At 39.3% G+C, this 57,671-nt stretch carries 43 protein-coding genes (2 of these 43 cut by a window edge); 33 read left to right on the top strand and 10 right to left on the bottom strand.

The annotated features are described in order from the left end of the window. From dut to ACLCDL_RS06225, 16 genes are all read left to right on the top strand, one after another. On the top strand, window positions 1-380 hold the 3' portion of the coding sequence (dut, locus tag ACLCDL_RS06300; protein WP_423147429.1) for a dUTP diphosphatase. 55 nt of this gene lie to the left of the window's left edge; the window shows 380 of its 435 coding nt (coding positions 56-435); the start codon falls outside the window, past its left edge; it ends in the stop codon at window positions 378-380. Window positions 381-481: 101 nt separating this feature from the next. Further along, complete coding sequence (locus tag ACLCDL_RS06295; protein WP_423147428.1) at window positions 482-2,113, top strand: tetratricopeptide repeat protein; 1,632 nt, start codon at window positions 482-484, stop codon at window positions 2,111-2,113. Beyond that, window positions 2,091-2,882 carry a lipoprotein insertase outer membrane protein LolB1 gene (gene lolB1 / locus ACLCDL_RS06290; RefSeq protein WP_423147427.1) on the top strand — a complete coding sequence of 264 codons (792 nt, stop codon included), beginning with the start codon at window positions 2,091-2,093 and terminating at the stop codon, window positions 2,880-2,882. The genes ACLCDL_RS06295 and lolB1 overlap by 23 nt, the downstream gene beginning before the upstream one ends. A gap of 17 nt (window positions 2,883-2,899) precedes the next feature. Continuing rightward, window positions 2,900-4,165, top strand: a complete 1,266-nt coding sequence (locus ACLCDL_RS06285) for a murein hydrolase activator EnvC family protein (RefSeq protein ID WP_423147426.1) — start codon at window positions 2,900-2,902, stop codon at window positions 4,163-4,165. Between the two features lie 98 nt (window positions 4,166-4,263). Then, complete coding sequence (locus ACLCDL_RS06280; protein WP_423147425.1) at window positions 4,264-4,575, top strand: Sec-independent protein translocase subunit TatA/TatB; 312 nt, start codon at window positions 4,264-4,266, stop codon at window positions 4,573-4,575. Between the two features lie 11 nt (window positions 4,576-4,586). After that, window positions 4,587-4,781 (top strand): twin-arginine translocase TatA/TatE family subunit, encoded by a 195-nt coding sequence (tatA, locus tag ACLCDL_RS06275; RefSeq protein ID WP_423147424.1) that lies wholly within the window; start codon window positions 4,587-4,589, stop codon window positions 4,779-4,781. Between the two features lie 147 nt (window positions 4,782-4,928). Continuing rightward, the gene (gene gatA / locus ACLCDL_RS06270; RefSeq protein ID WP_423147423.1) at window positions 4,929-6,353 is read left to right on the top strand and encodes an Asp-tRNA(Asn)/Glu-tRNA(Gln) amidotransferase subunit GatA; all 1,425 of its coding nucleotides are present in this window, start codon (window positions 4,929-4,931) and stop codon (window positions 6,351-6,353) included. Window positions 6,354-6,425: 72 nt separating this feature from the next. After that, entirely contained in the window at window positions 6,426-7,802 is a 1,377-nt protein-coding gene (locus ACLCDL_RS06265) for a transglycosylase SLT domain-containing protein (RefSeq protein ID WP_423147422.1), read from the top strand. Between the two features lie 100 nt (window positions 7,803-7,902). Next, the gene (locus ACLCDL_RS06260) at window positions 7,903-10,218 is read left to right on the top strand and encodes an NADP-dependent malic enzyme (RefSeq protein WP_423147421.1); all 2,316 of its coding nucleotides are present in this window, start codon (window positions 7,903-7,905) and stop codon (window positions 10,216-10,218) included. A gap of 36 nt (window positions 10,219-10,254) precedes the next feature. Further along, complete coding sequence (gene ruvA / locus ACLCDL_RS06255) at window positions 10,255-10,839, top strand: Holliday junction branch migration protein RuvA (protein WP_423147420.1); 585 nt, start codon at window positions 10,255-10,257, stop codon at window positions 10,837-10,839. Between the two features lie 20 nt (window positions 10,840-10,859). After that, entirely contained in the window at window positions 10,860-17,891 is a 7,032-nt protein-coding gene (gene sov, locus ACLCDL_RS06250) for a T9SS outer membrane translocon Sov/SprA (protein WP_479725324.1), read from the top strand. 68 nt (window positions 17,892-17,959) lie between these two features. Then, on the top strand, window positions 17,960-18,340 hold the full coding sequence (gene gcvH / locus ACLCDL_RS06245; RefSeq protein ID WP_423147418.1) for a glycine cleavage system protein GcvH: 381 nt from the start codon (window positions 17,960-17,962) through the stop codon (window positions 18,338-18,340). Then, window positions 18,340-18,735: a VanZ family protein gene (locus ACLCDL_RS06240; RefSeq protein ID WP_423147417.1), complete on the top strand. Its 396-nt coding sequence runs from the start codon at window positions 18,340-18,342 to the stop codon at window positions 18,733-18,735. Before gcvH ends, ACLCDL_RS06240 begins: the two co-directional genes overlap by 1 nt. 220 nt (window positions 18,736-18,955) lie before the next feature. Then, window positions 18,956-19,171 (top strand): FeoA family protein, encoded by a 216-nt coding sequence (locus tag ACLCDL_RS06235; protein ID WP_423147416.1) that lies wholly within the window; start codon window positions 18,956-18,958, stop codon window positions 19,169-19,171. 2 nt (window positions 19,172-19,173) lie between these two features. Beyond that, window positions 19,174-21,288, top strand: a complete 2,115-nt coding sequence (feoB, locus tag ACLCDL_RS06230; protein WP_423147415.1) for a ferrous iron transport protein B — start codon at window positions 19,174-19,176, stop codon at window positions 21,286-21,288. A gap of 3 nt (window positions 21,289-21,291) precedes the next feature. Next, window positions 21,292-21,927, top strand: coding sequence for a SprT-like domain-containing protein (locus tag ACLCDL_RS06225; RefSeq protein WP_423147414.1), 636 nt, complete (start codon window positions 21,292-21,294; stop codon window positions 21,925-21,927). Here the strand turns inward: ACLCDL_RS06225 and ACLCDL_RS06220 are convergent. From ACLCDL_RS06220 to ACLCDL_RS06210, 3 genes are all read right to left on the bottom strand, one after another. After that, window positions 21,906-22,676 carry a hypothetical protein gene (locus ACLCDL_RS06220; RefSeq protein ID WP_423147413.1) on the bottom strand — a complete coding sequence of 257 codons (771 nt, stop codon included), beginning with the start codon at window positions 22,674-22,676 and terminating at the stop codon, window positions 21,906-21,908. The genes ACLCDL_RS06225 and ACLCDL_RS06220 overlap by 22 nt on opposite strands. Before the next feature lie 53 nt (window positions 22,677-22,729). Then, window positions 22,730-24,115, bottom strand: coding sequence for a LutB/LldF family L-lactate oxidation iron-sulfur protein (locus ACLCDL_RS06215; protein WP_423147412.1), 1,386 nt, complete (start codon window positions 24,113-24,115; stop codon window positions 22,730-22,732). Window positions 24,116-24,187: 72 nt separating this feature from the next. Continuing rightward, window positions 24,188-25,996 carry a M61 family metallopeptidase gene (locus tag ACLCDL_RS06210; RefSeq protein WP_423147411.1) on the bottom strand — a complete coding sequence of 603 codons (1,809 nt, stop codon included), beginning with the start codon at window positions 25,994-25,996 and terminating at the stop codon, window positions 24,188-24,190. Between the two features lie 201 nt (window positions 25,997-26,197). Between ACLCDL_RS06210 and ACLCDL_RS06205 the strand changes: the two genes are divergently transcribed. From ACLCDL_RS06205 to ACLCDL_RS06175, 7 genes are all read left to right on the top strand, one after another. Next, window positions 26,198-27,274 carry an efflux RND transporter periplasmic adaptor subunit gene (locus ACLCDL_RS06205; protein WP_423147410.1) on the top strand — a complete coding sequence of 359 codons (1,077 nt, stop codon included), beginning with the start codon at window positions 26,198-26,200 and terminating at the stop codon, window positions 27,272-27,274. A gap of 11 nt (window positions 27,275-27,285) precedes the next feature. Continuing rightward, window positions 27,286-30,390: an efflux RND transporter permease subunit gene (locus ACLCDL_RS06200; protein WP_423147409.1), complete on the top strand. Its 3,105-nt coding sequence runs from the start codon at window positions 27,286-27,288 to the stop codon at window positions 30,388-30,390. 14 nt (window positions 30,391-30,404) lie between these two features. Then, window positions 30,405-31,721, top strand: coding sequence for a TolC family protein (locus ACLCDL_RS06195; protein WP_423147408.1), 1,317 nt, complete (start codon window positions 30,405-30,407; stop codon window positions 31,719-31,721). 98 nt (window positions 31,722-31,819) lie between these two features. Next, window positions 31,820-32,212 carry a response regulator gene (locus tag ACLCDL_RS06190; RefSeq protein WP_423147407.1) on the top strand — a complete coding sequence of 131 codons (393 nt, stop codon included), beginning with the start codon at window positions 31,820-31,822 and terminating at the stop codon, window positions 32,210-32,212. Window positions 32,213-32,214: 2 nt separating this feature from the next. Next, entirely contained in the window at window positions 32,215-33,075 is an 861-nt protein-coding gene (locus ACLCDL_RS06185; RefSeq protein WP_423147406.1) for an N-acetylglucosamine kinase, read from the top strand. Window positions 33,076-33,258: 183 nt separating this feature from the next. Further along, window positions 33,259-33,732: a transcription elongation factor GreA gene (gene greA, locus ACLCDL_RS06180; protein WP_423147405.1), complete on the top strand. Its 474-nt coding sequence runs from the start codon at window positions 33,259-33,261 to the stop codon at window positions 33,730-33,732. Window positions 33,733-33,743: 11 nt separating this feature from the next. Next, window positions 33,744-34,145 carry an HIT family protein gene (locus ACLCDL_RS06175; protein WP_423147404.1) on the top strand — a complete coding sequence of 134 codons (402 nt, stop codon included), beginning with the start codon at window positions 33,744-33,746 and terminating at the stop codon, window positions 34,143-34,145. Window positions 34,146-34,147: 2 nt separating this feature from the next. On the opposite strand, the gene ruvC is transcribed toward ACLCDL_RS06175, so the two are convergent. Then, window positions 34,148-34,729, bottom strand: coding sequence for a crossover junction endodeoxyribonuclease RuvC (gene ruvC / locus ACLCDL_RS06170; RefSeq protein ID WP_423147403.1), 582 nt, complete (start codon window positions 34,727-34,729; stop codon window positions 34,148-34,150). Between the two features lie 82 nt (window positions 34,730-34,811). Here ruvC and ACLCDL_RS06165 point away from each other — a divergent pair, with 82 nt between their 5' ends. From ACLCDL_RS06165 to ACLCDL_RS06140, 6 genes are all read left to right on the top strand, one after another. Continuing rightward, window positions 34,812-35,786 carry a lysylphosphatidylglycerol synthase domain-containing protein gene (locus ACLCDL_RS06165; protein WP_423147402.1) on the top strand — a complete coding sequence of 325 codons (975 nt, stop codon included), beginning with the start codon at window positions 34,812-34,814 and terminating at the stop codon, window positions 35,784-35,786. Then, complete coding sequence (locus ACLCDL_RS06160; RefSeq protein ID WP_423147401.1) at window positions 35,767-36,903, top strand: glycosyltransferase family 2 protein; 1,137 nt, start codon at window positions 35,767-35,769, stop codon at window positions 36,901-36,903. The genes ACLCDL_RS06165 and ACLCDL_RS06160 overlap by 20 nt, the downstream gene beginning before the upstream one ends. A 142-nt stretch (window positions 36,904-37,045) precedes the next feature. Continuing rightward, entirely contained in the window at window positions 37,046-38,290 is a 1,245-nt protein-coding gene (locus tag ACLCDL_RS06155; protein ID WP_423147400.1) for a PP2C family protein-serine/threonine phosphatase, read from the top strand. Between the two features lie 62 nt (window positions 38,291-38,352). Then, entirely contained in the window at window positions 38,353-38,973 is a 621-nt protein-coding gene (locus ACLCDL_RS06150; protein ID WP_423147399.1) for a ribonuclease HII, read from the top strand. 50 nt (window positions 38,974-39,023) lie between these two features. Then, window positions 39,024-40,106, top strand: a complete 1,083-nt coding sequence (gcvT, locus tag ACLCDL_RS06145) for a glycine cleavage system aminomethyltransferase GcvT (RefSeq protein ID WP_423147398.1) — start codon at window positions 39,024-39,026, stop codon at window positions 40,104-40,106. A gap of 10 nt (window positions 40,107-40,116) precedes the next feature. Beyond that, window positions 40,117-40,827: a 2-phosphosulfolactate phosphatase gene (locus tag ACLCDL_RS06140; protein WP_423147397.1), complete on the top strand. Its 711-nt coding sequence runs from the start codon at window positions 40,117-40,119 to the stop codon at window positions 40,825-40,827. Between the two features lie 158 nt (window positions 40,828-40,985). On the opposite strand, the gene ACLCDL_RS06135 is transcribed toward ACLCDL_RS06140, so the two are convergent. The 4 genes from ACLCDL_RS06135 to ACLCDL_RS06120 all read right to left on the bottom strand — a co-directional run bounded on the left by ACLCDL_RS06135 (window position 40,986) and on the right by ACLCDL_RS06120 (window position 47,868). After that, on the bottom strand, window positions 40,986-41,312 hold the full coding sequence (locus ACLCDL_RS06135) for a nucleotide pyrophosphohydrolase (RefSeq protein ID WP_423147396.1): 327 nt from the start codon (window positions 41,310-41,312) through the stop codon (window positions 40,986-40,988). Between the two features lie 4 nt (window positions 41,313-41,316). Next, entirely contained in the window at window positions 41,317-41,775 is a 459-nt protein-coding gene (gene dtd / locus ACLCDL_RS06130) for a D-aminoacyl-tRNA deacylase (RefSeq protein ID WP_423147395.1), read from the bottom strand. 523 nt (window positions 41,776-42,298) lie between these two features. Further along, window positions 42,299-46,147, bottom strand: coding sequence for a fibronectin type III domain-containing protein (locus ACLCDL_RS06125; RefSeq protein ID WP_423147394.1), 3,849 nt, complete (start codon window positions 46,145-46,147; stop codon window positions 42,299-42,301). 11 nt (window positions 46,148-46,158) lie between these two features. Further along, window positions 46,159-47,868: a porin family protein gene (locus ACLCDL_RS06120; protein WP_423147393.1), complete on the bottom strand. Its 1,710-nt coding sequence runs from the start codon at window positions 47,866-47,868 to the stop codon at window positions 46,159-46,161. 421 nt (window positions 47,869-48,289) lie between these two features. Between ACLCDL_RS06120 and ACLCDL_RS06115 the strand changes: the two genes are divergently transcribed. The 4 genes from ACLCDL_RS06115 (at window position 48,290) to ACLCDL_RS06100 (ending at window position 55,517) form a co-directional block, all read left to right on the top strand. Then, window positions 48,290-48,994: a hypothetical protein gene (locus ACLCDL_RS06115; RefSeq protein WP_423147392.1), complete on the top strand. Its 705-nt coding sequence runs from the start codon at window positions 48,290-48,292 to the stop codon at window positions 48,992-48,994. A gap of 1 nt (window position 48,995) precedes the next feature. Further along, window positions 48,996-51,764, top strand: a complete 2,769-nt coding sequence (locus tag ACLCDL_RS06110) for a TonB-dependent receptor (protein ID WP_423147391.1) — start codon at window positions 48,996-48,998, stop codon at window positions 51,762-51,764. Window positions 51,765-51,874: 110 nt separating this feature from the next. Beyond that, window positions 51,875-53,068, top strand: coding sequence for a DUF4249 domain-containing protein (locus ACLCDL_RS06105; RefSeq protein WP_423147390.1), 1,194 nt, complete (start codon window positions 51,875-51,877; stop codon window positions 53,066-53,068). A gap of 31 nt (window positions 53,069-53,099) precedes the next feature. Further along, window positions 53,100-55,517: a hypothetical protein gene (locus ACLCDL_RS06100; protein WP_423147389.1), complete on the top strand. Its 2,418-nt coding sequence runs from the start codon at window positions 53,100-53,102 to the stop codon at window positions 55,515-55,517. Window positions 55,518-55,688: 171 nt separating this feature from the next. Here ACLCDL_RS06100 and ACLCDL_RS06095 read toward each other — a convergent pair whose 3' ends face one another. After that, window positions 55,689-56,933: a porin gene (locus ACLCDL_RS06095; RefSeq protein ID WP_423147388.1), complete on the bottom strand. Its 1,245-nt coding sequence runs from the start codon at window positions 56,931-56,933 to the stop codon at window positions 55,689-55,691. Window positions 56,934-57,049: 116 nt separating this feature from the next. Further along, on the bottom strand, window positions 57,050-57,671 hold the 3' portion of the coding sequence (gene phoU / locus ACLCDL_RS06090; RefSeq protein WP_423147387.1) for a phosphate signaling complex protein PhoU. The gene runs 41 nt beyond the window's last position; only the last 622 of its 663 coding nucleotides appear in the window; its start codon lies off the right edge, out of view; its stop codon occupies window positions 57,050-57,052.

Below are 57,671 nucleotides of genomic sequence, written 5' to 3'. Positions count from 1 at the left end.
AAGCTTCTGCCGGAATGGATCTGCGGGCATTTTTACCTGACGGAACCGTAGTGCTTGCTCCCATGCAGCGGCTTTTAATTCCCACCGGCTTGTTTATAGAACTTCCTGTTGGCTATGAAGCTCAGATACGGCCAAGAAGCGGCCTTGCGTTAAAACATGGTATTACTGTTTTAAATTCTCCCGGCACCATTGATGCTGATTACAGAGGGGAAATTAAAATCCTTTTAATAAATTTTTCTGATAAAGATTTTGAAATCAGCAACGGCGACCGCATTGCTCAAATGATTATTGCAAAGCACGAGCAGATTTTGTGGGAGGAAGTAGAGTTGTTAACTGAAACAGAAAGAGGAGCCGGGGGCTATGGCCATACGGGTGTTTGATAATGAATACAAGGCAATTACTAACAGCGTTACTTTTTGTTCCTTGCTTTGCTTTCTCACAACAGAAAACAAACAAACAATTTGTAATAGTTACAGGCCGAATGTTAACGGCTTCGGACAGTGCAGTAATTAAAAACTATTTTTTTGAAGGGCTAAAAGCAAAATCAATTCAAAACTTTCAACTTGCCGGCGAATATTTCCGGCGGGTAATAGAAATAGACCCGGGTAACGGAGCTTCCCTGTTTGAGCTTGGCAACCTGTACCACAATCAGAATGATGAGAGCGAAGCCGAGCATTTTGCCCGTGAAGCAGTAACCGTAGATTCAGATAACGAATGGTATTGGCTGCTTCTTGCAGATATTTATAAAAAAACCGGCAATTGGCCATCGCTCGAATTGGTATTTACAGATCTTATCAGAATTGATCCTCAAAAAACTGCCTATTATTTTGATAAAGCTAATGTATTGTTATTACAAAATAAGGTAAATGATGCAGCTAAACTGTACGAAATCGTCGAAAAGAGATTTGGCTACAGCCAGGAGTTGAGTTCCTTAAAACAACGTGTGTTCTTAAAGCAGGGGAAAACCGATAAAGTGATCGAAGAGATCGAACACCAGATAAAAAGCAATCCTGCAGATATCAGGAATTATCTCCTGCTGTCTGATTTATATCTGGATGCCAAAAAACCGGCGAATGCCTTAACAATCCTGCAGCAGGCAAAATCCCTGGATCCGGATAATCCTTTTACCCGTATTTCGCTGGCCGATGTGTACCGTAACCTGGGTAGGGAGGCGGAAGCTTCTGCCGAGCTCAAAGATGCTTTTGGCAATCCTGCCCTAAGTATCGATACCAAAGTGAAAATTGTTTTATCGTATTTCCCGCAGTTCTCTAATCCTGCAAGAAGGAACGAAGCAGAAGAATTAGCAGTATTAATAGTTAAAGCACATCCGGGGGACCCAAAAGCATTTTCACTATACGGAGATGTGCTGTTTCAGCAAAATAAGCTATCCGAAGCCCGTAATGCCTATAAAAATGCATTGAAACTGAATAATCAGGTGTATTTGATATGGGAACAGCTAATCAGGATAGAAATCAATCTGGGTGAGGTGGATTCAGTGATAAAAGATGGAGAAGAAGCGCTTTCATTATTTCCAAACCAGGCCCAACTCTATCTTTTAACAGGCTTGGGCTATCTTCAAAAAAACGAGTTTGAGATAGCTATAACCCATCTTAAAAATGCAGAAAAACTCGAAACAGAAAATAAAGAAGCGTTGGCGCAAATTTATTCAAGCCTTGGCGATGCTTATTCTGGCTTAAAAAGGAACGAGGAATCAGATCAGGCCTACGAAAAAGCTTTACAAATAGATGAAGATAATGCGTACGCCCTTAACAATTATGCGTATTATTTATCGTTAAGAGGAAGCAATCTGGATAAGGCAGAAAAAATGTCACTTCGCTCCAATGAATTGGATCCGGGAAACGCTTCTTTTGAAGATACCTACGCCTGGATACTTTTTAAACAAAAAAAGTATAAAGAGGCTAAACTTTGGATAGAAAAAGCGATCAATAATGATAAGAAAGGCAGTGCGGTGAAGCTCGAACATTATGGAGATATTTTATTTCACAACGGCGAACAGGGAAAAGCACTGGAGCAGTGGAAGAAAGCCCGCGATAAAGGGTTGAAATCGAAGCAATTAGAGAAAAAGATTAATGAGAAGAACTATTCTGAATAAATTATGGATCATCCCGGTGCTGCTCGTGGCTTTTACAGCTTGTAAAACCCGGAAGCAGGCGGTAACTGAACCGGTAAAAAAAACTGTTAATAGAACCGGTTCTAAAGAAGCTATTTTAAGGGATATTGCAGCAAAACAATTGAATTTTAAAACGCTGTCTGTTAAGGCCAAAACTAACTTTTCAATTGATAATAAGGATAACGATGTCACAATGAACATCCGTATACAAAAAGATGAAAAGATATGGGTTTCTGTTACAGCTATAGCTGGTATCGAGGTGGCCCGTGCGTTAATTACTCCTGACAGCTTAAAGATTCTGAACCGTATCGAAGGAACCTATATACGTAAGCCCTTCAGTTATATTTACCGGTACGCAAACAGGGAAATTAATTTTAAAACTTTACAGTCTCTCCTGGTAGGAAATTGCCCGCCTGAGTTTATTTCAGATAATTCTATACTTAATTTTAATAATGCGCAAAATCCCTCCTTGTCTGGCGAAACTAAAAGCCTGACCTATGCCGTTAATTTTAATGCGGCAACTAAAGTTATAGGAACTTTATTGAAAGATGCGGAGTCAAAACAGGAGTTAAATGTTCGATATTCTGATTTTAATGCGGTTTCAGATCAGGCGATGCCTTTTTCTGTTGATATCAAATCAATTGCAGCTTCTAAAAATGTAGCACTTCTGCTACATTACAACCAGGTTTCTATTAATGAAACCCTGGATTTTCCGTTCAGTGTTCCAAAAAGATTTTCCGTCATCGATTAAATAAATAGATTTGTTAGATGAGATTTACTAAAATTCTGGTTTTTCTTGGCTTTATTTTTCTTTGCGGACAAGCTTTTGGTCAAAGCAGCGCCGAATTGAAGAGAAGAAAAGAGGCTTTAACGCGTGAGATTGAATTGTTGAGGAGCAGCCTGAATAAAACATCCAGCAGTAAAAGATTATCATTAAAGCAAATTAATGCTTTAAACGCCCAGATCCGCTTGCGGGAAGAAAAAATAAGAACAATTAATTCGGAAGTACGGCTGCTGGATAATCAGATTTCTGAAAATACGAATACCGTTCATTCACTTCAGTCGCAACTGATTAAGTTGAAGAAAGAATATGCAGGCATGGTTCTTTTTGCTTTTCGCAACCAGAGTGCCTACAGTAAGCTGATGTTTATTTTCGCTGCGAAGGATTTTAATCAGGCCTATAAACGCTTAAAGTATTTGCAGCAGTTTGGTGAATACCGAAAGAAACAAGCCCGGTATATCCAGGAAACTCAAAAAGAACTGGGGATAAAAATCGTAGAGCTCGATAAGAATAAAAGGGAGAAAAGCAGCCTTTTGCAAGATCAGGAGAAAGAAAAGGCAACTCTTGGGAATGAGAAGAACAACCAGGCGAAAGTGCTTACTTCGCTTAGCAAACAGGAAAGGCAGTTAAAGCAGGAGCTTACCCAGAAACAAAAGGAATCAAAGCGTTTAAACCGGGCAATACAAAATGCTATCGAACGTGAAATTGCTGAAGCCCGCCGTAAAGCTGAAGAGGAAGCAAGGGAAGCTGCTGCTAAAGCAAAAGCCGAAAATCGCGATGCGCCTACTGCCAAGCCGCTTGCAAGAGGGTCAAGCATTCTGGCTGCTACACCTGAAGCAGCCAAATTATCTTCTGACTTTTTAAGTAATCGTGGGCGCCTGCCCTGGCCGGTTGCAGTTGGAACAATTGTGGAGGGATTTGGAAACCACGGTTATGGTGTAAATGTTACAGTAGAAAACAATGGTGTAGATATTAAAACAGCTGAAGGAGCTGCAGTAAGAGCAGTATTTTCAGGCGATGTGAGTACGGTGCAAAATATTGGAGGCATGTATGCCGTTTTAATCAGACATGGCGAGTATTTTACCGTTTATTCTAATTTAAAATCAGTAAGCGTGTCAAGGGGGCAAAAAGTATCTGTAAAACAAACCATCGGAACAGTGTTAACGGATGCTTCGGATGGCACCACACAACTGCACTTTGAAGTTCGTAAAGGAGCACTCCCGATGAACCCCGAAGGCTGGCTTGCGAATTAAAGAAAATCAAATTTGTTAAAATCTAAGTGGATTAAAATTACGTATATTTGTAAACTTCATTAAATCAATTGATAATGCAAACTTCAATGTTATTGTTTATGAACATTGGAACTCCGGAACTGCTGTTAATTCTGTTCGCTGTTCTTTTGTTGTTTGGCGGAAACAAGCTTCCGCAGTTGGCTCGTGGGTTAGGACAGGGCATTCGAGAATTTAAAGATGCATCTGATGGTGTGAAACGGGAAATCCATCGCAACATTAATGCTGTTCAGGACGATTTGAATGTAAATTCAACTTCGAACGTAAGCGGCAGCACAACAGATGTAAATTCAACTAGTACTGAAAGTTCAGCTACTGCAGATTTAAATTCAACTACTGAAAAAACTAATTCGTCTGAGGTAAACCAGGCATAAAACTTATTAATATGACAACTACAATCTTACTGGCTGGCTTAGGCGGCCCTGAAATCATCCTGATCATAGTGGCTATTTTGCTGTTATTCGGAGGGCGCAAAATTCCTGAATTGATGCGTGGACTAGGAAAAGGTGTTAAAGAATTTAAAAACGCTCAGAACGGTGAACCACCTGTTGATACTGAGGACGATTTGAAAAGACGTTAAAATAATTATATAATTAATAATATAAGTGCCTCGTGTTGGAATAACATGAGGCATTTTTGTTCTACTATTTTTGAAAACATATTGTTTAAAATGCGGCAAGTTTGCTTTCCGTACAGTGTCATTTAAAAGAAATTCCTACTTTCGGGCATGGAACCGTATTCATCTTTAAAAGAAATACAATCTCAGATTAAAGAAGGTAAATTTACATTACCTGAAATTGTTGCAGATTATCTTCAGCAGATAGACGTGCATAAAGACTTGAATGCATTTGTGGAAGTTTATGCAGAAGAGGCTAAGGTTAGAGCTGAAGAAGTTCATGAAAAAATAAACAAAGGCACGGGCGGAAAACTGGCCGGAATGGTTATCGGTATTAAGGATAATATTTGCTACCGCGATCACGGAGTTTCTGCCTGCTCAAAAATATTAGAAGGATATAAGTCTATTTACTCATCTACTGTTGTAGAGCGCTTGCTTGCAGAAGATGCCATAATAATAGGAAGGCTGAACTGTGATGAATTTGCCATGGGAGGATCAAATGAAACTTCTTACCATGGCCCTGTAAAGAATTTTGCTGATACGGACCGTGTTTCCGGCGGGTCATCGGGAGGCTCTGCTGTAGCTGTGCAGGCTGGCTTGTGTATGGCAGCTTTAGGAACGGATACCGGAGGATCGGTCAGACAGCCTGCTTCTTTCTGTGGGGTTATAGGTTTAAAACCAACCTATGGTCGTGTTTCCAGGTATGGAATTATAGCTTACGCCTCCTCGTTTGATCAGGTGGGGCCAATTACAAATTCTATTGAAGATGCAGCTTTACTGCTTGAAGTAATAGCTGGAGCAGACGAATATGACAGTACCGTTTCCACTGCGCCTGTAGTTTCTTACACGCAGAACCTGGAACATACCGGAACAAAAAGGATCGCTTATCTTCCTGAAGCATTGACTGCCGACGGGCTTGATCCGGAAGTAAAAGCTGCAACCGAAAAGGCCATTCAACAATTGAAAGATGCCGGGCATTTGGTTGAACCTATTTCGTTCCCGTATCTTGATTATGTAATTCCTGCTTATTATATCTTAACAACCGCAGAAGCTTCATCCAATCTGGCTCGTTATGATGGCGTGCATTTTGGTTACCAAAGTCCCAACGCGTACGACTTAGAGTCAACCTATAAAAAATCACGGTCAGAAGGTTTTGGAGAAGAAGTAAAACGGCGAATTATGTTGGGCACCTTTGTTTTAAGTGCAGGTTACTACGATGCTTATTATGCAAAAGCACAGAAAGTTCGCCGCCTGATACGTGATAAAATGGATGAGATCCTGAATAATCACGATTTTATATTGATGCCTACAACGCCCGGCCCGGCATTTAAAATCGGCGAAAAACTGGACGATCCCGTAACAATGTACCTTGCGGATATCTTTACGGTACAGGCTTCCCTGGCAGGTATTCCGGCAATCTCACTTCCCACAGGCAATAATTCAGAAAACTTACCGTTAGGAATACAGTTTTTGGGGAAACGTTTTGGAGAGGCAGAATTACTTGCATTTTCAAAACATTTTATGGAGTTAAACTGAACTTAGTGGTTTTACAGTCGTAGAAAGAGGGGATACTAAGTCTTACCGGCCTTAGGGCTTCAAACTAATTGTATGATGAGAAAAACTCTGGCTTCGGCCTTGTTTATTCTTATTTCGGTTATTTCTATGGCCGCTATTAAGGATAAGACAAAAATTGATTCGTCTGATACAAAAGGCATTTCTAAAGCATTAACAGATACCTCCCTGGTAATTCTTGGTATTGGCGCAGACCCTGCACTTTCTTACCAGAACCTCGTGTTTAAGCGCCGACTTGATTCTATTCAGAAAGATGTTCCGCTTGATTATAACGAGTACGTACAGCATTATATTGATGTTTTTACCAGCCGTGGAAAAGAAAAGATTTCACGCATGCTTGGCCTTTCGCAGTATTATTTTCCTATTTATGAAAAGATTCTGAAGGAGAAGAATATACCCCAGGAGGTAAAGTTCCTTTCAGTAATCGAATCTGCTTTAGATCCGTATGCCGTATCAAGGGTAGGTGCAACGGGTTTGTGGCAATTTATGTTTACAACAGGGAAAGGTTATGGATTAAAAATTGACAGATGGGTGGATGAACGAAAAGATCCCGTAGCTTCTACCTCTGCTGCTGCAGCTTATCTCCGTGATGCATACGATCAGTTTGGAGACTGGTTACTGGCTATTGCATCTTATAACTGCGGCATGGGAAGAGTTGCCCGGGCAATTCAGAAAGCCGGAGGCAAACGCAACTTTTGGTCGATCAGATCTTTATTGCCGGTAGAAACTCAGAACTATGTGCCTGCATTCATTGCAACCGCTTATGTAATGAATTACTACAGCAAGCATGCAATTGAGCCTGCTCAGCCTCAGTTCCCCATCCAAACGGAAGTCTTCAGGGTTAGCCAGCAAATCTCACTTGCAAGTATTGCCAAAGCTACGGACCTGGATTTGAAACAGTTAAGCCTTCTCAACTCGTCTTACACTAAAAAAATTGTTAACGGAACACCCCGGGATCCAAAAAATGTGGTTATTCCGGTTGTAGATAACAGTGTTTACAGTTCTTTATACGAAGTCTTCAATAACAATGTACAGGCAGAAACTCCGGTTTTGCTTGCGGCAGTTAAAAAAGAACCGGAAAGTAATGCTAAACCCGGGTATTATAAAGTTAAGAGCGGCGAAACGCTGCTTGGCATTGCAACCAAATTTAATGTTGAAGTACAGGATCTGAAAGTTTGGAATGAGCTGAAGCAAACCACTATTGTACCGGGCCAGCTGCTTAAAATTTCGGGTGCAGATGCGGGAGTTTTACGAACGTCAAAATATATGGCATACCGCGTGCAGCCGGGCGATACCCTGCTGAAAATAGCAGCTAAGTTTAAAGGAGTTACAGTTAGCGGATTAAAGGCAGTTAATGGGGTAGAGAATAATTCATTGAAACCCGGCATGCTGTTAAAAATTGTAAAAGGTTAATGGGTTTAAACCTGTTAAAAATAATCCTTTTTTCTGCCTTACAGACCTCTTTTCTCCTGAAAAGAATCGTAATTTTACCCATAGTACCAAACATTGTTAAATGAGTAAAATTAACAGGAAAAGGGATGCTTTAGATTACCATGCTTCAGGCCGGCCTGGTAAAATACAGGTTTTACCAACAAAGCCAACTAATTCACAGCGTGATCTTTCTTTGGCATATTCACCAGGTGTTGCAGAGCCTTGTTTAAAAATAGCCGATAATACAGATGATGTTTATAAATATACAGCCAAAGGTAATCTGGTAGCAGTAATTAGTAACGGGACAGCAGTACTGGGTTTAGGTGATATTGGGCCTGAGGCAGGAAAACCTGTAATGGAAGGTAAGGGCCTGCTTTTTAAAATTTTTGCTGATATTGATGTTTTTGACCTGGAGCTGGCGACGAAAGATGTAGATGAATTTGTAAGGATTGTTAAAGCTCTTGAACCTACTTTTGGCGGTATCAATCTGGAGGATATTAAATCTCCTGAATGTTTTGAGATAGAACGACGGTTGAAAGCCGAGATGAATATCCCGGTAATGCACGATGATCAGCATGGAACCGCTATTATTTCTGCTGCTGCACTTTTAAATGCCTGCGAACTTCAGAAGAAAAGGCTGGATAAAGTAAAAATAGTAGTGAATGGTGCAGGTGCGGCGGCCATATCCTGTACCAGGTTGTATGTCAGTCTCGGTGCTAAAAAAGAAAATATAGTTATGCTCGACCGGTCTGGAGTGATCCGAACTGACCGGCAAAAACTTGACACGCTTAAAGCAGAGTTTGCCACTTCGAGAAACATCCATACGTTAGAAGAGGCCATGAAAGATGCGGATGTTTTTATAGGACTTTCTTCTGCCGATGTTTTATCGGTAGAAAGCCTGAAGTCTATGGCAAAAAGTCCCATTGTTTTTGCGATGGCTAATCCTAACCCCGAGATTGCTTATGATCTTGCTGTAAATGCCCGTAAAGATATTATTATGGCTACCGGCCGTTCTGATTTTCCAAACCAGGTAAATAATGTTCTTGGGTTCCCATATATCTTCAGGGGTGCTTTGGATGTAAGGGCTACTGCGATAAATGAAGAAATGAAGATTGCTGCGGTGCATGCCATTGCCGATCTGGCCAAGAAACCTGTACCCGAGGCTGTAAATCTCGCTTACAATATTAAAAGCCTCAAGTTTGGTAAGGACTATATTATTCCCAAACCAATGGACTTGCGTCTCATTAATACTGTTTCGCCGGCAGTGGCGAAAGCAGCAATAAGCTCGGGAGTTGCAAAAAAAGTTATTACCGACTGGGCCGCTTACGAGGAAGAATTATCGAAACGCCTGGGTATGGATGATGCAATACTGCGTGCAATAACTAATAAGGCGAAATCAGATCCGAAGCGAGTTGTTTTTGCCGAGGCGGATCATTATAAAATTTTAAAAGCTGCACAAATTGTAAAAGAAGAAGGTGTAGCTATTCCAATCCTTTTAGGAAATAAGGAACGGATCCAGGAGCTTGTAAAGGAAAATGCACTTGAATTGAATGGGGTAGAAATTATTGATCCTTTCCAGGAAACCGCTAAATCAAAGCAATACGCAGAGTTTTTGTACCAGAAACGCCAGCGTCGGGGAATAAACCTGTTCCAGGCAAAAAAACTGCTTCGTGACCGGAATTATTATGGATCGTGTATGGTGGAGTTCGGGGAAGCGGATGCGCTGATATCAGGTCTTACTAAGGATTATGCTTCTACCATTAAACCGGCATTGCAGATTATAGGCACCTCGCCGGAAGTCAGCCGTGTAGCCGGTATGTACATGATGCTCACTAAAAAAGGCCCTGTTTTTTTTGGTGATACTACAGTCAATAAAAATCCTTCCGTTTCAGAACTGGCGGATTTGACGCTGCTGCTAAACAACGCAGTAAAAAGATTCAGTATTCAGCCTCGTATCGCTATTCTTTCTTATTCTAATTTTGGCTCAGTAGAAGGCGAAATACCGGATAAGACACGTGAAGCGGTGCAAATACTTCGGGAACAGTATCCTGAAATTCTTGTAGACGGCGAAATGCAGGCTAACTTTGCACTAAACAGCCAGCTTCTGCAGGATAATTTTCCTTTCAGTTGTTTAGCTGGAACTACAGCAAATACACTTGTATTTCCTAACCTTGAGTCAGGAAACATTGCCTATAAGATTTTACAGGAGTTAGGCGGTGCAGAAGCGGTAGGGCCTATACTTTTAGGTTTAAAGAAACCGGTTCATGTGCTGCAGCAGGGAAGTTCTGTTCGCGAAATAGTGAATATGGTTACAATTGCGGTAGTGGATGCGCAATCGAAAGAAGAACAATTATCTCAGAGTAAAGAAAAACGAAGTTTATTTAAAAGAAAATTGTAGCTCAATATATATCAAACACTCTCAATACGCTCAAAAATGTATGCTTATATAGATGGAAAATTAGTTTTCAAATCTCCCACACACGTCATTATCGATACTAATGGAATAGGCTGGCATATTCTTATTTCCTTAAATACATACTCCGCTTTAAAAGACCAGGAAAGGTGTAAATTATTTACATGGCTCCATGTAAAAGAAGATGCGCATACGCTGTATGGCTTTGCTGATGAAGGTGAGCGTCGCTTATTTCAGCACCTGATATCTGTTTCAGGTATTGGCCCTAACACAGGGCGAATGATTTTATCATCCATTACTCCCGGCGAAATTCAAACTGCCATTGTAAAAGGCGATGTTTCTCTCATTAAAAGCATTAAGGGAATCGGCCCCAAATCTGCTCAACGTATTATTCTTGAACTGCAGGACAAATTAAAAAAAGAAGGACTTGAAACTTTAACTGCTCTTCCGCAGTATAACACCGCCAAAGACGAAGCACTATCTGCCTTAATTATGCTGGGATTTGCTAAGAACTTAGCCGAAAAAGCTATCGACCAGGCCATGAAAACAAATTCAGAAGGATTATCAGTTGAGCAATTGATAAAAATAGCGCTTAAAAGCTTGTAGGTTAATTAATGCTTGAAGGTTTGAAGAAGTTCTTTACCTCTTTTCTTGTGGCTTTTTTACTTTTCCAGGTAATTTTGTTTACCGGGAAAGTATATGCGCAGAAAACTGATTCAATACAAAAAGATACCATTTCACTGCGTTATCCTTTTGGTGATACACGACAGCTTGAATTAAATCCCCGTTCAGGGTTTTACCTGCCCAATCCTTCAAATATTAAACGTACTGTTGAATTTGATCCTGTTACTAAACAATATATTATCCGGGAAAAGATAGGCGACCGCTTGTACCGGGTACCTCAGTACCTCAGTATTGAAGAATACCAGCGCTATGAGGACAACCTGATTAAACTGAATAACTGGAAAAAACTTTCAGAAACTCCAGTTGCGGAGCGGCAACCCGGCTTTATTCCTCAGGTTAAAGTAAATAACAGGGCTTTTGAACGCATTTTTGGAGGATCAACTATTGATATTCGTCCGCAAGGCTCTGCAGAGCTGACACTTTCGGGCAGGTTGAACCGGAATGAAAATCCTTTATTTAACGAAAGGCAGCGGCGCCAGGGGAATTTTGATTTTGATGAGCGTATTCAGATGAATGTGGTTGGCCAGATCGGTGAAAAGATGCGGATAACCACTAACTATAATACAGAAGCGCAATTTGATTTTGAAAATCAGATTAAACTCGATTATACCGGAAAACCTGATGAGATCATTAAAAAAATAGAGGCTGGAAATGTAAGCCTTCCTTTAAGTTCATCATTAATTACCGGCAGCCAGGCTCTTTTTGGTCTAAAAACCCAGCTTCAGTTTGGGAAATTAAATGTTACCAGTGTTTTTTCGCAGCAGAAATCGCAGCAAAAGGAAATTCTCGTTACAAATGGATCGCAGCAAAATGAGTTCAGGATAAGTGCAGATAACTACGAAGCAAACAAACATTTCTTCCTGGCCCAATATTTCAGGAATAATTATAACCAGGCTTTAGCCAATCTGCCCATTATTTCTTCAAATGTCAATATTACAAAGATCGAAGTTTGGGTTACAAACCGCAATAACAGTACGGTGGATTCCAGAGATGTACTTGCCTTTATTGATTTAGGGGAGAATCGGCCCTATAATACTGTTCAGATAAGAGGAGGAGCAGGTTTCTCGGGTTTGCCAGCAGGCTTTTCAAGTGCTGATTTTCCACAGCAATCAAACAACTTATTACAAAACCTGCCAGCGGGAACCAGGCTAACAAACTCGAATGTGATCAACGCGTATTTCCAGGCGAATGGCGCAACAGACAATTATGTCAAGTTAACCTACGCCAGGAAGTTAACCGACCGTGAGTTTACGTTGAACCCGCGTTTGGGCTACATTTCCCTGAATACCGCTTTAAACGGTGATGAAGTGCTGGCAGTGGCTTTCCGGTATAATTATAACGGAACCGAATACCAGGTAGGTGAGTTTTCTACAGATATTCCGGTTGATCCAAATAATCCGCAGGTTTTATATGTAAAACTTTTAAAGAATGAAACGTTAAAAACGAACCTGCCTACCTGGGATCTGATGATGAAAAACGTCTATTCTCTCGGCGCTTATCAGGTTAGCAGGAATAATTTTAATCTTAATATAACACGGCTGGATGAAAATTCCGGTGTTGAAAAGCCGCAGATAACCGAAGGCCAGAATACTTCGGGTAAATTATGGCTGCAGGTTACGGGTCTGGATAATTTGAACCAAGCGGGTGATAAAAAGCCCGATGGGTATTTCGATTTTCTGGAAGGTGTTACAATTGATCCGCTGAATGGGCGTATTACATTTCCGGTAATTGAACCTTTCGGATCAGACCTGGCAAAACGTTTTAATTCTGCTTCCGAACAGAATCTCATTCAAAAGTACGTTTATCAGCCTTTGTATGATTCAACCAAGGTAATTGCACAGCAATTGTTTCAAAGGTTGAACCGGTATATCATTCGGGGAACTTATCAGTCGGAAGTGAGTAACGAGTTTCAGTTGAATGCGATTAATATTCCGCAGGGCTCTGTGCAGGTAACTGCGGGTACTTTGCCTTTACAGGAAGGAGCAGATTTTACAGTAGACTACAACATCGGCAGGGTTCGGATTTTAAACCAGGCCCTGTTAAATTCAGGTCAGCCTATCCGTATTAAAATCGAGAATAATGAGTTGTTTGGATTACAGCAGCGCTCACTGTTCGGAACCAGGTTTGATTACCGGATGAATAATAAATTGAATCTGGGCGGAACGATAATGAATCTGACGGAAAAGCCTTTAACGCAAAAAGTAAACATCGGCGAAGAAGCTATTTCCAATACCATCTGGGGGCTTGATGCAAATTATAGCTCTAATTCACGATTTCTTACCAGGCTGGTTGATAAAATTCCGTTCATAAATACTAAGGAAACTTCTACCATCACTTTCTCGGGTGAGTATGCTAACTTAATTCCCGGCCATCCTAATGCGTTAAATTTTGCAGGAAGTAAAAACGGATCGAGTTACCTCGATGATTTTGAAGGCAGCCGTTCAATAGTAGATCTGAAAAGTGCTGTTGCCTGGCAAATTTCGGGTACGCCGCAGCTTTTTCCAGAAGCGCAGCTTAACAACGATCTTGCCTATGGGTATAATCGGGCCAAACTTGCCTTCTATAATATTGATCCTATATTTTTTAACCGGAATAATTCGTTAACCCCATCCAATATTAAAGGTAATAAGAACGAACAGTCAAATCATTACGTTCGGGAGGTTTTAGAGCAGGAAGTGTTCCCTTTTAAACAATCCAGCACAGGGCAACCTTTAACATTGCCAACGCTCGATCTTGCATTTTATCCTGCAACACGTGGACCGTATAATTTTAGTACTACCGGTTTAAATCCCGACGGGACATTGCAAAATCCCAAAAGTCGCTGGGGCGGTGTTTTTCGTAAGTTGGAAAGCAATGATTTTGAAGCTCTGAATATTGAATATATTGAGTTTTGGGTATTAGACCCTTTTATTTATAAGCCTAACTCGCAAGGGGGAGATTTGTACTTTAATCTTGGAAGCCTTTCTGAAGATATTCTTAAGGATGGACGAAAATCATTAGAAAACGGGCTTCCTGCCGATGCTGATCCTTCCAGGACAGACCAGACTGTATGGGGAAGAGTACCTAAACTGCAGCCGGTAATTCAGGCCTTTGACAATAATCCCGATGCAAGGAAATACCAGGATGTTGGTTTAGACGGATTAAGAAATGAAGACGAGCAACAACAGTTTGCTGCCTTTTTAAACCAGACCCGTTCCAGGTTAAACCCTGCCGCTGCCGATGCTTTGGCTTCAGACCCCGCTTCGGATGATTATCAATACTATCGGGGAGGAAGCCTGGATAATGCAAATGCAGGAATCCTGAAAAGGTACGAAAATTACAATGGTTTGGAAGGAAACTCAAAAACTTCAGAACAATCGCTCGCTGAAACCGGTATTGAAAATTCTGCATCAACTTCCCTGCCCGATGGAGAAGATATTAACAGGGATAATAATTCGTCTCTTTCTGATGAGTATTTTCAGTACAAAGTATCTATCCGCCCGCAGGATATGATCATTGGCAATAACTTCATTACCGATATTGTGCCTGCAAAGGTTAAGCTGCCTAACGGGAAGCAGGAGGATGTAAAGTGGTATCAGTTTAAAATTCCGCTTTCTCAATATCAACAGAAAGTAGGAAATATCGAAAATTTCAAATCCATACGTTTTGTACGAATGTTCATGACCAACTTCGCCGACACATCCATATTACGGATGGCCCGTTTGCAGCTGGTAAGAGGAGAGTGGCGCCGGTATAATGCGGAGAATAACCCTGTAAAAGTATTGGCAGACCCGGCACTGGGCACAAACCCGGGACTTGATAATTCTGCCATTGATGTAAGTACAGTTAATATTGAAGAAAACGGAAAGCGTTCGCCGATACCGTACGTAGTACCTCCGGGAATTGAACGTGAAAGGGACTTCAGTAACTTTAGGGGCGATACGCGTCAAAATGAGCAATCGCTTGCAGTGAATGTAAAAAACCTTCGGGATGGGTACGCTAGGGCTGCTTTTCGTACCACGTACAATGACTTCCGATCCTATAAACATCTTGAAATGTTTATTCACGCAGAAGGAGACCAGGTACGGGACGATGAAATAAGTGCGATTGTAAGAATCGGAACTGATAATCAGGATAACTATTATGAGTACGAAATTCCTTTAAAAATAACAAATCCCGGATCACGCGATCCGTATGTTATCTGGCCTGATGCGAATAAGCTGGACGTGGAACTCGCAAAATTTCAGCAGGCTAAAACCGCCCGTAACATTGCTTTTTTAAATGGTCAGCCCTGGCCAATGAACGTCCCGTTCGAATATATGGACGGCGCAAATAAGATTACCATTATGGGGCAGCCTGACCTGAGCAAAGTACGGGTATATATGCTTGGTGTTCGAAATCCCTTACGCAACCAGGCAAATCCTTCTGCCGATGATGGCCTGGAAAAATCAGCACAGGTGTGGTTCAATGAGCTAAGGCTGACGGATTTTGACGAACGGGGTGGATGGGCGGCAACCGCCAGGGTAAATGCAAAACTTGCGGATTTTGCAGACGTAACTGTCTCCGGAAGCAAGAGTACAATTGGTTTCGGGTCGATAGATAGAAGGGTTAGTGAAAGAAACCGAAGCGAAGACCGCCTTTTTGATGTTTCTTCAACTATTGAACTCGGTAAGTTTTTCCCCGAACGTACAGGATTAAAAATCCCAGTGTTTATTAATTATTCATCGCAGGTATTTACCCCGCAATACGATCCCTCATCGCCAGACATTGAGCTTAAAAATGCGTTGAAAGCGGTACCTCGCTCTAAAAGAGATTCTATACTTCGCATTTCTGAAGATTATACAACCCGGCGTAGTTTTAACTTTACTGATATTCGGAAAATTAAAACGGATCCTCAAAGTAAAATACATTTGTGGGATATTGAAAACTGGAGTGCGACGTATGCCTACAATGAATTTTATCACCGTGATTTTATAAATTCCCTCAGCCTACAGCGAAATTACCGGGCTGCATTAGCATACAATTATCAGAACCAGGCAGAACCGATTTCTCCTTTCAGTAAAATAATTAAATCAAATACGCTTGCTCTGCTTAAGGATTTTAATTTCAACCTGCTTCCTTCGGTGTTAAACTTTCGCATCGATGTAGATCGGTTATACTCAGAAAATTCGTTAAGAAATAACGACCCGAACAATTTTATTCCTGTTAATACAACCTATAATAAAAATTTCCTGATGACCCGTTTGTATGGTATCAGCTGGAATTTAACCAAATCAATGCAGGTTGATTTTAACGCAACAAACTATTCTGTTATTGATGAACCAGAAGGCCGGATTAATGGTTTAAAACGTGATACCATTTGGGAAAACCTGAAGCGCCTGGGCCGTACCACAGATTATGGACATACATTTAATGTAAACTACACGCTGCCTCTTAATAAAATTCCTGGTTTTGACTGGGTAAATGTGGTAGCACGATATGGCGCCCGTTTCGACTGGCAGTCTGAGCCTTTAGCAACATTGCGAGATCCTGATATTGATTTTGGAAACACCATTCAAAACTCGCGTACTTTTCAGTTAAATCCCACTTTAAACTTTATATCCTTATACAACAAAATAGGATTTATCAGAAGGGCGGATAAAGATGAAAATTCACCGAAGAAATTTTTAATCAAGGCCTTAACCAGTATCCGGAACCTGACCGGCGCTTATACCCGCACAGAAGGTACGTTTTTACCGGGCTATCTTCCTCAAACAAATTCGTTGGGTTATGATTTTGATGCCAATGCCCCCGGCTGGGATTTTATTTTCGGTTCGCAATCTGATATTCGCGGAAGAGCAATAAGAAATAACTGGATAACAACGGATACGCTGCAGAACCAGATCTTTAGTACAACTTTTAAAGAAGATTTGAATTTACGCGGTACACTTGAACCAATAACAGACTTACGTATAGATTTAACCGCCCTGCGCAGCCGTAGATTTAACTATTCAACCACATTGAAATTTAATCCCGAAATAAATGCTTTCGAAGATCAGAGCCCAATAACTACCGGAGATTACAGTGTTTCTGCTTTTTCTTTAAAAACCGCTTTCAGTAATGGAAATGATCTGTTTCGTAAATTTGAAAGAAACCGGGGGATAATTTCAAGGAGGCTGGGTGCTTTAAATCCAAACTCCAATGGAACCTCTGACGGATATGCGGATGGCTACGGAAAAAATTCACAGGATGTTGTTATAGCTTCATTCCTTTCTGCCTATACAGGCAAAGATGGAAGTGCTGTCAAATTGAATGATTTTCCTGAAATTCCGATTCCTAACTGGAGAATTACATACAATGGCCTGACCAAATTTCCAATTTTTGGTGATCTGTTCGCTTCTTTTGACCTGAATCATGCCTATAATTCAACCTATAACGTGAACGGGTTCAATTCCCTGGTGCGATATCGTGAAGAAAACGGATTTGTTGCCGCAAAAGATGTAAACGGAAATTTCCTTCCTTTTTACCAGTTCAGCCAAGTTACTTTATTTGAGCAGTTTGTACCATTAATTGGAATGGACATGCGGTTGAAGAACAATATGACCGCTAATTTTGAATATCGTAAATCCAGAGCTTTAAGTTTAGGATTATCAAACAGCCAGCTTGCGCAGCAGAACGATGCTTCTCTGGTTTTTGGTTTTGGAGTACGAACTACAAAATTCCGTTTTCCTTTCGGCCTCTTTAAAGGATTGAAATTAGACAACGACCTGAACTTTAAACTGGATCTTTCAATAAACGATCGTAAAACAGTTATTTACAGGGCAGATGTAGAAGATCCCGAAGTCTCTTCAGGTTCTAAAAATATAAGTTTCCGGCCTTCTGTTGATTATGTTTTGAATCAGCGCTTTAACCTGCGTTTGTTTTATGATAGCAATGTAACCAAGCCTTACACTTCACAAACCTTTAATACCGCTTTCAGCAATTTTGGAGTGAGCCTGAGATTTACGCTTCAATAGTATTCTTATATCAATTTGCTCTTTGCTATGAAGAATCAGAAAGCTATTTTTGAGAAAAAATCAGAACCATGAATTTTCCATCCGAATTAAAATATACCAAAGACCACGAGTGGATTAGGGTAGAAGGCACAGAGGCTTTTATCGGCATAACCGAATTTGCACAGCGTGAGCTTGGCGATATTGTGTATGTTGATATCAATACCGTAGGCAAGGACATAAATAGCGAAGAAGTATTCGGAACGGTAGAAGCCGTTAAAACAGTTTCGGATCTTTTTATGCCAGTTGCGGCAAAAGTTCTTGAAATTAACCCTCGTTTGGATGCAAATCCCGAACTGGTTAATCAGGACCCTTATGGTGAAGGATGGATGGTAAAAGTATCTGTAAAAAACTTGTCTGAAATTGATTCGCTTATGACCGCGGAAGAATATCAGAAACAGGTAGGAGTTTAATGTTTCGGACTATAAGATACCAGTACCCGGCAATTTTATGGTCGATAATGGTACTGGTATTGTGCAATCTTCCGCCTTCTTCTTTTAACAAAGTTCCTGCATTTCCGGGCATTGACAAGCTGGTACATACCGGTTTCTTTTTTGTGCTTACAGTATTCCTGTTTTTTGGAAAAATAAGGCAACAACACAGCTTTTCTTATCGTATACTAACTATTGTTAAAATTATACTTCTTACCGGCTTTTTAGGCGGTGGTATTGAACTGCTTCAGCTGGAAGTATTTACGTACCGGTCTGCTGACTGGTGGGATTTCTTTGCGGATATGACAGGAGTAGGAATGGGAGTATTTAGTTATATATTACTGCACAGATCGAACTATGATGAAAAAAGCGTTTAAATTTTTCCTGTTTTTATTTGCCGGATCTTTAATAACCGGTTGCAGCCTTTTTAAAGGAAACTGTCACTGCCCGAAGTTTGGTTCTAATTCACATTTGAAGCCGGTGGTAGTTTCAAACGGCTTCAAAAAGTAACGATTTCGTTTTTGTGATATAAATCACGTATTCTTATTTGGATTTATTTTAAATAAGAGATATTTTTGTTCAGTTTAGAAATCGAGCATGAAACTTTCACAACTTGAACCTGGGCAATCTGGAGTTATAAAAGAGTTTACCGACCTGGAAATGTCAGTAAAGCTGATGGAGATGGGATGTCTTCCGGGGGAATCTATTGTGGTAGAGCGCTTAGCGCCTCTTGGAGATCCAATGGCTATAACCGTTTCAGGTTACCAGCTTAGCCTTCGCAAGCGTGAAGCTTCTACAATAATATTACAATAGCTTTGAGTTTGAATCTGAAAGTTGCCCTTGTTGGAAATCCCAATACGGGTAAGTCAACTTTATTTAATGCGCTAACCGGGCTTCATCAGAAAGTAGGAAACTTTCCTGGAGTTACGGTTGATAAAAAAAGTGGCACTTGTAAGCTTTCAGATGGTCGTATTGCTCAAATAACCGATCTGCCGGGTACTTACAGCCTCTATCCTAAAAGTAAGGATGAAACTATTGTTTTCGAAATACTTGCCAATGCCAAAAATCCTTCTCATCCGGATATTGTCGTTGTGGTAGCAGATGCATCTAATTTAAAACGAAATTTACTTTTATATACCCAGGTTGCAGATCTGAAAATTCCTGTTGTTATTGCCTTAAACATGATGGATGTTGCAACAAAGGCAGGAATAAAAATTGATGTAAACGGTCTTTCAAAACGTTTGGGTGTACAAATAGTACCTGTTAGTGCTCGTCAGGGCGAAAACATTGATGCCTTAAAAGAGGCATTGGCAAACACTTCTGCTATCGCTTTACAAAACGATACGATTGAAGTAGAAGCATTAGCCCCGGGTTTAATTAACAAGATCAGTACGGAATTGTTAATCGACAGGCCGTATACAGCTTTACAGTTTGCACACCAGCACGAGAATCTGGGCTTTCTTACACCTCAGCAAAGCGATCGGATTGAAGAGCTGGAACAAGAGTTTTCTTTCCATTCTCAAAAAGCACAGGCTGCAGAAACCATAGCCCGGTATAACTTTATTAACGATGTGCTGTTTGATGCGGTAAAGCTAAATCAGGAGGCGATAAAAGAATCTGTCAGTAATCGTATTGATAAAATACTAACTCATAAAGTTTGGGGATTTGTAATTTTCCTGGCGATTCTGCTTTTGATTTTCCAGTCTATTTTTGCCTGGTCTGAGTACCCAATGACTTTAATAGAGCAGCTTTTTGTCTGGCTGGGAAACATAGGGCATGAGTTTTTACCTGCTGGAATTTTAACAGACCTTCTTATAGACGGCGTGCTTGCCGGGCTGAGTGGCGTATTGGTATTTATTCCGCAAATTGCTATTCTTTTCGCTTTTATTTCTATCCTTGAAGATACGGGTTACATGGCCAGGGTGACTTTTATGATGGATAAGATTATGCGCAAGGTAGGACTGAGCGGAAAATCTGTTGTGCCAATTATTGGTGGGTTGGCTTGTGCCGTACCTGCTATTATGAGTACACGCAATATTGAAAGCTGGAAAGACCGTATCATTACCATTATGGTTACTCCGCTGGTGAGTTGTTCTGCCCGCCTACCTATCTATACGTTGTTAATTTCGCTGGTAGTTCCGGACGAGAAAGTGCTGGGTTTTTTTAACCTGCAGGGCCTTTCGCTCATGGCCATGTACATTATCAGTATGGTAAGCGCTGTGGTTGTAGCATGGGTAATGAAACGATTAATAAAGGCCCGTGAACGGGGATACTTTATCATGGAACTTCCCGTTTATCGTATGCCGCGGTGGTCAAATGTGGGGCTTACCATGTATCAGAAAGTGCAGGCTTTTGTTTTTGAGGCAGGTAAAGTAATTATAGCTATTTCAATTATTCTGTGGGTTTTGGCATCTTATGGTCCGCCCTCCAGGCAGCAGGCTATTGAAAGTAAATATCAAACACTTCAACAAACCGAGAGAATCCCGGCTGATGAACTCGATCGTTTGAAATCCTCAGAGAAGCTTGAAAGCTCTTATGCAGGCATAATAGGAAAATCAATAGAACCGGTAATTAAACCTTTGGGTTTTGACTGGAAGATCGGCATTGCATTGATTACATCTTTTGCAGCCCGCGAAGTTTTTGTAGGAACGATGGCAACTATTTACAGTGTTCAGGGAGATGATGCCCATGTGGAAACAGTACGGGATAAAATGTCGGGTGCTAAAAATCCTGACACAGGGAAGCCCGTTTTTACTTTTGCCGTTGCTTTTTCTCTGATGATATTTTACGCCTTTGCCATGCAATGTATGAGTACGCTGGCAGTAGTTTATCGTGAAACAAAAAGCTGGAAATGGCCCATTATTCAGCTGGTATATATGACTGCTCTTGCGTATCTTGCAAGCTTAGTTGTATACCAGGTTTTAAAATAATTTGTGGATAAGGTTAAAATCCTTCAGAAATATTTACCTCCGGAAGCGGCCCCCGATATTGGGAGATGGATTGACTATTTTAAATGTGAGTTTAAAGTGTCCCGCAGCAGGAACTCTAAATTTGGCGACTACCGCCCTCCGTTTAAAGATAAAGGTCACCGTATTTCCGTTAATTATAATTTAAATCAGTATGCTTTTCTGATAACCACAGTGCATGAATTTGCACATTTGCTAACCTGGAATGAACATAAACAGAAAGCAAAACCTCACGGAACTGAGTGGAAACTGAACTTCAGGAAAATGATGCAACCTTTTTTTAATAAAAATATCTTTCCGGAAGACATTAAAGCAGCTATTGTTACTTACCTTAACAATCCTGCGGCATCCAGCTGTACTGACCTTACTCTTTTCAGAACCCTAAAAAAGTACGATCTTCAGACAGTTCATCTGAAAACAGTTGAAGCTTTATCGTACAATTCGATCTTTGCATATAAAGATAAGGGAGAGTTCAGGAAAGGAGAGTTAGTTCGTAAGCGCTATAAATGTACACAGGTTAAAACAGGACTGGTTTATTTGTTTAGCCCGTTTGCAGAAGTAGTGCCTCTCGAAGCGCAATCTTATTCCAATGTTCCCGATTGATAAATGGCTTCGTTATTTCTGATTGTCCATTTTAACTGCAACTTTCTGCCCTTGTACTTTTCTTTATTACTGCTTAGCTCTTTTATAAAATCATCTTCTTTTTCAACAAGAACAGGCGCACGGTAAGCATTAACAACATTTCGACTTAAAATTATATACCTCGCTTTAGGATATGCTGTTATATCATCAAATACTAAATTGAAATCTCCCTGCTGCTGAAGTGCATTTTCTAGTCGGGTAATTTCATCTGCGTAATTGTGGGTAGTGATCTCTGATCTCTTAAATTGTATTGTTTTTAATTCTTCTTCAGTTGCAGCCTGTTTTTCCTCAGAATAGAAGATCACATTATTACGCATATAAGCCCTGGAAACAACGAATGGATCTGGCCTGGAAGAGTTGTTTTGCTGCTCTTCATAAAAAACCAGGTGCTTGTTTTTTAAATAATACTTTTTTACATACGTGACGGTATCGCCGCGGGTGCCTGTATTAATATATAGAACAGGAAGTTCTCCGGCAGAATATTTAGTGACAAAAAAAGAGAGTTGATCCAATGTATAAATCAGACTTTCTGTTTTTGTAAAATGAGGAAGATTGTTATTAACTGAGTCAACATATCTCAGGATACTTTCCTCGTTAAGCGGTGGCGATTGTTCTCCTATTCCTGCCTGCGGATGCTTTTGATTGAACTGATTACATGAATTTAACAAGATTACAAGTCCGAAAAACAGGAAGAATATAAAATTTCTCATAATCCTTTTTCAGGATTATAAGAAATTTCCATGCCATCTTATAGAAGAAACATTTAAACAGAATTATTATGCTGTTCCTGCCATTGGCGGCTGAAGGACTTTTGAGCTACCTCAGGCATTTCGCGATATTTTCCCCATGATTTTTTGAAAAACCGTTTAAGGAAAAAGTTCTTCCATTTTCCCCCAACCATATCCATCCAGCTGCGCTTCAACATACCTTTTTTCCACGAATTCCATCCCCATTGTTCCATTTTTGGTACAAGTCCTTCTTGTACAGCATCGCGGCGGTTCAGAAGCAGCATTTTGTGGATATCAATTTTTACCGGACAAACTTCCGTACATTTTCCGCATAAGCTGGAAGCATAACTTAAATGCTTAAACTCTTCCATGCCCTGTAAATGAGGGGTAATAACAGATCCGATAGGGCCGCTGTAAGTAGTTTCGTACGTGTGCCCACCAATGTTTTTGTATATAGGACAAGCATTCAAACAGGCTCCGCACCGGATACAATACAATCCCTGCCGCTGATCTTTTTGAGCAAGCAGGTTGGTGCGGCCATTGTCTAAAAGAACTACATACATTTCTTCGGGTCCATCCGTTTCATGTTCCTGACGTGGCCCGCTTAAAATGGTATTATAAACAGTTAAATTCTGACCGGTACCGTGGGTGGCCAGAAGCGGCCAGAAAAGGTCCAGATCCGTTAACGAAGGAATCAGTTTTTCGATTCCTACAATTGCGATATGTATTTTAGGAAACGTAGTGGTTAAGCGGGCATTCCCTTCATTCTCTGTTAAGGCGATGCTGCCGCTATCTGCTATCAGGAAGTTACCACCGGTAATGCCAACATCGGCAGTGGTGTATTTTTCTCTCAGCAATTCCCTGGCCTTTAATGTAAGTTGCTCTGGAGTTGCATGTATATCGGTGCCAAATTTTTCATGAAAAAGCCGGGCAATATCTTCTTTGCTTAGGTGCATGGCCGGCGTAACAATGTGATATGGTTTTTGCCCAAGTAATTGAACAATATATTCACCCAGGTCGCTTTCCAGGGCTTCGATATGATGCTCTTCAAGAAATTCGTTCAGGTGAATTTCTTCGGTGGTCATTGATTTTGACTTGATTACAGATTTAGCTTTTGCCTTCCGGATGATATTCAGGATCTCCTGCTGTGCTTCTTTTGCATCGTTTGCCCAGATAACTTTTCCTCCTTTTTTCTGAAAGTTAGATTCAAATTCCAGGAGCATCTTGTCCAGATTCTCCATCACTTTCCATTTGATGGTATGCGCTTTCTTCTTCGATTGCTCCAGGTTTGCAAGGCGGGAAAGGCCGCGGTTTACAGCTGTATTGTATTTAGCGATGTTAAAATTAATAACCCGGCGATGATCCAGGTCGAAAGCTTTATTTTCAGAAGTTACCAGAAAATCCTCAGCGTAATGGCTCATGTAGCGAAGATAAGAATAAGATTAATTGTATCAGGAACAAACGTTATAATCAATAATTCTATTATTTTAATATTACAAATCCAGCCACTTTTTTCGTACTGCTACCTGTTCCGGTGTTGCCGAGTAATCTACTTCTGCACGGAACTTAGTATTAGGATTTGCTCCGAGTGTAATATCAAGATTTTGCAAAAGGCCGTCTCTTGATATAAGAAAGCTGATTTTATCGCCGGGTTTTTTCGTAGCAATAATTCTATCCAGGTCACTACTGCTGCTTATACGGTTGTCATCGGCGGCAATTAGTTCATCATTTACATTTAATCCGCCTTTCCATGCCCCGCTTCCCCTTGAAACAGCTGTAAGGATAAATTTTCCGTCTTTGCTTGTTGAAGCAATACCTAAATAAGGTTCGTTTTTTCCGGCATTTGCATCGGTAAGGTAAATACCGGCGTAGCCTAAATAATCGTTAAATCGGATGGGTTTGGTCCCGTTGATATAATCGGTATAAATTTTATCGAGCGATTTTCCCGCTATCTTTTCTGCCATTGCTTTAAACTCGGCATCGGTATAACCTCTTTTTTGTTTTTTATAATACTCGTCATACATCGCTTTCATTACATCATCAAGGCTTTTCTCTCCCTTTGTAGCATGGATAATTTCCAAATCCATGATTAATCCGATCAATGAGCCCTTGTCATAATAAGACACGCTTGAATTTCTGCTGTTTTCATTAGGCCTGTAATATTTTATCCAGGCGTCAAAGCTTGCCTCGCTCAAGGGTTGGATCTTATTTCCCTGCTGATTTTCTACTGCGTTGATATCATTTGAAATAATATCAAGATAATTTTCCGGTGAATAAAAGCCCGCCCGACGTACCATCATGTTATCATAGTAAGCTGTAAATCCTTCTGCGATCCATAAATTGGTGGTGTAATTTTCATTTTCGTAGTCAAAAGGCCCTAACGCTTTTGGCCTAAGCCTTTTTACATTCCACAAATGAAAATACTCATGCGCAACAAGTCCCAGAAAGCCTTTATAGCTCGACTCATTTGTATAGCTGTTTCTTGTCGCACCTAACACGGTAGAGTTGAGGTGTTCTAAACCTCCCCCTCCCGAGTTGAAGTTGTGAATGATGAATACGTACCGCTTATTTGGATTTTCACCAAAGATTCTTGTTTCTTCTTCCACTATTTTCGCCATATCGGTTTTAAGCCGGTCTTTATTATAATTTCCTCCGCCAAACATGGCAACTTCGTGCTTTACACCCGCTGCGGTAAATTCAAATATATCCTGGTTTCCTACTTCAATCGGACTGTCAAAAAGAATGTCAAAATCGGGGGCATAAAAAGTATGTGCCTCTCCTTTTACTACTTCCAAACCTGTTGAAATTTTATGCCAGCTTTTAGCCGGGTCAATTGTTATTGTTGCAGGATGACTCAGCATGCCGTCTACATACATAAAAATTCCTGTGGGCGACAAAAAAGCATGACTTGCATCAATAAAACTGGTTCTGACCGAAATTTCATTGGCATAAACCCGGTACGAAACAGTTACACTACGGGAGCTGGCTTTGGTGACACGCCAGGTATTTTTTTTTGTTTTTAAAACCGGTATTGATTTTCCGTCTTCACTCTTAGCCGAAACAGATTCCACGTTTTTTGAGAATTCCCTGATAAGGTATGATCCGGGGGCCCAAACCGGCATTTTAATATCGATAACATCTTTTTTTACACCTGAAATTTCCATTTCAACGTCGGCATAATGAGCCTGGGGTTCTGAAAAAGATACCCGGAAGGATATTTTACTTTGCGCATTGATAGTTTCTGTTAAAGCCATAAGGAAAAGGATTGTAAAAATAGATCTGATCGAAAAAAAGTTATTCATGTACTGTTTTTTTATTGCAAAAATAACGTTTCTATTATCAATAGGATTTTTTTGACGTAACTATCAGGGTGTAAAATGGTTGATACAACAAAAAAAGAGTTTTAGCATAACGCTATTTTTGTACCTCCATTAATTTTTAACTTTTATAATAACTACACCGGCGCAAAATATTGCCCGCTTTATAAGCACTTAAAGAAATTTATGAAGACAAGACATATCTTTTTCACGGTATTGGCTATTGGTTTTATCGCCCTGATAATTTATCGCATCTCTGCCGGTAGAGAACAAACAGGTGGTGCGCCAGGAGCAAAGACGGCTGGTGGCGGAGGTATGAATCCAACTGCGGTTGAAGGAGTGGTAATTAAGCCGGAAGAATTTTCAAATAACTTAACTGTAACCGGATCAATAGAAGCAAACGAACAGGTCCAGCTTCAAAGCCAGGTTTCCGGACTGGTGAAAGGAATTTACTTTAATGAGGGAAGTATGGTAGATAAAGGTGAGGTTCTTGTTAAAATCGATGATTCAGAATTACAGGCTCAACTTGCACAGGCTCAAACGCGGCAGAACCTAGCTGCCGAAAATGAAAGAAGAGCTGGCCTATTATTACAAAAAGAGGCGCTAAGCCGGGAAGAATATGATGTAGCACGTGCTGATTTAAAATCGGCCCAGGCTCAAACTCAACTTATTCGTGCTCAAATTGCAAAAACTTCCATTCGTGCACCTTTTTCCGGACGTATTGGTTTGAGAAATGTTTCAGTCGGAGCTTATCTGTCTCCACAAACAGTTATTGCTAATCTGTTTAATACAAATCCGGTAAAGATTACTTTTTCTGTACCTGAAAAGTATTCAAACCAGGTAAAAGTTAATACTGATATTAAGTTTACAGTAGCTGGCTCGAAAAAATCTTATACTGCTACTATCTATGCAATAGAACCGGGTATAGAAGCAACCACCAGAACCCTTCAACTGCGTGCCCGTGCGTCTAATCCCGAAGGTAATTTGAGGCCAGGATTGTTTGCAAGTATTAATCTGCCTCTCAATAATATAAATGATGCTTTATTAGTACCAACGCAGTCAATCATACCTATTCAAAACGGTAAAAAAGTCTTTGTAGCCAGAAATGGTAAAGCTGCGGAAGTAAAAGTTGAAACCTCAACAAGAACAGCAACAAGTATATTAGTAACATCGGGATTAAAGGAAGGAGATACCGTATTAACAACCGGTATTATGACGTTAAAGGAAGGTGCTCCGGTAAAAGTTAGTGTAGGAAAGGATTAAAATAAAAGAATATGAGCTTATCCACCATTTGTATAAAACGGCCGGTATTAACCATTGTGTTAAATCTTATTCTGATCTTGTTCGGGGTAATTGGCTATACATTTTTAGGAATCAGGGAATATCCTTCTATTGATCCGGCTATCGTATCGGTACGTACTTCCTATGCCGGGGCTAATGCAGATGTTATTGAGTCTCAGATTACTGAGCCTTTAGAGCAGCATATCAATTCAATTGATGGTATACGCAATATAACCTCTACCAGCAGCCAGGGCTCGAGTAATATTACTATTGAATTTAATCTGAATAAAAATCTGGAAGAAGCAGCGAATGATGTGCGTGACAAAGTATCTCAAACAACAAATAACCTTCCGGAAGATCTCGATTCGCCCCCGGAGGTATCAAAAGCGGATGCTAACTCGGATGCTATCATTGTTACTACGTTGCAAAGCAGTGTTCGCAGCCAACTGGAATTGAGTGATTATGCTGAAAATGTAGTTTCTCAACGTTTGGAAACCTTGCCGGGGGTAAGCAGTATTCGTATTTACGGGCATAAGCGTTATGCCATGAGATTGTGGATAGACCCGATGAAGCTCACTGCTTATGGATTAACGGTTTCAGATATTCGAACTGCTTTAAACAGAGAAAATATTGAACTTCCTTCCGGGAAGATAACCGGTAAAAATACCGAGCTAAGCGTGCGAACTTTGGGAAACCTTTCCACCGAGGAGCAGTTTAACGACTTGATCCTTAAAACTGAGGGCGACAAAATTATCCGGTTTAGTGATGTTGGAACAGCTACCCTTGGTCCGGAGAACCTGGAAACAAAAATGACCGAATCCGGAAAGTCCATGGTAGGTCTTGCTATCGTTCCGCAACCCGGTGTTAATTATCTGGATATTGCCTCTGCCTTTTATAAAGAAATTGATCAGATAAAAAAAAATCTTCCAAAAGATCTGAAGCTCGAAGTTTCTTCTGATAATACCCGGTTTATTAAACAATCAGTAACTGAAGTTGCCGAAACTATTTTGGTAGCTTTAATTCTGGTAATTTTAATTATTTATCTATTTTTCCGCGACTGGAGTATTGCGTTCAGACCCTTGATTGATATACCGGTTTCTCTTATTGCTACCTTTTTCATCATGTATATTTTGGGATTTTCAGTAAATGTGCTGACTTTGCTTGCCATCGTATTAGCTACAGGATTAGTAGTGGATGACGGTATTGTAGTAACTGAAAATATATTTAAAAAAGTTGAGGAGGGGATGTCGCCGATTGAAGCGGCAATTAAAGGATCAAATGAAATATTTATTGCGGTAATTTCAATCTCCATTACGCTTGCTGCCGTTTTTTTGCCGTTAATATTTTTAGAAGGATTTGTTGGCAGGCTATTCCGGGAATTCGGCGTTGTAATAGGTGCGGCAGTATTGATATCTGCATTTGTATCCTTAACGCTTACTCCGATGCTGAATGCCTACCTGATGAAAGGCGGCGTTCAGAAGAAGTCGAAGTTTTATCAGATGACAGAGCCTTACTACGAAAAGCTTAATAGCGGGTATGCAGAAATGTTAAGAAGCTTTATGACGAAAAAGTGGCTCAGCTTTCCCATCCTTTTAGGATGTATCGGGCTTATTGCTCTTTTCTATTCTATTTTGCAAAAAGAAACAGCTCCGTATGATGACAGAAGTTATTTGAGAGTATCTGTAACAGCGCAGGAAGGTGCGACCTATGAATATATGGACCGGTTTATGGAAGAATTGACACAATTGGTTAATGACTCTATTCCCGAAAAGAAAATTAACCTGGTAATTACTTCTCCGGGATGGGGTTCATCTTCTGTAAATAGCGGTATCATGATTATGAATCTTGTTCCCCCTGATGAACGGGAGCAATCACAAAAGGAAGTAGCAGCACGATTAAATAAATTAACACGCAAATATTCACAAGCCCGGACAATGGTTACTGAGCAGCCAACTATTTCAGTAAATCGCCGCGGCGGGCAGCCTATACAATACATTATACAAGCCCAGAACTTTGAGAAACTTGAGAAGAAGATCCCGGAATTTATGGATGCAGTTAATAACGATCCAACTTTTTCTAACCCGGATGTTAATCTGAAGTTTAATAAGCCTGAACTTAATATTTCAATCGACCGGGAAAAAGCACAAAGTATGGGTGTTTCTGTTCTGGATGTAGCCCAGACACTGCAGTTGTCTTTAAGCGGCCAACGGTTTGCTTATTTTTTAATGAATGGGCGGCAGTATCAGGTAATTGGCCAATTTGAACAGGTTGATAGGAATGACCCTTTAGATTTAGCTTCTTTATTTGTAAAAAGCAGTACAGGCGAGTTAATTCAACTGGATAATCTTGTCACAGTAACCGAACGCAGCAGTCCGCCTCAGTTATTCCACAATAACCGATATTTGTCTGCCACTGTTTCTGCCGGCCTGGCTCCCGGTAAAAGTATAGGCGATGGGATTGATGCCATGGATAGGATTGCTGCTAAAGTATTGGATGATACCTTTTCTACAGATTTAGGAGGAGAATCCCGCGACTTTGTAGAAAGTGGTTCAAACACGTTGTTTGCTTTCGGGCTTGCTCTTCTTTTAATATATCTTATTCTGGCTGCACAGTTTGAAAGTTTTATTGACCCTTTAATTATTATTTTAACGGTGCCAATGGCAGTTGCAGGGGCAATGCTTTCCTTGTGGTTATTTGGTCAGACCTGGAATATTTTCAGTCAGATAGGTACCATCATGCTAATAGGTTTGGTAACCAAAAATGGGATTCTTATTGTTGAATTCGCTAATCAATTGTGCGATCAGGGAAAACCGAAGGCTGAAGCTATTCTCGAAGCTGCCGAATCACGTTTAAGGCCAATTCTAATGACAAGTTTAGCTATTGCACTGGGAGCGTTACCTATCGCCATGGCATTAGGGGCGGCAGCGCAAAGCAGGATGGGAATGGGTGTGGTTATTGTAGGTGGAACCATTTTCTCCCTGATACTTACCTTATTCATTATCCCCGCAGTTTATTTAATGTGGTCCCGCGGGCATAAACCTAATCCTGCCTTGCAGGAGGCAATGTCGGAAGAGAAAGATTTGGTGCTGGCCGATTAATCATTATTATTTATATGAGAAAGAAAAAAGTTTTCCTGTTTTTCCTGCTGCTGTCTTCTTTTGTTCAATTTAATCCAGTGTCAGGTCAGGAAATATTAACATTGGAAGATGCTGTAAAAATTGCTCTTGAAAAAAATTATGACATCAAGTTAATTTCTAATGATCTTTCTATTGATAAAAATAATGTAAGTCTGGCTAATGCCGGTATGCTGCCCAGTGTAAACGGAACTTTTACCAATAACAATTCCATTCAGAACAGTACGCAAACCCAATCAAACGGGCAGGTACAGGAAAGGAACAATGCAAAAAATACAAGTTTAAATTATGGGGTGGGATTGAACTGGACCGTTTTTGACGGATTCGGTATGTTTGCCCGCTACGATCAGCTAAACGAGTTACAGAAGCTGGGAGAAGCAGATTTGCGTTTAACTATATTAAATACCATTGCAGATGTAATTGCCGGTTATTATGATTTAGTGCAGCAGCAGCATCAGCTAAAGGCGTATGTTACTGCTACCGATATTTCGCGTTATCGGGTTCAAACAGCCAAAAATCGTTTTCAAATTGGTAAGGCCGCAAGACTGGAAGTATTAAACGCACAAGTAGATTTTAATACAGATACTACGAATCTTCTTCGTCAGCAACAGTTGTATCATAATACTCAGATCCAGCTAAACCAGATTCTGGCAAGAGATGTAACTATCAAATTTAATGTTGCAGATACTATTATAATTGACGATAAACTGAATTATGCAACGTTACTTAACAAGGCCACAAGCCTGAACCCTTCACTACAGGCAGCACTGATAAGTAAAAGAATTGCAGAGTTAGACTTAAAGCAGGTTAAAGCAGACCGTTATCCGGATATTACTGTAAACAGCGGATATAATTTCACAAACTCTCAATCGGCTTTAGGGTTTGCAACAAGAAATACGGGAAGAGGGTTTACGTACGGCGTAACAGCATCGGTTAATATTTTTAATGGATTTTTGCAGCGCCGAAATGAAAAAAATGCAGCCATAGCTATCGAAAATGCACAAATTCAATTTGATAAATTAAATCAAAGTGTAAATGCAGAATTAGCTGCAGCATATCAAACCTATTTAACTAACCTTTCGCTGGTAACGCTGGAAGAAAATAATCAGAAAATAGCAAGGCAAAACCTGGATATTACCTTAGAGAAATTTAAGCTTGGCAGTATTTCTACAGTAGAAGTACGTGATGCCCAGTTAAACTATGTTAATGCTACTGTTCGGTATACCAGTGCGCAGTATGCTGCTAAAATAGCCGAAGTATCCTTAAAAGAAATAGCCGGAATATTAAATTTGTAATAATTTCTTTAGGTATTTGTAAAACATATATTATTTTTATATACCAAACCTTATTGGGTAGAAGTACGTAGAAAGGTGTATAAAGAGAATTAACGCTCATGGATGAATCAAAATACAAAAATGTTTTACTAATTGATGATAGCTATATTGATAATCTGATAAACCGGAAAATAATTAAAGCAAGTGGTTTTGCAGATAATATAGTGGTTATTGATTCTCCTTTTGACGCTATTAATTACATGAAACAATGTTTAGCAGAACAAAAGGATATACCCGAAATAATTTTTCTGGATATAAGAATGCCCCAGATGAATGGTTTTGAGTTTCTGAAAGAACTTAATGCAATTGAAGGCTTAAACGAAGCGAATATTAAAATATACATACTTTCCTCTTCGTTAGACCCTAACGATCTGAAACAGATTAGCGGAAACGGGCTGGTTTCAAAATTTATCGGTAAACCTCTAACAAATACAGTTCTGGAAGAAATTTAAGAATGATTTTAGTTGCTGATAGCGGATCGTCGAAAACAGATTGGATTTTACAACTTCCGGATGCTCAAGGCCTGGAGTTCAGCACAAAAGGAATTAATCCTTTTTTTCTTGGTGAAAAGGAAATAACCAAAATCATCCATAATTCTAAAGAAATCAGCAAATACGCCTTAGACGTTAAGGAAGTGCATTTTTTTGGCTCTGGCTGTACCAGCCCCGACAGGCGGGAAACGGTTTCCAATGCTTTATCCGGTATTTTCAAAAACGCTTTTATTGATGTAGAAAATGATATTCTGGGTCGGGCTTATGCCACTTGTGGTAAGCAGAAAGGCCTTGTTTGCATTTTAGGTACGGGTTCACATCTTGCTTTTTACGACGGAGAAAAGGTTCATCAAAGCAAACAGGGCTTAGGATATATCCTGGGTGATGAAGGGTCGGGAACTTATTTCGGGAAAAAACTGATTACCTCTTTTTTGTACGATACCATGCCCAAGGAACTGAAAAAGGAATTTGATGAATTTTATAAAATAGACAAAGAGACAATTATTAAAAACGTATATCAAAAACCTTCCCCTAATATCTATCTTTCAGGCTTTGCACGTTTTTTGAGTAAAAATAAAAATCACCCGTATGTACAGGATTTATTGTATAACGGGTTTGAGGAGTTTATTGCTACTAATTCTGCAATTTTCTCTGAATATAAAAACTTCCCTTGCCATTTCGTTGGCTCAATTGCTTTTTATTTTCAAGCGGTATTAACTGAGGTTTGCAAAAAGCATCGCATTTCTGTAGGTAAAGTTCTTACACATCCTATTAAAGAACTCTATAATTTTATTTCTGAGCAGGAGCTGAACCGGATCAGCTAACAGCATTCTTTTAACTGTAAGGACTGTTTCGACCCGCATTTACAGCATTTGTCGCATTAAAAAAAATTTGGAACTCTACAGCCTGAATATTATCTTCGTGTCAAAGCAAACAAGACTATATCGGCTTCCGTTGATATAGTCTTGTTTGTTTTTTATAGCGATAGTATTAAAAAATCTTTAGATATGGCAGAGGTTACTTATTACACAAAAGAAGGATTAGAAAAGTTAAAAGAAGAGCTGCATTACCTTAAAACTGAAGGAAGAGCACAGATTGCTAAAGCCATAGCTGAAGCAAGGGACAAAGGAGATTTATCTGAAAATGCAGAGTACGATGCGGCAAAGGAAGCACAGGGCCACCATGAATCAAAAATAGCTAAGCTGGAAAATGTACTGGCCAATGCACGGCTTATAGATGAATCTAAAATGGATACTTCAAAAGTACTGGCCTTATCTATCGTAAAAATTAAGAATACAAAGAATGGTGCAACCATGACTTATCAGCTTGTTTCTGAAAGTGAGGCAGATTTAAAATCAGGTAAGATTTCGGTAAAGTCTCCTATTGCTAAAGGATTGTTGGGTAAGTCGGTGGGCGAAACTGCAGAAATAGCTGTTCCTGCAGGGAAAATGGAATTTGAAATCCTCGAAATATCAAGGTAATATATTTTAGTATGGCAACTATATTCTCAAAGATTGTGACCGGAGAAATTCCAGCTTATAAAGTAGCTGAAGATGATAAGTTTCTGGCATTTCTGGATATAAACCCCCTGGTAATGGGACATGTACTGGTTATCCCGAAAAAGGAAGTGGATTATATTTTTGATCTGGATGAGGAGACCTATACCAGGTTGCAATTATTTGCCAGACAAGTAGCTTTGGGACTAAAAAAGGCTATTCCATGCAAACGGATAGGAGTAGCGGTCATCGGCCTGGAAGTACCTCATGTGCATATACACTTAGTACCCATGAATACAATGGACGATTTGAACTTTACACGAAAAAAATTAAATCCGCCGGCAGAGGAGCTGAAAGAAACCGGAGAAAAAATTCGGAAAGAAGTAGGTCTTATTTAGGCTTACTTCTTTGCAATACTTACCCGTTTAGCATTGTCTTTAACAAAGGATTCCCATCCTGAATAGCTCTTCTTACTTCCGTTCGCTGTGTTTATCTTTTGAAACGAATGGCATACCGCTACAGCCAGGCCATCGGTAGCATCTAAAAATTCAGGGGTTTCTTTAAATTTTAACAGGGTTTGAAGCATGGCAGCTACCTGTTCTTTTGTTGCATTTCCATTACCTGTGATTGATTGTTTTATTTTTCTGGGAGAATATTCGCAAATAGGCAGATTGTGCGAAAGTCCTGCCGCCATTGCTACGCCCTGAGCTCTTCCAAGTTTTAACATTACCTGGATGTTTTTACCGTAAAAAGGAGCTTCAAGGGCAAGGCAATCCGGATGATATTGCTCAATGAGTGCAACGGTTTTTTCAAATATCCGCTGAAGCTTTAACGGATGGTCATCTAAATGATCTAATTTAATTACACCCAGGCTAATCAGTTCCAGCTGGTTCTTTACTTCCATTACAATGCCGTATCCCATTACAGATGTTCCGGGATCAATTCCTAAGATCACCCGCTCGTTCAATTTTTCTTTTAGCATTTAAACAATTATACACTTTTCTGCGGAGGCTGAGAAGAGATATACATTTTGTTTTGTAAAATTGCACCTTATTAAATTAAGCTTGAGTTCCGGAAATAAGAAACTTCTCAGCGTTATAATTAAAGCAGGCATTCTTATTATGGCTGCTATCTTTATTTATCATAAGCTCAACAACAATAATAACCTTCTCCAGTTTAACCAGCTTCTTAATGAACTTTCTGTTGTAAAAGTGTATACAGTGCTTTCATCAGTACTTGTGCTGATGCTTGTTAACTGGGTACTGGAAGCATTTAAATGGAAGTTCCTGGTAAGGCAGATACAAAAAATAAACACTCGGAAAGCAATAGAATCGGTTTTTTGCGGACTTACCCTGGCCATATTTACTCCAAACCGAATCGGCGAATATGGCGGAAGAGTTTTCTTTCTTTCCCCGCGAAAGCGGATACCTGGAGCAATAGCCATGGGAGTGGGCGCCGTGGGACAAATGGTAGTTACCAATGTATTGGGCTCATTGGCCGTATTATGGTTTGCCGGAAATTTCCTTGAACTCAGTTACTGGTTATATTATGCCTGGTTTTTTCTCACTATGGTATTCTGCCTGTTGTTTTTGTTCTTCTATTTCAATATACGCTGGTTGGGGAATATCTTAAACAGTATTACATTCTTCAAAAGGTTTCAGCGATTCTTTTTCGTTCTATCTCGATATAAAAAGAAAAGCCTGATTAAAGTGTTTATGTATAGCCTGGCAAGATATGCTGTTTTTACTTCTCAATATTGTCTGATTATTCATTTGCTTCTCCCTGAAATGGATTTATTTCCAATGATAATGATGATCTTTATTTTATTCTTTATTCAATCTGCATTGCCATCGCTTGATCTGCTGGATGTAGGAGTAAGAAGCATGACAGCTACGTATTTTTTTTCATTTATTACCGATCAGGATGTAGCAATTATGGCATCTACTGCATGTATCTGGTTTGTTAATCTTATCATTCCTGCTATTTTAGGCGCTGGCTTTGTTTTTAAACTGAATATTTTTGGCACTAACACTAATTAGCGTTTTAACAATTCTGCTTACATTGTTTTATGTAACAGTGGTGCTGTTTCTAAGAAGGGGATGGGGCAGATTGACTGATTTCAACCTTACACCAGAGTTTAAGCCTGTAACACGGGTAAGCGTAATTGTAGCTGCAAGAAATGAAGAGGAAAATATAAATCGTACGCTTGATGATCTTATTGCTCAAAATTATCCGAAAGAGTTGCTTGAAATTATTATTGTAGATGATCATTCAACCGATCGTACTTCCGAAATCATTTCTTCTTACGCAGCTAAAGGTGTTCTTCTTATCCGGCTAAATGAAAGTGAGAAATTAAACTCCTATAAAAAGAAAGCAATAACAGAAGCTATTAAAGTTTCTTCTTCAGACTTAATTGTAACTACCGATGCGGATTGCCGGATGAATAAAAACTGGCTTCGCACCATTGCTGGGTTTTACCAGGAGAACCATTGTAACCTCATATCCTCTCCGGTAATTTATTTTGAAGAAAGAAACTGGTTTGAAAGATTACAGTCGCTTGAGTTCCTGTTTCTTATCGGCCTTGGTGCGTCTTCAATTGGCAACAAGGTTCCTTCAACATGTAACGGAGCAAATTTGGCCTACAGAAGAGATGTGTTTTTTGAATTGAGCGGTTTTCGTGGAATTGATGACCTTGCGTCGGGTGATGATGAGCTTTTTATGCATAAAGTTGCCTCGGCTTATCCCGGCTCCATCGGCTTTTGTAAATCTTCAGCAGCGCTGGTTTATACCCATGCCAAATCAAATCTTCGTGAGTTTATCCGTCAGCGCAAACGCTGGGCATCTAAAAGTACCCGCTATAAAAATAAAGGGATTGTAGCATTGGGAGTGCTCACCTGGCTTTTTAATGTTATGCTATTGGTGAACACGTTATTGGGAGTAATTTACCCGGCCTATTTCACACTTGGTGCAGGAGCCTTAATGGTAAAGTTTTCAACAGAAACGTTTTTTTTATGGCCTTTATGCCGATTTATTAAAAGAATAAACTTAATTCGCTTTATGCCGTTTCTTACTGTAGTGCATATTTTATACATGGTGTACATTGGCATTGCGGGTAATTCCGGAAAGTATGTATGGAAAGGGCGTGAGGTTCGTTAGCAAATAGTGTAAATACGTTATAATTATTCAAATGAAAATTATATGCTCTAAATTTTGTCATTATCGCAAAAATTAGAAAACTATAGTTAATTTAAGAGTTAAGTTATATAATTGATATTGGAATCAATTTTAAGCCGGTCCTTTGGAAGCCTTTAAAAAAAATGAGAATTCGGAAGAGAATGACATTGTTCAGCTCTTGCTAAAAAGGCAGGCTGAATTAAACGCTCTTTTAGAAGTTACCCTTGCTATTAACAGGAATAGTCCTTCATCTATTCTGTTCGAGATGCTTGAGATGGTTCTTAAAGTAAATCTTAGAATAGGAAGGATGAGGCTGCTCGTTAAAAACGGCGACGTATTCTTTTGTGCTACCCGTTTTGGCGGTGCATTTGAAAGCCCCAAAGTACTGCAGCAGGTTTGCCACATGCTGCAAACTCTCCGGTCGATAACTCCCCTCGCCAAACATTCAGATGAAGTTTTAAGTCAGTACGATTATTTTATCCCGGTAAGGCATAAAAGAGACGCACTTGCCTATGTTTTAATAGGCGATTTTGAGACACATCCCGAGTTAATAAACAACGATCTGAATTTTATCCAGACCCTTATAAATGTAATTGTTGTTGCGCTCGAAAATAAAAAGCTGTTTAAAGAGCTGGTGATTAGAGAGCGTTTGCAGCGGGATGTTGAACTGGCCAGCGAAGTGCAAAGCATGCTGGTGCCGCTTAAATTACCTAAAAGCGACTTTTTTGAAGTTAGCGCCCGTTATCTCCCACATCAAAATATCGGAGGTGATTATTTTGATTTCATCCGTTTAAACGAAAGTGAATTTATCTGGTGCATAGCAGATGTATCGGGTAAAGGTATATCGGCGGCACTGCTTATGGCAACGTTACAAGCCAGTCTGCGGGCATGGGTTTCGGTAGGCCATAACCTGGAAACGCTGGTTGAAAAGCTGAATAAAATTGTGGTAAGCAATACCAATGGCGAACGTTTTATCACACTCTTTCTGGGAGTCTACAATAAAGAAAACCGGATAATGCAGTACATAAATGCCGGTCACAATCCTCCCATTCTTCTGTTAGATAATAAGGAATACTTTTTACGGGATGGCACCACCATTTTGGGTGTTTTCGAAGAATTGCCGTTTATAAAAACGGGGCAAATAAAATTAAATTCAGATAGCCTGATCTTTAATTACACCGATGGATTGATCGAAAGTCCCGATGAGGAGGTTTTTATTTCTGATGAAGAATTGGTACATCATTTAAAATTGCATCAGCACCTGCCAGTTGAAGAAATTAATGATAACATGATGCACGACGTGCAATCAAAAAGGCGGGCCCGTGTCAACTCGGATGACGTTACTTTACTCACCATAAAAATTCTGTAAATTTCTTTTTAGCTTCCGGTCACATTAATATCTTTGAATATCTTATCAGATGTGAACAGGGAATGTTGTTAGCGTATTTTCAGGATAAATATATTGAAGCAGGATGTGATGAAGCAGGAAGAGGCTGCCTTGCCGGCCCCGTGTTTGCTGCGGCTGTTATACTGCCCAAAAACTTTACCAGCGAGCTGCTGACAGATTCCAAGCAGTTAAATGCACAGGAAAGATATACCTTGCGAACACTTATTGAGCGTGAAGCAGTGGCTTTTGCAATAGGAAGAGTTGATCACGATGAAATCGACAGGATCAATATTCTGAATGCGTCTTTTCTGGCAATGCATAAAGCGCTTGAACAACTGCATATCTGCCCGGAGATGATTCTTGTTGACGGAAACCGTTTTAAAAAGTATAAGGAAGTTCCTCATCAGTGTATCATTAAAGGCGACGGGCTTTACTTTTCAATAGCTGCCGCATCTGTTCTTGCTAAAACCTACCGGGATGATTTTATGCATTCCATCGCTCTGCAGCATCCGGAATATGACTGGATGAACAATAAAGGATATCCTACAATAAAACACCGTGAAGCGGTTATTAAGCATGGCTATTCTCCCTTTCATCGCAGAACTTTCCGGGTAACAGATCCGCAGCTTGACCTTTTTGCTGAAGCTGCCGCAGAATCTATATAAATCAGTCTGAAGTCTTTCTTTTTCTTTACTTTTGCCCAATTTTATAAACAATGAAGAATACTGCTTTAACGGATGTCCATATTTCATTGGGAGCAAAAATGGTTTCTTTTGCCGGGTATAATATGCCTGTGCAATATGAAGGGATAAACGCGGAACATGAAACTGTTCGAAAAAATGTGGGTGTTTTTGACGTGAGCCACATGGGCGAATTTATCCTGAAAGGCGATCATGTTCTGGATCTTATTCAGAAAGTAACTTCGAACGATGCTTCAAGGTTAGTGGATGGTAAAGTTCAGTATTCCTGCCTGCCCAATGAAACAGGTGGTATTGTTGATGACCTGCTGGTATACCGTATTGATGAAAAAACATACATGCTGGTAGTAAATGCTTCAAATATTCAGAAAGACTGGGAGTGGATATCCACATTTAATACGTTCGGAGTGGATATGAAAGATATTTCAGACCGGACTTCGCTTTTAGCAGTACAGGGGCCTAAAGCTGTTGATGTACTGCAAGCGCTTACGGATATTGACCTGGCCGAAATGGGATATTATACCTTTAAAAAAGGAGTATTTGCCGGGATAAATAATGTTTTAATATCGGCAACAGGTTATACAGGCGCAGGCGGATTTGAGATATATTTTGATAACAGCCATGCAAAAGATATTTGGGAAGCGATATTTAAAGCCGGTGAACAGTTTGGAATTAAACCCATTGGACTTGGGGCACGTGATACCTTACGGCTTGAGATGGGATTTTGTTTATATGGAAACGATATTGACGATACTACTTCGCCATTAGAAGCCGGACTTGGATGGATAACTAAATTCGATAAAGACTTTGTTAATTCAGAATCACTGTTAAATCAAAAGGAAACCGGTGTAAAACGTAAACTGGTAGGATTTGAAATGCTGGAACGCGGTATCCCGAGGCATGATTATGAAATTCTGGATACTACAGGTGAGCTTATCGGTAAAGTTACTTCCGGTACGCAATCGCCTTCACTTCAAAAAGCAATTGGAATGGGTTATGTGAAAGCTGATTTTGCTAAAGCGGGAACCGAAATTTATATAAAGATCAGAGAAAATAAAGTGAAAGCACAGGTAGTCAAAACGCCTTTTTACAAACAATAAGTACAATTTAATGATAAAAAGAAAGATTGAAGTTTGCTTTTCTCCTGCGCTTCTTCATTTATATGATATAAAAAACAGCATTGTTGTAATTATTGATATTTTCAGGGCTACTTCTTCCATTTGCTATGGAATTGAAAACGGTGCCGAAGCGATCATACCGGTCGCATCTGTAGAAGCCTGCCGGTCTTATTGCAGTACCGAATTTTTACTTGCTGCCGAGCGTGACGGAAAAGTTGTTGAAGGCTTTGATTTTGGAAATTCTCCCTTCGATTACACTTCTGAAAAAGTTGAAGGAAAAACCGTTGTGCTTACAACAACCAATGGTACGCATGCACTTAATGAATCGCGGGAAGCGTATAAAATCGTAATTGGATCATTTCTGAATCTTAATTCGCTTTGTGACTGGTTAAAAGAGCAGTCTGAAGACGTATTTTTGCTGTGTGCCGGATGGAAAAATTGCTTTAACCTCGAAGATACCTTATTTGCAGGCGCAGTGGTTCATCTTTTAAAGGAAGATGGATTCCAGCTGGATGACAGCGGTATTGCCGCTGAAGACCTATATGCTGTTGCTAAAACTGATTTGAAAAACTATTTAAAGAAGACTTCTCACGGCGAACGTTTAAAGAAACTCGGCATTGAAAAAGACATTGAGTTTTGCCTGAATGTAAATCTAACTACAGCTATTCCGGTTTTGAAAGGCGACAGACTGATGAGGCTTTAGTAGCGGGAACGACAACGCGAATTTTCTCTCAATAGTAACTGCTTTAAAAAGATCATAAGAGATTGTTTCCTGCAGGGAAAAATGCTTTAGGATAGAGTGGTCAGGGTTCAATAAATCTAACAATTTAACAATTTAGCTTTTGAACAGTTAGTCTTTTATCACCTGAGTTTTTCATTGTTTTTATGCCTGTCGGCATCGCGGATATTTTTCTTTTCCAGGTTTTTTCGAAAAGCTTCTGTTAAATCAATGCCTGTTTGATTAGCAAGGCACACCAGTACAAAAAGAACATCAGCCATTTCATCCGCCAGGTTCACTTCTTTATCGGATGATTTGAAGGACTGCTCTCCGTATTTTCTGGCCATGATTCGGGCAACTTCTCCAACTTCCTCCATCAGTATGGCTGTATTGGTCAACTCGTTAAAATAACGAACGCCGGTGGTGTTGATCCACTCATCTACCAGTTGTTGTGCTTCTTCAAGAGTCATACTATTAGTGCTTTTCTTTATCCTTGGTGTCCATGATTATAGTAACAGGACCTTCGTTTATTAAACTTACTTTCATATCAGCGCCAAATTGCCCTGTCTGAATTTTTTTTCCAAGATGTTTTTCCAGTTCAGTTTGCATAATCTCATATAAAGGAATGGCTTTCTCCGGACGGGCGGCATGGATAAAACTTGGTCGATTGCCTTTTTTGGTTTGAGCCAATAGCGTGAACTGTGAAATAAGCAGGATATTTCCTCCCGCTTCGTTCAGGCTTTTGTTCATTAATCCGTCTTCGTCCGAAAGAATGCGCATATTGGCAATCTTCTGTGCCAGCCATGCTGCGTCTTCGGTTTCGTCATTTTCTTCAATACCCAGTAAAACTAAAAAACCGGTTTTTATTTCGCCAATTATTTGCCCGTTTACTTTAACCGAAGCTTCCGAAACCCTTTGTACAACAGCCCGCATGATAGAATTAAAAATTAAAAAGCTAAAATTAGAAATTGTGTTGAAATAGGGAATTTTTGAATGGATAAAATACGTATTAGTATATTTATCTCTTGAAAAAGCTAAGCGCCCTCTTCAGTGCGTTTTTTCAGTACAAATATGTTTTTCACATAAAGGAGGATTATCACAGAATTCACAATAAAAGAAGATATAAATAATTTTATCAATAAGCTATTTTCTTCATCAACAACACTACAATCATAAGAGCTCTCTCCGTTAGCATATGATATAAAGAAGATTGTGATTACGAAAAACACTATTTTTAATTTTGTTAAAACTGATATTTGAATCTTTACAATTACTAAAAAAGCTGATAGAATTATATTAATTATATATACTATAAGAGTGGTTGCAATTCCAGCAAAGATTACAAATAAATCTGCTCTGTTATCACATAGTGAAAGCGACTGACCAATAAAAATTGTTAAAAGAATAAAAATCAGTAGATATGTAGTATCTAATTTTAAATAACGGGAAAATAGCATCATTTGAAATATATTTTATAAGATCCGATTCTCTTGGTTTTCGATATCGTTGGAGTAAGAGTATCAAAGCCGACTGTTGCGAACTTTTTGATTTGAAAATCTTCCCAAACTGGTATTACTTTAATATTACTTTCTGAAATTCCGACAGATCGGATATATTTTACTGTTGCTTTGACAACTTCCTTTGCCTCGGTTAAATAATCATTTTTATCAGCATCGAATACTGCTACTAAATGATTTTCGGCTGGGTAATATACAGGAATTGTAACATACTCGGCATTTCTCCTTATGGCAATTTCATAATCAATTATTCCTTTCAACTTACAATCATTCTTATTCCCAAAATCAACCATTCTCGAAAAAACTTTCAAATTAGCAGGTGTATTCCTATTAAATTTATGAGCGATCAACTCCGTCAAATTCCTTACATATTGCAGGTACCACTCAGGTCGAATCCGAATATAATCAGCGCTAGCTCCTTCTTCAGTGCGCAGATGTTCAAATGTCCTACCAAGTATTAATTCATATAACACTTTCTTTTCTCCATACATTCTCAATTTATCTGAAGAAAATTGAGAAGAATATGTAAGTAAATATTCGTTTAAAGTCATCCCTTGTAAATACTCTCTTTGTAGTTTTAAATTAGTTAAAAACTCATACCCCTTTATTTTAACTTTTTCGTTCAACAAATTCATCCATTGCTCCCAAGGTTGTACACGGCTTTTCATTAAATCACCACCTCCTACTTGTTTCCAATCAAAATTAGGATTTCTGCTTATACTAGCATGAGCATATGTGTCGCCGAAACGGTGAAGTAATCTACCCTGCTCTTTCAAATCCTGAATATCAGTGTATAGGAACAAAAGTGCAGTCATTAATTCTTCTATACCGTGAAATCCATCTGTTAAAGCATGAGTGTTTTTTTGATGATAGGGATATCCCCAAGTATCATTAAGTCTAAATTTAATTTCACTATGAACATAAGTATCTGGAGCTTCTGTATATTTAGCCAATTCACCTGAAAGCTTATCTCCTAAGCCTAACATCAAACTCACTAAATATACAGTAGAATAATGTCCATCGGTTTCATAAGCTCCCTCATCATCTCCCTCAAATGTCCTGAATACCCAATCCGGATTTCGTAAATAGTTCCACTGGCTGTGCCACAACTCTTCACCGCCACTATAATCCATCAGATTGTTTGAACTGTTTTGTGTAACGCCGTATTCATCCCAGGTATGCGGAAGATTAAAAGTTCCGTGGCCCAGTTCATGAGCAATGGTGTGTTTAACACTACTGTTTGCTACCACAAATCCCACCTGTCCCGAACGTACCATATAGCCTTCCTGGTCGCTTTTTGAAAACCCGTGGATCAAAAAGATGTAATACGTATTGTCTTTTAATCCTTCCTGCGATTTATATAGTCCGGCAAGCTTCTTTTGCTCGGTAGTATAAGCGCTTAATGCACTGCTATTGCCTGCTTCTAAGTGTCCATCTTTATCAATGTCCCAACTAAAAGTATCAGCCTTAAAGTCTGGCGCTGTCTCCACATCCCACGCTACTACCGCTGCCTGATAGATTTTATTCAGATAATTCTCGAGTTCTTCTTTGTTCAGTTCTGCTCCTGCACCGTTTACGGGTACAATAACTACTTTTTTATGAATCTTTTTATAACTGGCAATGTTCAGCTTGCCGAGGTTATAGCCTTTTCCATCATTTGTTTTGGTTGGGTAAAAAGCATAAATTTCTTTCTCATTGCCTTCCGACGATCCGATAATACTAAAAGTAAATTTATTCCCCTTCTGGCGGGAGCTAATCTTTTCGCCACTACCCGTTCTGAATTCAATTTTACTAATATCAAGGCTGTTGTCAAGCAGTTTAACATCGGCTTCTACTTCATCTGTCTTGCCTGTTTCTACTGACTTCCAACCGATATACACGTCGCCTTTGTCTGCCTTTAGCTTCTGGTAATCTTTTATATAATGACTCTGATCTTCGTGTTTTGCCTGAAAATTGTCAAGTCCGTATTTTTGATTGGGAGCCGAAAAAGCGACTTCTGCTTTTATATTATTAAGAACTGCATTACTCAAACTACCACCTGCCAAAAACTCTTTAGCTGCGATCTTTCCTTTATAAACTACTTTTCCCTGTTCATCTATTTCGTATGTTTCTCCTTCTTTATCCTGGAATACCTGTGGGAGATCTCCTGAAACTTTGATCGTTAGATTTTTTCCTTCTGCTGTTTTTACCGGAATGCTGATAGTTTTGGTTGAGCTCTCATATTTCATTGTAACTTGCGGTCCTATTGCAGCGTCAATAACTGCAGGCAGGCCGTTTTGTGTGCCGATCTGTACCTGTCCGTTTGCATCCGGTTTTACCGTAACAGAAGCCAAAAGCTCCTCCTGAGACTGATCTAACGCTTCATGGCTAAGACTTACCTTACCACTTACCAACTGAAGGTTAGAATTGATCAGGATATCATTAAATTCTACGTTGAAATTCAATTGGTTCAGGTAAGGTACTCCAACTGTTCCTTTTCCGCTTATTCTTCCGCTTACAGCAATTGCATCTGTTACAGTAACCGGAAAACTGCCTGCCATAAAGACGGTTCCGGGGCTGATGGATGTTAACAGGTCTGATCGTTCGGCTACTGCAATTGTTTCAGGTTTACCGCATACAAAGTCCCCCGATCGCATCTGTTCATCCGGCAATTTAAACTGCTGCAAATCTGAATATTCGCCATATCCATACGTGCATTGGGCCCTTACCTGATATTCATAAGTTTTCCCGGGGCGCAAGCCCTGTAAAATATGCTTTGGCAGGTACACTTCCTGCTCAAACCATTCAGCATTTCGATGACCGGCTTCACGGTATCTTACAGAAAAGACCTGTTGCATCGGCAGGGGCATCCAGCTTAATTTTATACTGTTATGTCTGTCCAGCTCCGCTACTATGTTAGACGGCACACTGCATTTTTCACCGTAAGTAAATTTAATTACTTCGCTGTTTCCATTGTTGATAAAAATATCTCTTCCTTCAGCTTCTACAGCCTGTACCTGCACGGCGTAATTACTGCCGGGGGTTAAGGTGGGTTCGGAAGGGCCATACACGAAATACGTCTGATCCGTAAAGGTTTCATACAAGGGTCGGCTGGTACGAATTGCATCATTTGCATCCCGGGTAGTAGGAATCAATTCTACCAAACGGAATTTATAAGCTACATGATAAGCTGCGTTAACAGAGCCGGTATGCCGGGGCACCCATTGGAACATGACGTTCTGCGGTTCAAGTACCCGTACAGTAGTGTTCTGAGAGGGAATATTAATAATTGGGGGATAACTTAGAAATACTGAAAGGACGGAGCCTGCTGTGTTGGAAACTACTTTACGATTATAATAATCCAGTACTTCTATACTAAAGCGGTAAACTCCTTCGGGTAGTTTACCTCCGTTCCGGTTAAAATTTCCCATATCCAAACCTTGAAATATCAGATTTGAAGGTTGCAGGTAAGGGATCAGATCGGCACCCGAAAGCATACGCATTTCTCCACCGGAAAGATAGACCGGCGAAACATAAAAATCATTTTTACTCTGTATGCTCATACCAAAACCCTCTATCCGTAAGCGTAAGCGACAGGGATAATTGGATTTGGTCAGATCTTTCAGAAAAAGGTTCACCTGCATCTTGTCAGTGCCGGGGGTCGTGTAATCACTCAGATACAAACTATAAGGAGCATTAAGTTGGAGTGTGGCCAGCACTGGATAATTTTGCTGTGCCGATGCAGTTTTTCCTAACCAGATCAGTATTGTTATCAGAATGCAGGAAAAAAGTGTCTTATGTAAATTCACCTGCAATTGCTTTAATTATTAAAACTATAGTTGTACCCCAGAGTGGTTGTAAATTCATTAAATGCCCTCGATACCGAACCGGGCAAGCGGGAACTATTGCTATTGAGTGCTACCATATTTAGGTTTATATTGTGCTTTTTCTTAACGGCGTAGCTCATATTCAGCCGGAAGTTAAGTATACTGCTAATCTTCGTTCCGTTTGCGTAGCTACTGTTCCATGAGGTGCTGAAAGATGAGCGCAGTCTTTTATCTAAAAAACTTTTATTTACACCTGCAGTCGGTCCGAAAGTGGTGGTCTTTATCAAAGGGGCTGTATTCCGGTTTGCATTTAAACTTACCGTATAAGAGAAATTTTGCGGTACAAAATTGCTACTGAAGGAGGAATTTAAATTGTAAAAATTGCCTCCTGTATTTTGTTTAGTTCCGTCTTGTTTATCGGCGGAAGTCATATAGGAAAGATTAAAATTTAAAACCTGGCTTTTTTGCTTGTTCTGGCTGAGGATATAGTTGGTGTTAAGACTGACATTTTGAGATAGCTGAGTATAGTTGAGCGTATCCAGGTTATCGTATGCCGTTAATTCGTTAACCTGATTAAAGGTAGAACGGATGTTTACAAACGACTGAAAATTAGAATAACTTCCATTAAAATTAAGTTTATTATTTGCCTGGTAACTCAGATTTAGCGATCCAACAAAACGTTGAGTACTGCTTTGTTTTTCCTTTCTTAAATCGTCGTGCTGAATGCCAGTACTTGCAGCAATACTTAATTTATCCTTTAAAAGCTTTGTAGTTAAATTTCCGGTTATGTTTTCAAAGTCGTTTGCGAAATAATAAGCGCCAAGAGTTTTATATTCCGGGGAAATACGTTCATAGCCCAATCCGATTGTATATCTGCCGCCATTATAAACGAGGGCGGTTTTATAAGCGGTATATAAAGCAGTGGAATTATTAGTTCTGAGCAAAAAGCCATTCTGATTATTATGAACAGAATCTGCAAATGCAAGCTGATTTCGTGTAAGGGCGCTCAAAGCAAGTTCTCCCGACAGCAGTAATCGTTTAAAAAATACTTTTCCGGCATTTATACCCGTAACCACGTTCTCCTGTGGAGTGATAGTTGCATTAAGCGGATTTGAACTGATATCATCTTTCGCTTTAAATAAAATTAGATCTACGTAGTTTTTCTGTTTTGCATAACTCGCTTTAAACCCATAACCCATTCGTTTATAAGCGGGTTCAACATCCTGACTGGTAATATTTAAACTGTCGGCAAGCACTGCTTTTTGCAAACGCCCGTACATTACACTAAGCTTAAAAGGTCCTGAAGGAGTTAGGTCTACTCCTACTCCTGCAAACAAATGGCCGTTAAGCGTATAACTGGAAAAAGACATGGAGGTATAACCAATATGGGCTGTTACCCATTTGTATACCGGATTAAGGTTGTACTGATTAAATGGTTGTTGGAAAGAACCTTTACTTTGATTGGAATAAGTAAAACCTACCGGAACGTTCCATCCATAGACATTAATATCAAGATTACCTGAAACAAAAAATGTATAGGGATCCCGTCGATTTAAAATCCTATTGGAAAAATAAGCTATCTGGCTGCTGGACAGGCTCCCGGAAATTTTTAAGGGGTCGCTTTTACCGATAGCATCCAACTGTTGACAAAATCCAGTTGAAACCAAAACTGAAAAGAAAAGCAATGCCAGCCAATAACGCATAGGTTACTTAGTTTTTCACCAGAATGCTTAAAAAGGTAATTGAGAGCTTTTTAATAATCGGGCGATATCTTATTTAACTAATAGTTACAATTTTATTCCAATATTTCAAAAGAGTTTTGTCCCTGGTTTGTTTCTCAATATAAAGGGTTGGAAAAGTTTACACACTTAAAATTTAAAATCTGTATTGTTCAACAAGTGTTGTTGAGATTCCCCACTTTTCTCAATTATGGTAAAAAATTACCCTTGGAAATAAAAGATCTTATTCTTTAAATTTTTGTTTCCCATCTTTCTGTACTTTCTCTAAGTGCTTCATAACCATTTTCTTTTACAAAAGAATTTCGTTAGAATTACAACAAAATAAATAGATCAATTATAAACCGTAGCATCTATCTATTCTGCCATTAGAGTAAACTTTTAATGTATGTATAAAATAGTGTTCTTTATTTTTTCCGGGATTGTTTTCAGTTCAGCAAGAGTTTCTGCACAGGAAATACCTCCCCTTCAAAATGCTGTACAACTATATGAAGCAAGTACAGCCGAACAGGCGGCCTTGTATAATGGGACAGAATACACAGAAGCGGACCCGGTAATTATTGGCGATCCGTTTTATTTAACAAAAGCCTGGAGCACTGGTGCGGTAATTTATGATGGTATTGAATTTAAAAATCAAAACCTTTTGTATGATATATACAAAGACCAACTTATTGTTAAACATTTTGATAATGTAAGTAAATTGAACCTGATAAGGGAAAAAGTATCGGCTTTTTCTTTCCTGAATCATAACTTTATTTACATTGAGTCAACCGATAGATCTTTAACCAGTGGATTTTACGATGTTTTGTATAATGGCAGATGGACTGTTTTAGCTAAAAGAGAAAAACTGGTAGTTGAAAGGACGCCTTCTCCTACTGTATTGGAAAGAAGGTTCGAAATTTCCAATAAGTATTACCTAAGTTATAATAACCGCTATTTCCAGGTTAAGAATTTGGCAGATGTGCTGAAAGTATTCAGCGACAGAAAGCGTGAGTTGCGCAACTTTATAAATACCAGCGGCCTTAATTTTCGCAAGAATCCCGAACAGGCATTAGCAGCCGTAGCAAAACAGTACGATGAACTTAGCAAATAATATGAAATTTCTGCGATTAACACTCCTCTTCAGTTTGTTGGCGTTAAAGGTATTAAGCCAAAGTTCAAAAGGCGAATTAATCAGTATTACGATTAGCAATGCTACTGTAGAGCAATTTGCATCTGAAATTGAAGGAAAAAGCGCTTATCATTTCTATTTCCGACCATCGGATATGGATAGTATCCGAATAACACTTTCTGTTACTGAAAAACCTGTTGAAAGCATTCTGGAAACGGCATTTGCAGGTAGGCAAATTCACTATGCACTTGTAAATAAAAATATCTTTCTGACAAAAAAGGATGAGATATTGACTACGCTGCCTCCAGGTTTAATTAAAAATACAGAAGATAATGCCGACTTTAATTTGAAAAGTACGCTTCTTGCCAATTCGGATACCGTAAACAAAAACAACAACGCAGTTAAAGCTACTTTAGCAAATAAGCTGTATGAAATCGGAATAAAGACCACTAATTTAACAGGGCAGGCAACCCTGGCTGGTTATGTCCGCGATTCAAAATCAGGAGAGCCTGTTATTGGGGCCTCCATTTTTATTGAGGGCACAAAAACAGGTGTTTCTACCGACCAGTTTGGCTATTATTCGTTAACACTTCCCAAAGGCCGCCAGATTCTTTACATTAAGGGAATAGGGATGAAAGACGCCAAGCGGCAGTTGATACTATATTCGGACGGCAGAATGAATATTGAATTACAGGAACAGGTAATGTCATTAAAGGAAGTTACTGTTTCAGCACAAAAAACTGGAAACGTGAACCGGGTACAAATGGGAGTTGAAAAACTTAGTATGAAAACCATTAAACAGGTTCCTACCGTTTTTGGTGAAGCCGATGTTTTGCGTGTAGTTTTAACTTTACCCGGGGTACAATCAGTAGGGGAGGCGACTACAGGGTTTAATGTACGCGGGGGCGCCACAGATCAAAACCTGATTCTTTTTAACGATGCTACCATTTATAACCCGGCACATTTCTTCGGATTCTTTTCCGCCTTTAACCCCGATGTAGTTAAGGATATTAACCTGTATAAAAGCAGTATACCGGCAAAATACGGTGGTCGCTTATCTTCTGTGCTTGATATTACTGCACGGGAAGGGAACAAGAAAAAGTTCACCGGAACAGGTGGATTGGGACTTTTAACCAGCAGGCTGAATATTGAAGGACCGCTTGTTAAAGATAAAACATCTTTTATACTGGGCGGAAGGGCTACCTATTCAAACTGGCTGCTTAACTTATTACCCGATTCATATAAGCAGAGTAAAGCTGGTTTCCAGGACCTGAATCTGAATCTGAGCCATCAGTTTAATGAAAAAAACAACCTTTATTTTACAGGATATTTAAGCAACGATCGTTTTAGTCTGAACAGTGATACTGTTTATGGCTACAGTAATAAAAACGTATCGTTAAAGTATAAGCATGTTTTTAATAATAAATTTGTAGGAGTAGTAACTGGAGGATATGACCGGTACCAGTACAATGTAAAAAGTGATCAGAACCCTGTTAACGGTTATTCGCTTGGTTTTGATATTAATCAAAGCAACTTCAAAACAGATTTTACTTATTATCTGAATAAAAAGAACACGCTTGATTTTGGCTTAAGTAGTAACTATTATAAGCTCCATCCGGGATCGTACCAACCTTTTGGAGAAGGCTCAGTAGTAAAACCTGATATAGTGGAGGCACAGCAGGCCATAGAAAGTGCACTTTACCTGAATGATAATTTTGATATAAGCCCAAAACTTTCTTTAAATGCCGGCATACGTTATTCGTTATATAACTACCTGGGGCCACAGCAGGTTAACCTATATGCGCCGGGACTGCCTAAAGAAGAAAACACCATAATAGACAGCACTTTTTACAACAGAGGGGATGTTATCAAAACTTATCACGGGCCTGAATTCCGTTTGGGAGCACGCTATTCTGTAAAAGATGATTTTTCAATTAAGGCATCGTACAATACATTGCGGCAGTACCTTCACCTGCTTTCAAATACAGCAGCAATTGCTCCAACTGATATTTGGAAAATGAGTGACGCTAATATTCGTCCTCAGTTCGGCGATCAAATTTCTCTGGGGCTATATAAAAATTTCAAATCCAATTTAATAGAAACATCTGTAGAGGTTTATTATAAACATCTTGAAGATTACCTGGATTATAAAAGCGGAGCTAACCTGGTGATGAATCATCACATAGAAACTGATGTGATAAACACCAAAGGCAAAGCCTATGGCGCAGAGTTTATGATAAAAAAATCTGATGGAAAACTGAATGGCTGGATGAGCTATACTTATTCAAGAACACTCTTAAAAATGGATGACCCCAATGGGGGAGAACTAATAAATAAGGGAAATTACTATCCTTCAAATTTCGATAAGCCTCACAGTGCTAATTTTGTAGGCAATTTTAAAGCAAGCCATCGTTTTAGCCTCTCGGTAAATGTTACCTATAGCACAGGCCGCCCTATTACATTGCCTATTGGTAAATACGTTTACGGCGGATCGCAGCGTGTTTTATATTCAGACAGAAATGCTTATCGTATTCCTGACTATTTCAGAACTGATTTTTCTATGAATATTGAGGGAAATCATAAAATAAAACAGTTAACCCACAATTCCTGGACTATAGGGATATACAACGTTACCGGCAGGAAGAATGCTTATTCAACATATTTCACATCAGAGAACGGAGCAATTTACGGATATAAGCTTTCCATATTTGCTACAGCAATCCCATTTGTTAATTACAATATCCGGTTTTAAGCATGAATAAGATTAAACTTATACTGTTATACGTGTTTTTAATGAATTGCAGAATTCTTTGGAATGATTTAACAGTACTAATTCGAGTTTCACTATCACAGATTAGAATAATGACGACCTTCCCTAAGTTTTTTATACTAATTGCTGTTCTCATAGTAATTAATAGTTGTAAAGAGATTTATGACCCGCCTGTTATAAGTAATTCAGCGAGCTATTTAGTTGTAGAAGGCTTTTTAAATGCAAGTAATGATTCTACAATTATCAACCTGAGCAGAACCACTAAATTATCTGACACTGTAAAATTAGTACCCGAGCCTTCTGCAGTAGTTACAGTTGAAGATGAAGAAAGTAATACTCAAAATCTAATAAGCCTGGGTAACGGAAGATACGGAGTTGGAGTACTTAATCTAAACAGTACAAAAAAATATCGTTTACATATCCGTGATCAGTTTCAGAAAGAATATGTTTCGGATTTCGTTGAAGTAAAGCAAAGCCCCGAGATTGACAGCGTTACCACACAATTTCAAAGCAACGGAGTGCAAGTAAGTGTTAATTCACACGATGCTCAGAACAATACCCGCTATTACCGCTGGGACTTGGACGAAACCTGGCGATACGTATCGCTCAACAATTCAAGTGTGGTATACCGTAATGGAGTAATAGAAAACAGGTCGGAAGGAATACCGGGCGACAAGGTATATAGCTGCTGGAGATCAGCGAAATCCAAGCAGATACTGCTTGGAACTTCGGCAAATTTAAGTTCCGATATTCTTGCAAATAGTCCGCTCACTTTTCTTACACCCGAATCTGGCAAGATATCATTTGGATACAGCGTACTTGTAAAGCAATATGCTTTAACTAAGGAAGGTTACATCTATTGGCAGAATTTGAAAAAGAATACAGAAAACCTGGGTTCCATTTTTGATGCGCAACCTTCTATTGCAACTGGCAATATCCATTGTGTGAGCAATCCTGGTGAACCGGTAATCGGGTTCTTGAGTGCTTCTACAGTAAGTAAAAAAAGGATTTATATTGACTTTAGAAAACTTCCCTTTTCTCTTCCCAGTTATTTTCCGCCACCAGATCCGACAACATGTGAAGATGGTGTAATCAAGATTGATCCCGCAGCTACTTTTGAATACAGGCTGGAAAATCTCATGTCCGGCGGCAAGTACCTTCTTACTATTCCGTTGGGTGCTCCTGGTGTAGGAATCATAGGTTATTTCTACTCCTCTAAAGAGTGCGTTGATTGCAGACTAATGGGAGGAACAAACATCCGACCTGATTTCTGGCCGGAAAATTAACAGTCATGTTTTTCATTAATACTAATATAAAATGAATAAAAGGCACTTTCTTCAATATGGAAAACTAAGCGTAAAAACCGTTGCACTTATAGTAATTCTGCAAATTATCTCTATAAAATTTACGGCTGCTCAAACTGACAATCTAAATTCCATTCAATCTAAATTTGAGAAGTACAGCGGCCAGCACCTGCTGGAAAAGATATTCGTTCACACGGATAAGAATTCTTATATGGCAGGCGAAATAATCTGGTTTAAACTTTACAGCGTTGATGGCACTATACATAAGCCTCTTGACTTAAGCAAAGTTGCTTATGTTGAAGTTCTTGACAAAGCCATGAAACCTGTTTTACAGGCAAAAGTCTCCATGAGTGATGGTTCGGGAAACGGCTCCTTTCAAATACCTTTAACCTTAACTACCGGGAATTTTAAATTCAGAGCCTATACCAGCTGGATGAAAAATTACAGTGCCGACTTTTATTTTGAAAAAGTTCTTACCATCATTAACCCCTTGAAAGAATCAGAGATTTCTAATTCATTAAAAAACAGGTATGATATTCAGTTCTTCCCGGAAGGCGGAAATTTAGTTAAAGGACTACGCAGCAAAGTTGCCTTCAGGGTAGTAAGCCAAAATGGAAAAGGATCTGATTTCAGAGGTGCTGTTGTAGATGAAAAGAACGACACGGTCGCAAGGTTTCAGCCGTTAAAATTTGGTATAGGGAGCTTTTATTTTACCCCGGCAGCTAATCATCAATATAAAGCGGTTCTGAAATTTAACAGTGAATATTCTGTTGTTAAAGATTTACCTGCAATACAAAATGAAGGTTTTGTAATGAGCATGGCACAGGAGAACTCCTCACAACTTTCAATAGCAGTAAATGCTACATCAAAAAACAGTGACGAAATATATCTTTTTGCTCATTCACGTCAAAGAACGAAACAGGCTCTTGCAGGCAGGCTCAACAATGGCCTTGTAAAGTTCATCGTAGATATTAATAAGCTGGATGAAGGAATATCACATTTTACAATTTTCAACTCGGCAAACCAACCTCTTTGCGAACGTTTATATTTCAAACGACCGACAAAAAAATTAATAATTACAGGCAAATCGGATAAGCCTTTATACGGCATAAGGAAAAACATAAGCCTTAATATTCTTACAAATACCGACTCAGCAAAAGAAATTGCCGCTGATCTTTCTGTATCGGTATATAAATCGGATGATCTGCAGCCTATTGAGGAAAAGGATATACAAAGTTATATCTGGCTTACGTCTGACTTAAGAGGGTCTGTTGAATCTCCTAATTATTATTTTGAAAATAATACACCGGAAGCTAATGAAGCTTTAGATAATTTAATGCTTTCGCAAGGTTGGCGCAGATTTAACTGGAATAAGGTACTAAGCAGCAATAAACCGAATATAGAGTTTCTGCCTGAATATCAGGGACACCTGATTACAGGAAAAGTTACTGCTGCCAGCGGACCTGAAGCAGGTGATGTACTTACCTTTCTTTCAATTCCCGGTAAAAGGATACAGCTTTACGTTTCAAAAAGCGATCAGAACGGAAAAGTAAAGTTTACTGCCAAAGATCTGTACGGAACAAATGAGCTCATTGTTCAAAGCGATTTTAGAAAAGACAGTACATATCGGTTTCATATAAATAATCCTTTCTCCGAAAAAATTTCGTCCGCTACTATTCCTGATTTTCAGCTGAATACAGCTTCTCAAAATGCGTTACTGGAACACAGTGTAGGTATGCAGGTACAAACTATATTTTCGGGAGACAAGCTTACTAAATTATATACTCCCCCGACGGACAGTAGTTCTTTCTATAAAGCCGAAAAGGTATACCTGTTAGACGATTACACCCGCTTCCCTACCATGGAAGAAGTATTGCGGGAATATGTACCAGAGGTATCGGTATTTAAACAACAAAAGAAATTTTATTATAAGATACCATATACCAATAAGAAAGGCTTTGTTCCCGGAGAACCACTGGTAATGCTGGACGGAACTCCTGTTTTTGATATCGATAAATTAATGGCTTTTGACCCTACGAAAATTAGAAAACTGGAAGTAGTGGGCGAAAAGTATTTTTACGGGCCATTAACAGCGGCCGGAATAGCAAGTTTTTCTACTTACGGAGGGGATATGGCAAATTACGAACTGGATCCAAAAGCCTTGGTTGTTGACTATGAAGGGTTGCAATTAAAACGGGAGTTTTATTCTCCTGTTTATGATAGTAATGAACAAATACAGGATCGTACTCCTGATTTCAGAAATGTCCTTTACTGGTCCCCGGACGTAAAAACGGATGATAAAGGTAAACATCAGCTTAGTTTCTACAGTTCAGATCTGCCAGGGAAATTCTTTGTCGTGATACAGGGAATTTCAAAAGACGGGCATGCGGGAAGCAAAACGATTTCATTTGAAGTGACAAAACCCTTGTAAAATAATATAGAGGCAAGGATTTGCTCAAAATATTATTTTTGATCCTAAAGGTTGGGTTTAAGCTGTTTTTGCTAAGCAACAGGAAATAAATGTTCAATATCAGAAAAGCTTAACTATTCCTTCTCCTTTAAAGGAGAAGATGAATCCTCCATTCAGAATGAAATTTCTGGTTTAAAATCGATACTGTGCCCTCAGGGTAAATACATCGTCTTTAATATCATTTTCAAATCCTGCAAGTTGGGTTTTTTCATTTACAGGATGGTCATAATAAGCAGTAAGTTTTACCTGTTTTGTTACATAACAAATTAAACCGGCTCCAAATGTATGATATTGGATATCAGCTGCTGTTGTATTATTTCCTGCAATCCCAATATTGCTTCCTTTTAAATCTGTATTGGGATCGTAAACATCATAATTAGCAATGACCTCGAAAGGAGTTTGCGGAATTTGCTTTATAAACCAGATATAATACCCCTTAAATTTCCTGTTATAAATATCACTTGCAGGCTGGGAGGAAAAGCTTTTTGTGGCCTGGGGGCCTCTTACAGTAGCAGAAGCGGCAATCCCTGGCTGTTTCCCCTGAATGTATTCGGCCTTAAGGGCAGTCCTTCCCATAGAACCCTTATCCTCCAGTTGCAAATTAAATCCTGTATATTCCCGTTTGGCATAACTGCCAATGTGCTGAGGATCCGTAATTGCTGTAAATCCATTCACTCCGTTTTCGGTTGATTTGTAATAAACGGTAGCAGTATTTTGTCGCACATACCCGTGATAGTAAGAAGCTCCGAAGCCTATCTTAAAATGATGAAGTGAGTCGTTATTTAATTTAATTGTTAAATTAGATATGAAGTCTTTCCTGTTATCGTAATCTCTTACATTCAATCCAGAGCCGTTATAAAAGCCAGCATCGAGAGTTATGAATTTATAATTTGCAGGGTTAAGGGTTAACATTACTCCAAGGTCCCGTTCGCCGGGTAAAACAGTTTGCACTACCCGGGGCCTTTCGGGTATCTCACGCTGTGAAGAGGAAAGACCGATGGCATAACCAAAAGGCTTGTTCATTTGGCCGGCGGTAAGGGTAAATGAATTTAGAAGGGGCTCTTTCAGCTCAATAAAGGCATCCCGTAAACTCACCCCATCCTGGGTAGCATCTATTGAAACAACTAAATTTGTCCATTTATCTGTCCTTTCCAGTTTAAGTCTTCCTCTTCTCAGCATAAATCTGCTGTCGCTGTTGTCAGCGAAATCTCCGCCATCAAATGAAGAGATCGCCGGTTTTGAAGCTTTCTGATACTGAAACTGAAAATATCCCGATAGTTTTATACCATTTAAAATATCAGGTTTGGGTTGAGTTGTCTGAGCAAATGTGCATGAAAAGCTTAACAGAAGCAGGCCAGTGAAAATTCTCTTTAACATATCTTAAACTAAATGTAAAATCTGCGTTAGTAATGATACAAAGATGTTAAGCTTATGTTAGTAAGGAATTAAAGCAATATTAAATTAATGTTAAGGATGAAGATGTGAGGTTAGTGTTAATGCTTTTTTCCATGCTTCAGCACTTTTGCTTCGAGATAAAAAATAATTTCTTCGGCAATATTGGTAATATGGTCGCCAACACGTTCCAACTTGCGAATTATGGTTAAAAGATATAAAGCTTGATGAATATTATCAGGATTTTCTTTACTATAAGCTGCAAGAACATCGGTGCAAGCTTTGTTTATTTCATCAAGAACAGTATCCTGCTTAAAAATGGTGCGTGCTAACTTAGCATTGCTTTCAGTATAAGAGCGTGTTACTGTATTCAGCATTATCTTAACGGTATCGGCCATTTCAGAAAAACGGGTAAGAGTAAGTAATTTTTTATCAAAGCTTTTTTCTGCCAGTAAAACATAGTTGGCTATTCCTTCGGCATTATCACCAATCCGTTCAAAATTGGTATTTATTTTCAGAGTGGCGAACACAAAGCGCATGTCGGTAGCGAACGGATTTAGTAAGGCCAGAATGTTTTCGCAATCCTTGTCTATCGCAAGTTCGTAAGCATTTACACGCTTTTCATTAAAGATCACCTCGCGGGCAAGATCAATATCTTCGGCACTTAACGAGGTAAGGCTTTTTTCAATCTGGCTTGTTACCAATAGTGCCATTTCGGTCATT

Source organism: Rubrilithobacter danxiaensis (assembly GCF_047272945.1).
GTDB classification, from domain to species: Bacteria; Bacteroidota; Bacteroidia; order Sphingobacteriales; family Sphingobacteriaceae; genus Rubrolithibacter; species Rubrolithibacter danxiaensis.
The sequence above is the reverse complement of the archived record's forward strand: the minus strand, read 5'-3'. Positions and strand labels throughout refer to the sequence as shown.

What these genes read in the sequence shown, in the direction of transcription:
- ACLCDL_RS06260 (WP_423147421.1), top strand. Translation starts at nt 7,903, where the DNA reads ATGAGTAAAATTAACAGGAAAAGGGATGCTTTAGATTACCATGCTTCA.
- ACLCDL_RS06095 (WP_423147388.1), bottom strand. Translation starts at nt 56,933, where the DNA reads ATGTTAAAGAGAATTTTCACTGGCCTGCTTCTGTTAAGCTTTTCATGC.
- ACLCDL_RS06265 (WP_423147422.1), top strand. Translation starts at nt 6,426, where the DNA reads ATGATGAGAAAAACTCTGGCTTCGGCCTTGTTTATTCTTATTTCGGTT.
- ACLCDL_RS06200 (WP_423147409.1), top strand. Translation starts at nt 27,286, where the DNA reads ATGAGCTTATCCACCATTTGTATAAAACGGCCGGTATTAACCATTGTG.
- ACLCDL_RS06190 (WP_423147407.1), top strand. Translation starts at nt 31,820, where the DNA reads ATGGATGAATCAAAATACAAAAATGTTTTACTAATTGATGATAGCTAT.
- ruvC (WP_423147403.1), bottom strand. Translation starts at nt 34,729, where the DNA reads ATGCTAAAAGAAAAATTGAACGAGCGGGTGATCTTAGGAATTGATCCC.
- gcvH (WP_423147418.1), top strand. Translation starts at nt 17,960, where the DNA reads ATGAATTTTCCATCCGAATTAAAATATACCAAAGACCACGAGTGGATT.
- ACLCDL_RS06205 (WP_423147410.1), top strand. Translation starts at nt 26,198, where the DNA reads ATGAAGACAAGACATATCTTTTTCACGGTATTGGCTATTGGTTTTATC.
- ACLCDL_RS06280 (WP_423147425.1), top strand. Translation starts at nt 4,264, where the DNA reads ATGAACATTGGAACTCCGGAACTGCTGTTAATTCTGTTCGCTGTTCTT.
- dtd (WP_423147395.1), bottom strand. Translation starts at nt 41,775, where the DNA reads ATGCGGGCTGTTGTACAAAGGGTTTCGGAAGCTTCGGTTAAAGTAAAC.
- ACLCDL_RS06195 (WP_423147408.1), top strand. Translation starts at nt 30,405, where the DNA reads ATGAGAAAGAAAAAAGTTTTCCTGTTTTTCCTGCTGCTGTCTTCTTTT.
- ACLCDL_RS06140 (WP_423147397.1), top strand. Translation starts at nt 40,117, where the DNA reads ATGATAAAAAGAAAGATTGAAGTTTGCTTTTCTCCTGCGCTTCTTCAT.
- ruvA (WP_423147420.1), top strand. Translation starts at nt 10,255, where the DNA reads ATGTATGCTTATATAGATGGAAAATTAGTTTTCAAATCTCCCACACAC.
- lolB1 (WP_423147427.1), top strand. Translation starts at nt 2,091, where the DNA reads ATGAGAAGAACTATTCTGAATAAATTATGGATCATCCCGGTGCTGCTC.
- ACLCDL_RS06235 (WP_423147416.1), top strand. Translation starts at nt 18,956, where the DNA reads ATGAAACTTTCACAACTTGAACCTGGGCAATCTGGAGTTATAAAAGAG.
- ACLCDL_RS06115 (WP_423147392.1), top strand. Translation starts at nt 48,290, where the DNA reads ATGTATAAAATAGTGTTCTTTATTTTTTCCGGGATTGTTTTCAGTTCA.
- ACLCDL_RS06285 (WP_423147426.1), top strand. Translation starts at nt 2,900, where the DNA reads ATGAGATTTACTAAAATTCTGGTTTTTCTTGGCTTTATTTTTCTTTGC.
- ACLCDL_RS06295 (WP_423147428.1), top strand. Translation starts at nt 482, where the DNA reads ATGTTAACGGCTTCGGACAGTGCAGTAATTAAAAACTATTTTTTTGAA.
- ACLCDL_RS06215 (WP_423147412.1), bottom strand. Translation starts at nt 24,115, where the DNA reads ATGAGCCATTACGCTGAGGATTTTCTGGTAACTTCTGAAAATAAAGCT.
- ACLCDL_RS06150 (WP_423147399.1), top strand. Translation starts at nt 38,353, where the DNA reads ATGTTGTTAGCGTATTTTCAGGATAAATATATTGAAGCAGGATGTGAT.
- tatA (WP_423147424.1), top strand. Translation starts at nt 4,587, where the DNA reads ATGACAACTACAATCTTACTGGCTGGCTTAGGCGGCCCTGAAATCATC.
- ACLCDL_RS06240 (WP_423147417.1), top strand. Translation starts at nt 18,340, where the DNA reads ATGTTTCGGACTATAAGATACCAGTACCCGGCAATTTTATGGTCGATA.
- ACLCDL_RS06185 (WP_423147406.1), top strand. Translation starts at nt 32,215, where the DNA reads ATGATTTTAGTTGCTGATAGCGGATCGTCGAAAACAGATTGGATTTTA.
- ACLCDL_RS06210 (WP_423147411.1), bottom strand. Translation starts at nt 25,996, where the DNA reads ATGAATAACTTTTTTTCGATCAGATCTATTTTTACAATCCTTTTCCTT.
- gcvT (WP_423147398.1), top strand. Translation starts at nt 39,024, where the DNA reads ATGAAGAATACTGCTTTAACGGATGTCCATATTTCATTGGGAGCAAAA.
- ACLCDL_RS06175 (WP_423147404.1), top strand. Translation starts at nt 33,744, where the DNA reads ATGGCAACTATATTCTCAAAGATTGTGACCGGAGAAATTCCAGCTTAT.
- ACLCDL_RS06105 (WP_423147390.1), top strand. Translation starts at nt 51,875, where the DNA reads ATGACGACCTTCCCTAAGTTTTTTATACTAATTGCTGTTCTCATAGTA.
- ACLCDL_RS06110 (WP_423147391.1), top strand. Translation starts at nt 48,996, where the DNA reads ATGAAATTTCTGCGATTAACACTCCTCTTCAGTTTGTTGGCGTTAAAG.
- ACLCDL_RS06100 (WP_423147389.1), top strand. Translation starts at nt 53,100, where the DNA reads ATGAATAAAAGGCACTTTCTTCAATATGGAAAACTAAGCGTAAAAACC.
- ACLCDL_RS06220 (WP_423147413.1), bottom strand. Translation starts at nt 22,676, where the DNA reads ATGAGAAATTTTATATTCTTCCTGTTTTTCGGACTTGTAATCTTGTTA.
- gatA (WP_423147423.1), top strand. Translation starts at nt 4,929, where the DNA reads ATGGAACCGTATTCATCTTTAAAAGAAATACAATCTCAGATTAAAGAA.
- ACLCDL_RS06120 (WP_423147393.1), bottom strand. Translation starts at nt 47,868, where the DNA reads ATGCGTTATTGGCTGGCATTGCTTTTCTTTTCAGTTTTGGTTTCAACT.
- greA (WP_423147405.1), top strand. Translation starts at nt 33,259, where the DNA reads ATGGCAGAGGTTACTTATTACACAAAAGAAGGATTAGAAAAGTTAAAA.
- ACLCDL_RS06135 (WP_423147396.1), bottom strand. Translation starts at nt 41,312, where the DNA reads ATGACTCTTGAAGAAGCACAACAACTGGTAGATGAGTGGATCAACACC.